42 protein-coding genes (1 of these 42 running past the window's edge) are annotated in these 57,671 nt (G+C 56.2%); 31 read left to right on the top strand and 11 right to left on the bottom strand.

What is annotated here, in order from left to right:
- From LG203_RS00210 to LG203_RS14330, 8 genes are all read left to right on the top strand, one after another.
- Positions 1–261, top strand: the 3' portion of a protein-coding gene (locus LG203_RS00210) for an ExbD/TolR family protein (RefSeq protein WP_015830400.1). Its footprint begins 165 nt before the window's first position; only the last 261 of its 426 coding nucleotides appear in the window; its start codon lies beyond the left edge, outside the window; the stop codon is at positions 259–261.
- Positions 262–506: 245 nt separating this feature from the next.
- The gene (locus LG203_RS00205) at positions 507–2,984 is read left to right on the top strand and encodes a glycogen/starch/alpha-glucan phosphorylase (RefSeq protein ID WP_230343988.1); all 2,478 of its coding nucleotides are present in this window, start codon (positions 507–509) and stop codon (positions 2,982–2,984) included.
- A gap of 100 nt (positions 2,985–3,084) precedes the next feature.
- A complete protein-coding gene (locus LG203_RS00200) occupies positions 3,085–3,762 on the top strand; it encodes a DUF4197 domain-containing protein (RefSeq protein ID WP_230343987.1) in 678 nt (225 codons plus the stop codon).
- A 179-nt stretch (positions 3,763–3,941) separates the two neighbouring features.
- The gene (locus tag LG203_RS00195; protein WP_230343986.1) at positions 3,942–4,457 is read left to right on the top strand and encodes a sigma-70 family RNA polymerase sigma factor; all 516 of its coding nucleotides are present in this window, start codon (positions 3,942–3,944) and stop codon (positions 4,455–4,457) included.
- A complete protein-coding gene (locus tag LG203_RS00190; protein WP_230343985.1) occupies positions 4,454–5,395 on the top strand; it encodes a FecR domain-containing protein in 942 nt (313 codons plus the stop codon). The genes LG203_RS00195 and LG203_RS00190 overlap by 4 nt, the downstream gene beginning before the upstream one ends.
- Before the next feature lie 150 nt (positions 5,396–5,545).
- Positions 5,546–9,520, top strand: coding sequence for a TonB-dependent receptor (locus LG203_RS00185; protein ID WP_230343984.1), 3,975 nt, complete (start codon positions 5,546–5,548; stop codon positions 9,518–9,520).
- Entirely contained in the window at positions 9,520–13,092 is a 3,573-nt protein-coding gene (locus LG203_RS00180; protein WP_230343983.1) for an autotransporter outer membrane beta-barrel domain-containing protein, read from the top strand. The genes LG203_RS00185 and LG203_RS00180 overlap by 1 nt, the downstream gene beginning before the upstream one ends.
- Before the next feature lie 3 nt (positions 13,093–13,095).
- Complete coding sequence (locus tag LG203_RS14330) at positions 13,096–13,221, top strand: hypothetical protein (protein ID WP_268867301.1); 126 nt, start codon at positions 13,096–13,098, stop codon at positions 13,219–13,221.
- Positions 13,222–13,265: 44 nt separating this feature from the next.
- Here the strand turns inward: LG203_RS14330 and tpx are convergent, their stop codons facing one another.
- Together tpx and LG203_RS00170 are read right to left on the bottom strand one after the other, a co-directional pair.
- Entirely contained in the window at positions 13,266–13,769 is a 504-nt protein-coding gene (gene tpx, locus LG203_RS00175; protein ID WP_230343982.1) for a thiol peroxidase, read from the bottom strand.
- A gap of 218 nt (positions 13,770–13,987) precedes the next feature.
- Positions 13,988–15,148 (bottom strand): FIST signal transduction protein, encoded by a 1,161-nt coding sequence (locus LG203_RS00170; protein WP_230343981.1) that lies wholly within the window; start codon positions 15,146–15,148, stop codon positions 13,988–13,990.
- Positions 15,149–15,380: 232 nt separating this feature from the next.
- On the opposite strand from LG203_RS00170, the gene LG203_RS00165 reads away from it, so the two are divergent.
- From LG203_RS00165 to tilS, 8 genes are all read left to right on the top strand, one after another.
- The gene (locus LG203_RS00165) at positions 15,381–15,788 is read left to right on the top strand and encodes a response regulator (RefSeq protein ID WP_159355399.1); all 408 of its coding nucleotides are present in this window, start codon (positions 15,381–15,383) and stop codon (positions 15,786–15,788) included.
- Between the two features lie 2 nt (positions 15,789–15,790).
- On the top strand, positions 15,791–16,168 hold the full coding sequence (locus LG203_RS00160; protein ID WP_013442529.1) for a response regulator: 378 nt from the start codon (positions 15,791–15,793) through the stop codon (positions 16,166–16,168).
- On the top strand, positions 16,155–16,670 hold the full coding sequence (locus LG203_RS00155; RefSeq protein ID WP_230343980.1) for a chemotaxis protein CheW: 516 nt from the start codon (positions 16,155–16,157) through the stop codon (positions 16,668–16,670). Before LG203_RS00160 ends, LG203_RS00155 begins: the two co-directional genes overlap by 14 nt.
- 128 nt (positions 16,671–16,798) lie before the next feature.
- Positions 16,799–18,484: a methyl-accepting chemotaxis protein gene (locus LG203_RS00150; protein WP_230343979.1), complete on the top strand. Its 1,686-nt coding sequence runs from the start codon at positions 16,799–16,801 to the stop codon at positions 18,482–18,484.
- A 25-nt stretch (positions 18,485–18,509) separates the two neighbouring features.
- Positions 18,510–23,786 (top strand): Hpt domain-containing protein, encoded by a 5,277-nt coding sequence (locus tag LG203_RS00145; protein ID WP_230343978.1) that lies wholly within the window; start codon positions 18,510–18,512, stop codon positions 23,784–23,786.
- A 174-nt stretch (positions 23,787–23,960) separates the two neighbouring features.
- On the top strand, positions 23,961–27,410 hold the full coding sequence (gene dnaE / locus LG203_RS00140) for a DNA polymerase III subunit alpha (protein ID WP_230343977.1): 3,450 nt from the start codon (positions 23,961–23,963) through the stop codon (positions 27,408–27,410).
- Positions 27,411–27,449: 39 nt separating this feature from the next.
- Positions 27,450–28,418 (top strand): acetyl-CoA carboxylase carboxyltransferase subunit alpha, encoded by a 969-nt coding sequence (locus tag LG203_RS00135; RefSeq protein WP_230343976.1) that lies wholly within the window; start codon positions 27,450–27,452, stop codon positions 28,416–28,418.
- A 20-nt stretch (positions 28,419–28,438) separates the two neighbouring features.
- Positions 28,439–29,809 (top strand): tRNA lysidine(34) synthetase TilS, encoded by a 1,371-nt coding sequence (gene tilS, locus LG203_RS00130; RefSeq protein WP_230343975.1) that lies wholly within the window; start codon positions 28,439–28,441, stop codon positions 29,807–29,809.
- Here the strand turns inward: tilS and LG203_RS00125 are convergent.
- The gene (locus LG203_RS00125; RefSeq protein WP_230343974.1) at positions 29,806–30,447 is read right to left on the bottom strand and encodes an arylesterase; all 642 of its coding nucleotides are present in this window, start codon (positions 30,445–30,447) and stop codon (positions 29,806–29,808) included. The two genes, tilS and LG203_RS00125, sit on opposite strands and share 4 nt — an antisense overlap.
- Here LG203_RS00125 and LG203_RS00120 point away from each other — a divergent pair.
- From LG203_RS00120 to LG203_RS00095, 6 genes are all read left to right on the top strand, one after another.
- Positions 30,446–31,135: an ABC transporter ATP-binding protein gene (locus LG203_RS00120; RefSeq protein WP_230343973.1), complete on the top strand. Its 690-nt coding sequence runs from the start codon at positions 30,446–30,448 to the stop codon at positions 31,133–31,135. The genes LG203_RS00125 and LG203_RS00120 overlap by 2 nt on opposite strands.
- Positions 31,132–33,621 carry an ABC transporter permease gene (locus LG203_RS00115; RefSeq protein WP_230343972.1) on the top strand — a complete coding sequence of 830 codons (2,490 nt, stop codon included), beginning with the start codon at positions 31,132–31,134 and terminating at the stop codon, positions 33,619–33,621. Before LG203_RS00120 ends, LG203_RS00115 begins: the two co-directional genes overlap by 4 nt.
- A 202-nt stretch (positions 33,622–33,823) precedes the next feature.
- Positions 33,824–36,214, top strand: a complete 2,391-nt coding sequence (locus LG203_RS00110; RefSeq protein ID WP_230343971.1) for a TonB-dependent receptor — start codon at positions 33,824–33,826, stop codon at positions 36,212–36,214.
- Between the two features lie 13 nt (positions 36,215–36,227).
- Positions 36,228–37,661: a sigma-54-dependent transcriptional regulator gene (locus LG203_RS00105; RefSeq protein WP_407665324.1), complete on the top strand. Its 1,434-nt coding sequence runs from the start codon at positions 36,228–36,230 to the stop codon at positions 37,659–37,661.
- A gap of 97 nt (positions 37,662–37,758) precedes the next feature.
- Positions 37,759–38,958 (top strand): formate-dependent phosphoribosylglycinamide formyltransferase, encoded by a 1,200-nt coding sequence (gene purT / locus LG203_RS00100; RefSeq protein WP_230343969.1) that lies wholly within the window; start codon positions 37,759–37,761, stop codon positions 38,956–38,958.
- Positions 38,958–39,371 carry a group II truncated hemoglobin gene (locus LG203_RS00095; protein ID WP_230344032.1) on the top strand — a complete coding sequence of 138 codons (414 nt, stop codon included), beginning with the start codon at positions 38,958–38,960 and terminating at the stop codon, positions 39,369–39,371. The genes purT and LG203_RS00095 overlap by 1 nt, the downstream gene beginning before the upstream one ends.
- 59 nt (positions 39,372–39,430) lie before the next feature.
- On the opposite strand, the gene LG203_RS00090 is transcribed toward LG203_RS00095, so the two are convergent.
- The 3 genes from LG203_RS00090 to LG203_RS00080 form a co-directional block, all read right to left on the bottom strand.
- Positions 39,431–39,838 carry a hypothetical protein gene (locus LG203_RS00090; protein WP_230343968.1) on the bottom strand — a complete coding sequence of 136 codons (408 nt, stop codon included), beginning with the start codon at positions 39,836–39,838 and terminating at the stop codon, positions 39,431–39,433.
- A gap of 113 nt (positions 39,839–39,951) precedes the next feature.
- On the bottom strand, positions 39,952–41,331 hold the full coding sequence (locus LG203_RS00085) for a DEAD/DEAH box helicase (protein ID WP_230343967.1): 1,380 nt from the start codon (positions 41,329–41,331) through the stop codon (positions 39,952–39,954).
- A 38-nt stretch (positions 41,332–41,369) separates the two neighbouring features.
- Entirely contained in the window at positions 41,370–42,776 is a 1,407-nt protein-coding gene (locus tag LG203_RS00080) for a DEAD/DEAH box helicase (protein WP_230343966.1), read from the bottom strand.
- 343 nt (positions 42,777–43,119) lie between these two features.
- On the opposite strand from LG203_RS00080, the gene typA reads away from it, so the two are divergent.
- Together typA and LG203_RS14325 are read left to right on the top strand one after the other, a co-directional pair.
- Positions 43,120–44,928 (top strand): translational GTPase TypA, encoded by a 1,809-nt coding sequence (gene typA, locus LG203_RS00075; protein WP_013442512.1) that lies wholly within the window; start codon positions 43,120–43,122, stop codon positions 44,926–44,928.
- 172 nt (positions 44,929–45,100) lie between these two features.
- Entirely contained in the window at positions 45,101–46,921 is a 1,821-nt protein-coding gene (locus LG203_RS14325) for a calcium-binding protein (protein ID WP_268867300.1), read from the top strand.
- Between the two features lie 52 nt (positions 46,922–46,973).
- Here the strand turns inward: LG203_RS14325 and LG203_RS00060 are convergent, their stop codons facing one another.
- The 3 genes from LG203_RS00060 to LG203_RS00050 are packed head-to-tail and all read right to left on the bottom strand — an operon-like array spanning position 46,974 to position 50,117.
- A complete protein-coding gene (locus LG203_RS00060) occupies positions 46,974–47,879 on the bottom strand; it encodes a M48 family metallopeptidase (RefSeq protein WP_230343965.1) in 906 nt (301 codons plus the stop codon).
- Entirely contained in the window at positions 47,876–48,385 is a 510-nt protein-coding gene (locus tag LG203_RS00055) for an SH3 domain-containing protein (protein ID WP_230343964.1), read from the bottom strand. The genes LG203_RS00060 and LG203_RS00055 overlap by 4 nt, the downstream gene beginning before the upstream one ends.
- A gap of 4 nt (positions 48,386–48,389) precedes the next feature.
- Complete coding sequence (locus tag LG203_RS00050; RefSeq protein WP_230343963.1) at positions 48,390–50,117, bottom strand: CHASE2 domain-containing protein; 1,728 nt, start codon at positions 50,115–50,117, stop codon at positions 48,390–48,392.
- Between the two features lie 112 nt (positions 50,118–50,229).
- Between LG203_RS00050 and LG203_RS00045 the strand changes: the two genes are divergently transcribed.
- The 6 genes from LG203_RS00045 to LG203_RS00020 are packed head-to-tail and all read left to right on the top strand — an operon-like array spanning position 50,230 to position 55,092.
- Positions 50,230–51,585, top strand: a complete 1,356-nt coding sequence (locus LG203_RS00045; protein WP_230343962.1) for a DNA recombination protein RmuC — start codon at positions 50,230–50,232, stop codon at positions 51,583–51,585.
- 26 nt (positions 51,586–51,611) lie between these two features.
- The gene (locus LG203_RS00040) at positions 51,612–51,788 is read left to right on the top strand and encodes a hypothetical protein (RefSeq protein ID WP_230343961.1); all 177 of its coding nucleotides are present in this window, start codon (positions 51,612–51,614) and stop codon (positions 51,786–51,788) included.
- Positions 51,785–52,036, top strand: coding sequence for a MoaD/ThiS family protein (locus tag LG203_RS00035; RefSeq protein WP_230343960.1), 252 nt, complete (start codon positions 51,785–51,787; stop codon positions 52,034–52,036). Before LG203_RS00040 ends, LG203_RS00035 begins: the two co-directional genes overlap by 4 nt.
- Before the next feature lie 6 nt (positions 52,037–52,042).
- Complete coding sequence (gene moaE, locus LG203_RS00030) at positions 52,043–52,498, top strand: molybdopterin synthase catalytic subunit MoaE (protein ID WP_230343959.1); 456 nt, start codon at positions 52,043–52,045, stop codon at positions 52,496–52,498.
- A 48-nt stretch (positions 52,499–52,546) separates the two neighbouring features.
- Entirely contained in the window at positions 52,547–54,697 is a 2,151-nt protein-coding gene (locus tag LG203_RS00025) for a Lon protease family protein (RefSeq protein ID WP_230343958.1), read from the top strand.
- Positions 54,694–55,092: an RNA-binding S4 domain-containing protein gene (locus LG203_RS00020; protein WP_230343957.1), complete on the top strand. Its 399-nt coding sequence runs from the start codon at positions 54,694–54,696 to the stop codon at positions 55,090–55,092. Before LG203_RS00025 ends, LG203_RS00020 begins: the two co-directional genes overlap by 4 nt.
- 61 nt (positions 55,093–55,153) lie before the next feature.
- On the opposite strand, the gene LG203_RS00015 is transcribed toward LG203_RS00020, so the two are convergent.
- Together LG203_RS00015 and LG203_RS00010 are read right to left on the bottom strand one after the other, a co-directional pair.
- Positions 55,154–56,296 carry a PA0069 family radical SAM protein gene (locus LG203_RS00015; RefSeq protein ID WP_230343956.1) on the bottom strand — a complete coding sequence of 381 codons (1,143 nt, stop codon included), beginning with the start codon at positions 56,294–56,296 and terminating at the stop codon, positions 55,154–55,156.
- The gene (locus tag LG203_RS00010; RefSeq protein ID WP_230343955.1) at positions 56,271–56,969 is read right to left on the bottom strand and encodes an SDR family oxidoreductase; all 699 of its coding nucleotides are present in this window, start codon (positions 56,967–56,969) and stop codon (positions 56,271–56,273) included. Before LG203_RS00010 ends, LG203_RS00015 begins: the two co-directional genes overlap by 26 nt.
- 404 nt (positions 56,970–57,373) lie before the next feature.
- Between LG203_RS00010 and LG203_RS00005 the strand changes: the two genes are divergently transcribed.
- Positions 57,374–57,671: NAD-binding protein (locus LG203_RS00005; RefSeq protein WP_230343954.1), on the top strand; the 298-nt coding region annotated here is incomplete at its 3' end.

The raw sequence follows: 57,671 nt of genomic DNA, 5'->3' as shown, positions 1-57,671 counted from the left end.
AGCCAGCCTCTTCCAGAAAAACCCGAGTCGTTCACCATCTCGATTGATAACGCCGGACAGATATACTGGAACGATACGCCCTTAGTTGAAGGCGAACTGGTGCTCAAGCTCGAGCAGGCTTCCAAAAAAGAGCCGCAGCCTGATATCAATCTGCGTGCCGACAAGGAAACCCGCTATGAAGTCATCGCCAAAGTCATGGCAGATGCCAAGAATGCGGGCGTGCAAAAGCTGGGATTTGTTAGCGAGCCTGCTGCAAACTAGGCTTGATCCCCTATCCTCTGTTGCAACAAACCCCCGCCTGCTGGTGGGGGTTTGCTTTTGTGCTATTCACATTCGCACATAAAACGGGCTTGTTTTTTGCTAGACTAGATGACAAGTCGTCACTGTGCGCTGCGCGCCTGCTGCTATTTTGAGTGGATTTTCCTGCCAGGGAATGTCATCTCCAGATCACGGTGGGCCGTTAGCCTGTACTGAATCTCCAGATATATGACAGGAATCTAACCGCCATGATAAGTTCAAATGCGTCCCAGCCTTCCGAGTTCACCCCCACCGTTACCACTGAAAAAACCCCGATAGCACAGGCTTTACAGAACCACCTGATTTTTTCGGCATTCAAAACCAGTGCAACGGCAACGCCTCGCGACTGGTATGCCACGACGGCCCATACCGTTCGCGATCACGTGGTGGAACGCTGGGTCAAAACATCCGAGGCGTATCAGGAACGTGACCCCAAGCGTGTTTATTACCTCTCACTGGAGTTTCTGATCGGGCGCATGTTGTCCAATGCTGCCCTAAATCTGGGCATAGCACCGGAAGTGAGCGAAGGCCTGCACGCGCTGGGGCGTGATATGGAGCAGGTGGTGGAGATGGAAACCGACGCCGCACTGGGCAATGGCGGCCTGGGGCGTCTGGCCGCCTGTTTTCTCGACTCCATGGCAAGCATGGATATTCCCGGCACCGGCTATGGCATTCGCTATGAATATGGCATGTTCCGCCAATCCATCAGCCATGGTCAGCAGATAGAAAATCCCGACAACTGGCTGCGTTACGGCAATATCTGGGAGTTCCAGCGCCCTGAGAGCACCTATATCGTGCGCTTCTTTGGGCACGTGGTGGAGTTCCCCACCGAGCATGGCCTTGAACATCACTGGGTGGATTCCGAGGCCGTCGTCGCCATGGCCTATGATGTGCCGATTCCCGGTTATGGCACGGAAACCGTGAATAACCTGCGCTTGTGGTCGGCCAAGGCGACGCGCGAATTTGACCTCATGCATTTCAATGATGGCAATTACGAAAAAGCCGTGGAAGAGCGCAATGCCACTGAGAATATCTCCAAGGTGCTCTACCCGAACGACACCTCGGTGTCGGGCAAGGAGCTTCGCCTCAAGCAGCAGTATTTCTTTGTCTCCGCCTCGATTCAGGACATCTTGCGTCGCTTTCTTTCTAATCATCACGACTGGAACATGCTGCCGGAAAAGGTGGCGATTCAGTTGAATGACACGCACCCCGCGATTGCCGTGGCCGAAATGATGTATCAGCTGGTAGATGTGCACAGGCTTGAGTGGAGCCATGCCTGGAAGCTGGTGGTCAAGATTTTTGCCTATACCAATCACACGCTGATGCCGGAAGCGCTGGAGACCTGGTCAGTCGATCTGTTTGGTCGTCTGTTGCCACGCCATCTGGGCATCATCTACCAGATTAACCATGAATTCCTGCAGATGGTGAATCACCGCTTCCCTGGAGATACCGATCTGCTGAGCCGGGTCTCCATCATTGATGAAACCCACGGCCGCCGCGTGCGCATGGCACATCTGGCCGTGATCGGCAGCCATACCGTCAATGGCGTGGCGGCACTGCATAGCGAGCTGCTCAAAACCACCTTGTTTGCCGATTTCAACCGTATTTATCCCGGCAAGTTCATCAATATCACCAATGGCATTACCCCGCGCCGCTGGCTCAACCAGTGCAACCCAGGACTTACCGCCTTGCTTGCCAAGGTGATAGGCGAGGGTTTTCACAAAGACTTGAGCAAGCTGCAAGGCATCGTGCCTCTGGCCGAAGATGCCGATTTCCGCCAGGCATTCCGCGAGATCAAGTTGCAGAACAAGATCCGCCTTGCGGCCCGCATTACCAAACTCACCGGCATCAGCCTCAATCCCAACAGCTTGTTTGATGTACAGATCAAGCGCATACACGAGTACAAACGCCAGCTGCTCAACATGCTGCATGTCATCACGCTGTACAACCGTATCCGTAGTGGCAAGGCCGACAGCATTACGCCGCGCACGGTAATTTTTGGCGGCAAGGCGGCACCTGGTTACTGGATGGCCAAGCTGATTATTCGGCTGATCAATGATGTGGCTGCCATTGTGAATGACGATCCTGCCGTAGGGGACAAACTCAAGGTGGTGTTTTACCCCAACTATGAAGTCTCCGCCGCTGAGTTGCTGTTTCCCGGCAGTGATCTTTCTGAACAAATTTCCACGGCAGGCACCGAAGCCTCTGGCACTGGCAACATGAAAATGGCGCTGAATGGCGCTCTGACCATCGGTACGCTGGATGGTGCTAACGTCGAAATCAAGGAGGAGGTTGGCGACGAGAATATCTTCATCTTCGGCCTTACGACACCGGAAGTGGCCGATCTCAAGGCACGCGGCTACAACCCCTGGGATTATTACCATGGCAACGAAGAGCTGCGTCAGGTACTGGATATGATTGCCGGTGGCTTTTTCTCGGTGGATGAGCCTGACCGCTACCAGCCGATTTTTGACACCCTGCTGCACAAGGGCGATAACTACCTGCTGCTGGCCGATTACCAGAGCTATATCGATGCCCAGGATGCGGTCAGCAAGCTGTATCAGGATCAGGAAGAGTGGACACGCCGTGCCATACTCAATGTCGCGCGGGTAGGCAAATTTTCCAGTGACCGCACCATAGGCGAATACGCCAACAACATCTGGAAAGTGCATCCCATCCGCGGTTGATCATTATCAAGCCGTCATAAAACGACAGGGCGTGCAAGCTTGCACGCCCTTTCTTTTGCGGTAGACTGTGATTCCTTCATGCCCTTTATGGATGTTCATCATGTCCCGTTTGCTCACTGCCCTGACCCTGCTTGTTTTTACGCTGAATGTACACAGTGCTGACCTCAGCGCGTTGAGTAACAAGGACGCCAGCAACGGCCTCAAGGAAGCCCTGATCCAGGGCGCCGGCAAGGCTGTGGGTAAACTGGGTGCGGTGGATGGTTTCCTGAATAATCCCCAAGTGAAAATCCCCTTGCCGGATAACCTGAAGAAAGCCGAAAAAGCCATGCGCATGTTTGGCATGGGGGACGAGGCGGATGAGCTCGTGCTCAAGATGAACCGCGCCGCTGAAGCCGCCGTGCCGGAGGCCAAGACCTTGCTGGTCAATGCCGTCAAGAAAATGAGTGTGACTGACGCCAAGAACATCCTGACCGGGGGCGACGATGCCGCCACCCAGTACTTCAAGCAAACCACCTCCGGCCCCATGGCTGAGAAATTCCTGCCCATCGTTAAAAAAGCCACCGAGAATGTTGCGCTGGCCCAGCAATACAACAAGTTTGCCGAAATGGGCAGTCAGTTTGGTCTGGTGAAAAAAGATCAGGCGACGCTGGAGCAATATGTGACTCAGAAAACGCTGGATGGTGTTTACCTAATGATGGCCGAGGAAGAAAAAGCCATCCGCAAAGACCCGATGGGACAAGCCAGCAGCCTCCTTAAAAAGGTGTTTGGAGCGCTCTAATCATCTGCCAACCAAGGTGGTTGTTTATAGCCATCTTGGCTGTTCCTGCTGGCTGACTACAGCCATTAGCAACCATTTGGATAATGCTATTTATTTTAAATTGTATAATAATCAATAGATTGTGAAGCTGGTATCCATTTTGCACTAGCAGCTCTAATTCCACGAAGTTAGAGCTGACCATGCAAGTGATTGAGCAGCACGATTTAATTCAACGTTTATATCAGGATCATCAGTTGTGGCTGCAAGCCTGGCTGCGTCGAAAGCTGGGGAACCCTACCGGCGCCGCAGACTTGGCGCAGGACACTTTTCTGACCTTGCTTCTCAAGCGAGATCTGTCTGCCATACTCGAACCACGGGCTTACCTCGCGACTATCGCCCATGGCTTGATGGTCAGCCAACTGCGCCGCAATGATCTTGAGAAGGCTTATCTCGACGCGCTCATGCACGTTGCGCCTACCGAAGTGCCTTCGCCTGAAACCCGGGCCATGGTGCTCCAAACCCTCATCAAACTTGATCAAATGCTGAACGGCTTGCCCGCGCATATCCGCAACGCCTATCTGATGTTGCAGCTTGAGGGACTCACTTATCTGGAAATCAGTCAGCGTTTGGGCGTATCCACGCGCACGGTGGGCAGTTACATCAGCAAAGCACTGCTGCATTGTCTGCTTGTAAAACAGGATGCAGGATGGGTATGAAGGCCTCGGATGCCCTCGTCGCAGCCACTCGCTGGTATGCCAGGCTGGCAGATGAGCACGCAACTTCGCGAGACCGTCAGCTCTGGCAAGCCTGGCTTGATGCCAGTGCAGAGCATCGGGAGGCCTGGCGTCAGCTCGAGTCGATCAATCAGCAATTTCGTGAAATCTCCCCTGATATCGGTCTGGCAACCCTTGCCGTGCCATCGCCTTCTCGTCGCCGGGCACTCAAGCAACTGGCGGGGATTTTGGCGATTGGCATACTTGGCGCTTATGGCTGGCGCGCCCAGCCATGGCAGGAGTTACTGGCCGATTACGATACCGCGATTGGGGAGCGGCGCGAACTGGTGCTGGAAGATGGTACCCGCCTGGTGCTGAACACGGATACCACGATCAATATCGAATACAGCGCCGAGCATCGTGTTGTGCAACTTCTGCAAGGCGAGTTGCTGATTGAGACCGGCCATGCTGACCCGCAGAATCGGCCATTCAGCGTGCATACCCGCTACGGCAGAATCACCGCGCTTGGCACGCGCTACATGGTGCGCGATACCCAGGACTTCAGTCGGGTGAGCGTCTTCGAGGGGGCGGTGGCGATTCGGCCGACTGCCGGTGGTCAGGTGCGCATGACGTTATACCCTGGTCAGCGTGTGGATTTCAACGATGAGACCATGGGTGAAGTCGCAGCGGCTCGCGCCACCGATAGCGCCTGGAGCAAGGGCATGCTGGTGGCTTATGAAATGCCGCTGGGCGAGTTTATCAACGAATTGGCGCGCTATCGGCGCGGTCGCTTGCAATGTGATCCCGCGGTGCAGGCACTGCAGATTTCTGGCGCTTTCCCCCTCGATGATATTGAGTCTGTGCTTCAAACCTTGGTACGCACTCTGCCGGTAAGGGTAGAAAGTTTTACCCGGCTTTGGACGACCATCCGGCCAGCTTGAGCTAAGCGTCATCATCACACTGCAAATTTTTTTCTGGTTTATCTTCCACTTTTTTAATTTCGTTCGGCATACCAGCAAAGACTTGCTGGGAGAAAAAGCGTGCTGAACAAGTGTTGCATAAACAAAATCCATGGAAAGACCGGGTTGGGAATGTCCGGCTGGCCTTACCTGCTGGTGCTCCAACTGCTTGGCATGCCACCGCTCGCAGCTGCCGCCGAACCCATCAAAACCGGTCTGGTGCAAAAAGACTATGCCATTGCCCCGGGCAGCCTGAGCGATGCGCTACCGTCCTATGCTGCCGAGGCGGGGGTGATGCTGGGGTTTGATCCCTTGCTTACCCGCAACAAGAAAACGCAGGGTCTAAAGGGCCACTACAGTATCGAGCAAGGCTTTTCGACCCTGTTGCAGGGAAGTGGCCTGGAAGTGATTGAAGAGGGGGCCGGAAAATATAAACTTCAACGTGCTACCCCAAAAAACGACGATGCCAAGACACTGCCCGAGATGGGAGGACAGGGCGGCGTGCTCAAGCTGAAAGAGATCGAAGTACGTGCCCGACGCCTGCAGGATATTGGTCCCATGCCGGGACTTGCGCTTACCAAGGAACAAATCGCAGGCAATATTCAGAGCATTTCTGCCAAGGAAATCAAGGAAGCCAATTCGATCAGTCTGGCCGAGCTGCTCAACTCCAAGCTGCAATCCATTAACGTCAATGATTACCAGGGTAATCCTTTTCAGATGGATATCAGTTACCGCGGATTTACTGCTGGCCCGCAAATCGGCACTCCGCAGGGCTTGAGCGTGTTTTTTGACGGCATCCGCGTGAACGAAGCGTTTGGTGATGTGGTGAACTGGGACATGATTCCCATGAACGCACTATCCAGCTTTGATGTATATCCGGGCTCCAACCCTTTGTTTGGCTTAAATACCCTGGGTGGCGCCTTGTCCATGCGCACCAAAAGCGGTTTCGAGTTTCCAGGTGTTTCCGCCAATGTGCTGACCGGTTCTTATGGCCGCAAGCAGTTCCAGGGCTCAGCAGGCTGGAACAACGGTAGTATCGCCGCGTTTGGTGCGGTGAATCTTTTCCTGGAAGATGGCTGGCGCGATAACTCGCCCAGCAAGGTCAACCAGGCATTCGGTAAGCTGGAGTGGCAAGGCGACCGCCTGGGCATTACCTTGTCCTCGCTGGCCGTGGTCAACAAGCTGGTGGGCAACGGCACCGTGCCGCAAGAACTCTATCGGCAGGATACCGCCTCCGTATTCACCTCCCCGGATGAAACGAAAAATACCCTGTTTCAGACGCAGCTGGCCGCCGCGTTTGATATTACCGACCAGATCAGCCTGACCGGTCAGATTTATCACCGCACCAGCAAGCGCAACTCTACTACTGGCGACATCATCGATCAGGAAACCTTCAGCAACGCAGACAAAGAGTATCACATGTGGGGTACCCGCTTGCCTGGGGAGGGAACCGGCTTGCAGTGCGCCTATACGGATAGCAACCGTGATGGCATCCCTGACTATTTTGTCGTGTCGGAGATGAATTACATTGAGTTTATCAACAAGCTGAATAATGGTGTCACCGATTACTCTTTGCTGGAGTTCAACGGTGCTTTGCCAGCACAGTTGCAACAAGACTTGCAAACCAATTTCAGCAAAGGGGTCTGGGATGTCTTTGTCAATCCGGACACCAATGGAGTACAAACCTATAACTTCATGACCTTTGGTCAGGGCATGAATTTTTTTGACGACGATGGCAACTCCAAGTATGCATTCGCCGCCCCTGCCGCCAATGCCAACGCATGCCGCAGTTCACCTGCGGACTGGAATCAGGGCATGATCGCATCAGAACCAAGAAAGGATAGAGATGGTGCAATCGACAATAGTACGGGCGTGGTTAAAGGAACCCCTACGGCGGTGCTCACCAACTCCAACATTCAGCAGACTTCGCAGGGGATTAACCTGCAGCTGAATTTCAATTTTGACCAGCACAAGTTCATGTTCGGTGCTGCTCTGGACAAAGCAAAATCGAGTTATCTGGGCAAGTCGCGCCTCGCACTGATGGATAACCAGCGCAATGTCTACAGTGATCCCAGCCAGTTGGGTGAGGAGTTCTATGCAGGCTCCACTGATCTGACCATCAATGACTTTTTTGGAGACTCCACCACACGCAGTCTTTATTTCAGCGAGACATGGTCGCCGACGCAAAATCTGCATTTGTCGGCATCGGGGCGTTACAACACTACCCGCATAAAAAATACCCTGGCGCCCACGAAGGCGGAGCGCCGTCTCGAGGATCTGTTCTATCTCAATCGGTATTTCTATGGCGTCATTTGTCCGGGGACCGATTTGTCCGAGTGTCCTTATAGCCTGGATGGGCCGGTCAATTCAGTCGAGTACTGGAACAATCTGGTCACGCCTAATATTCGCGAGCAGTTCGGATTCAATGGCAATCTGCTGGATCGCTATGCTACCGAAAAATTTTCTTACTATTCGTTTAACCCCTCACTGGGAGTCACCTGGCAAACCCGGCCCAATCTCAATCTTTACGCAAACTGGAATCAGGGTTCGCGCGCGCCTTCCGTCGTCGAGCTGGGGTGTGCCTGGGATGGTACGCTGGTCGAAACCAGTACGGGACTTTTGCCACGCAGCCTGGCGGAAGGCCGTGGCTGCAAATTACCCAGCGCCTTGTCCGGCGATCCGTATCTGCCCCAGGTCAAAGCTCAGACCATAGAAGCGGGCGCGCGTGGTCGCTTCAAGGACTTCATCGAGTGGAACATCAGCGCCTATCGTACTGACCTGCGCAATGATATTTATCTGGTATCCGCCACCAGTGAACTGAGTTTTTTTCAGGACATTGGAGATACGCGTCGGCAGGGCATTGAGTTTGGCTTGTCAGGTGAATATGGCCGCTCGGACTTCCGGGTGAACTATTCCCTGACGGAAGCGACATTCCAGTCCTATTTCAAAATGGTCAGCGCCAACAACAGCTCGCGCACAGTGGATGTGTATTCCACCGACTACAACATGATTCAGGTAAAACCAGGCAATGTTATGCCCGGTATTCCCTTCAATAACATCAATTTCAACTGGGGTTACAAGGTCACACCAGATTTCAAGATCAATTTCAATGTGGTCGCCCATAGCGGCTCCTTCCTGCGTGGTAACGAAAACAATGCCCATACACCCAGTCAGGGACGTCAGGTCAGCTACGGCAATGTGGTCACCACCTTGCCGGATAATGATTACTCCGGCACCGCCCCTGGCTATGCCGTGGTCAACTTCAATGCCCGCTATAACCTGGGCAATGGCTGGTCGGTGCGTGCGCTGATCAACAATCTGCTGGACAAGCAGTACTACACTGCGGGTCGCCTGGGTATTTCGCCGTTTGCGCCTTCGACCATAGGCGCTATCGGGCCGGGCGGTTTCAACTACAACTCCTCGGAATGGGTGCCTACACAATTTATTTCAGCAGGTGCACCACGCGGGGTCTGGTTCTCTCTCAATTACGATTTCGACGCCTCACGCAAATATGAGCCGCCGCCTTCCAATCTTTCCATGACGGATCCAGACCGCACGCTGGAAACGCCTAGCACACTGCCCAATCAGGCAGAGATGACCCTGATGCGGCAACTGGATGACATCAAGGCCGTGCCGGTACTGCAATCCGCCCGTGGCTCGGTAGAAAAAGCAAAACAGCAGGTGACCCAGGCTCTGCAGCAGTGGCAACAGGCGATCGCCGGACAGGATTTTGAGCGCTACCTTGAACGTTACGCACCAAGCTACGCGCCGCCTGGTCGCAGTCGTAACCAGTGGGTAGAACAGCAAAAAATGGCCTTTATTGCCTCCAGTATGAAAAACGTCGAGATGCGTGATCTGGTGATTGCGTCGCAGGGCATGCGCATGGTGGCTGTGTTCAGCTGGCTGCAGGTGCGTGAAGGCATGCAATACCGCGAACGCAAGGTGATTTCATGGGAACAGCGCGATGGCGAGTGGCGCATCGTGCGCGAAAATGCCGTCCCCATGGGCCGGCAACCGCTGGCTGATGCGCAGCAACCCGGCGCCGTAACCTTGAAGCAGCCCGCCCTGGCGGCTGCCAGCAACCGCTCCGCGAAGGGAGAATACTAATGCAACGCTTTACCCTCAAGCCCTGGACTCTGCTGGCATTGCTGGCTTTCATGACCGTGCGTAGCCCGCTGTCAAATGCCGCCTGCGTTGATAATGGCGATGGCACTCATACCTGCACGGGAACTTCGACAAACACCGATCAACTTATACAGGGACAGGTGACCGTGGATAGCAGTAGCGGTGCTGCCACGCTGGAAAATACCGGGACCGACCCCAGCCTGGAGGTCTCTCCAGGTGTTTATGGAACCAACATTACGCACACCACCAGCGATGTGGGCGCGAGCGCAGCCGTGACGGCCACGGGAGGCAATGCCGTGACCATCAACAATACCGGCGCCAACATTACCCTGGATGGTGGATCCCGTGTTTATAATGCCGCTGCCTGGACCACGGACAGTAGCGGTTTGCTCTATAACAATGGGGTGTTGGCGGGTTATGCGGCTGCGATTCGTGCAGACAGCCTGTTGCCAGAACTCACTGTGACGAATACGTACGTGGATAACAAAGTGTTTTATCCTCTGACATTCGATAATGGGATACCGGCAAGAATTACGGCTACCGGCAGCTATACCGCTTCTATTCTTGCTAACAATGCCAGTACAACCCTGAATAATACGGGTGTGGTTGCTGGCAGCATGGTGACTTATGGCGGCGCTAGCATGCTGGCACCCTCCTTGCTCGACGGTACACAATATGCCACCGTGCTGGAAGCAGGTAAGACAGTCCTCAATATTTCAAGTTATGGCGCGTTGGTCGGCGATGTCATGGTGGTTGACCGTAATCCGCTGCTTACTCAGGCCCAGACGGATGACAGTAGTCTGGTCGTGGCGTATTCGGCGACAGATGTCGGTCCGCGTGATAGCGAGATACATCTTGATCAGGGCAGTATCTACGGGAGTCTTTATCTGGGGTCGGGCCGGCATGAGGTCAACATGACCAACAGCTCAATCACTGGCGGTATCTATGTTGATCAGCGGGATTCTCAGGTCATCGACGTGAGTGGGGGTGTCGCGAGCACCCTTTATAACGTCCATGGCGATCGCAATTTTACCTTGAACTCGACGACGACAATTTCGGGTGGCAACTTGGGTAATGTGGTGATCAACGATGTGGCCGGGGCAAACAATACCGTTAACTTTGCCGGATACATGAATTACATGACGACCTCGGTCTCGGCCAATGGATTAGGCAATAACATCTACAACTTCAATTGTTATGAAGCCAACAACTTTACCTATCCGGATACGGTGGTTACCAACCCTTCCTGTGGACTGGCTGGCAGTGTGAGCGGGTTCAGCGAAGTTAACCTGAGTGGCGGATTTACCGCGCTTTATACCACGCTGAATGTCAGCGGCGATATCACCATCGATAGCCGGACACTGCTTGACAGCACTGCCACCCTGACGGCTGCTAATGTCGTGGTCGGACAAACCGGCAAGCTGGAGGCTAGTGGTATCACTGTCGGCATCAATAACGAGATCGGCAATATTATCGGTAACCTTGTGAATTATGGGACGGTCAATATTGGCGATGCCACCTTCAATGTGAGCGGTAATATCAGCATGATGGCCGGTTCATACTTTGTCATGGCGATTGGCCCCAACCAGACGGGGCTGCTAATTGCTGGTGGAAGTACCACATTTGACAGCAACTCCATTATTGCTCCGCGGCTTACCCGCTATTCACGCGCGGTGCGCGATGGCGATACCTTTGTCGTGGCGAACAATGCCAGCGGATTACCACAAGTAGACAATACCAATGGTTTCCTGCAGTGGGATGTCAGCCTGAGCGGGACCGATCTCTTGCTGATTGCTGACGTTGGTGTGCCCGCCTCCATGCGCGCCAAGGTGTCTGAAGCGGCAATCCGGGCGGTGGACAGTCTGTTCCAATATAAAGGGGATGCGCAGTTGCCCACCGACCTGCAAAAGCAGTTGTTATCACTGCGCGATGATAATGCTGCCTCGGCCGCCGAGCGCTTGCGTCCTGAGATCCATGATGGCGCTTTGCGCACGGTGATGAGTAACAGCGACAAGGTATTTGGCATGTTGAATACCCGGCTGGTGGATACCTACCTGAGCAAAAACCAAGGCATGGCTTCGCGCGAGACGCAGGAAATTCTACCCGGCAAGGGTCTCTGGGTGCAGGGTTTTGGTGATCGTGGCATTCAGAAAAGCCAGCAGGGTATTGATGGCTACAATGTTTCTTCGGCCGGGATGGCATTTGGTCTGGATCGGGAATGGGACGGCGATGATAGCCTGCGTGTGGGGGCGGCTGCGGGTTATGCGCGCAGCAATATCACCAATAGCGGGTATACCGTCAACAACCGCAACGACATCAATAGCTTCATGGCAGCCGCCTATGCGGCCAAAACCTGGGATGGCATGTATCTCAATACAATGCTGGGTGCTGGTCTGCACACTTACCAGACACGCCGCCAGTTGATCAATCATACGGCGACAGGCCGCCATGACAGTTGGCAATATTCGGCGCGGATGGAAGCTGGCTGGCCCATGTTGTGGCGGGATGACGTCACGCTGATTCCAATGGCATCGTTGGCTTACAGCCATATCCGCGAAAGTGCTTATGAAGAGAATGGCAAGTTTTCGCGCATGATCGTAGATACATCACGTCCTGACATCGCAGAACCCATTCCGGTTTATGTGAATGGCATGCCGCAGTATGCGCTGGATAGCTCGCCAATCAATCTGGCGGTGGACGCGCGCAGTTTTGATTCCTTTCGCGGTGGTGTGGGTGGCAAGGCCATATACAGCCTGCAGCAGAAAGACTGGTCTGCCGAGATCGAGTTGAGAGCGCTTTACCAGCATGAGTTTGGCGATCTGGCGCAGGATGTCACATCACGTTTTCTGTTCAGCAATACCCGCTTCGTCAGCCCAGGCCTGAAGCCTGATCGCAATATGTATGCGCTGGGGGCCACAGTACGCCTGACGGGAGATGATGAGCGGGATCAGCTAACATTATTGACCAGTTACGATGCCGATATTCGGGATGCCTATTTTGGCCAGACCATGAGCCTGGCCCTGCGATATGACTTTGATCAGGGCCCGCGTTACCAGCGCCGTGCCGAGTTCGCCCTGCAACGTCAAAAATTGCGGGACCCTGTGCTTAGTCATGTGCAGGCGACGGATCAGGATATTGCGGGCCTGCATAAAGCCATGCAGCCGGTGGAAAGCGCTGCCGAGCACCTTTCTCCTCAGGAAAAGGCGCGCCGTCAGGCAATTGAAGCTACCCTGCAGACCTGGATGGTGGCAATGGCCAACCGCAACCTCGATACCTATTTCAGTACCTATGCCGCTGATTTTGCGGTGAGCGATGGCCTGACAAGGCAGCAATGGGAGCGCCAACGCCGGATGGAGTTATCCAGGGATGGCGTGATGCAGGTGCGTATGGCGGATTTGAGTATTGAACCCAATGGTGAACGCATGCTGGCACTATTTACGCAAACGCGGCAGGAGAACGGCCATGACGAGGCCGTGCAAAAAGTGGTGGATCTGGAGCAGCGCGGAGGCCGTTGGCTGATTGTGCGCGAAGACAGCATTCCACTGAACGAGTAATCCATGATGGGCGTCTGGCAGCTCTGGCGTCGCATGCGATTTCACTCGACGCGGGTGGCCATCGTGTTGTTGTTCGTAGCTTGCTTGCTGGTGGAAATGGGATTGTTGCTGATGCTGGTGATGGACTAGCAGCAGATGAAAAGGCGGCAGCCAGACTGCCGCCTTGCGGCAGATTACAAGACAGCCAATGCTGCGTCGTAATCAGGTTCATTGGCGATCTCGGAAACGAGTTCGCTATGCAAAACCTTGTTGTTTTCATCCAGCACGACCACGGCACGGGCGGTGAGGCCAGCCAGGCTGCTGTCGGCGATTTGCACGCCGTAGTCTTTGGAAAACTTGGCGGTGTCACGGAAGGTGGACAGGGTCACCACATTTTCCAGACCTTCAGCACCGCAGAAACGGCTTTGTGCGAAAGGCAGGTCAGCGGAGATGCAGAGCACGGCGGTATTGGGCACTTCAGCGGCGCGCTTGTTGAAGGTGCGAACCGAGGTGGCGCAAGTAGGTGTGTCTACACTTGGGAAAATGTTCAATACTTTGCGCTTGCCGGCGTAGTCAGCCAGGGATTGCAATTCGCGCTTGGCGTTGGCCAATTGAAAGTCAGGAGCGGTCTGGCCGACTTTTGGGAAGTCGCCAGCGATGGTTACCGGGTTGCCTTTAAGCGTTACTGTGCTGGTCATGGATAATGTCCTTGTTAGAAATTGAGGGCGGGATTGCCAATCAGAAAGCGTGTGAGGCTAATGGTTCCACTTGGACTGAGGGTTCCAGCCTGGCGTCCTGCCGTTGCAGGATCATGCGTATGGGATTTTAGAAAACTGCCTTCAGTTCACGCTTTCTTGCACTGTACCGCCCCTGCGTGAAGGGCGGATGAAAGATGATACACCAGCAGTGACCACGATCAGGACGATAAATTCTCGCTGAGGTAGCCTATGGTCATGGTCTGGTTGTGCAGCACGCTGTCCGAGGTGTTGGGGCGTGGAGCAAACTCACCATAGGAATAAAATCCGGTGAGCGTGGTTTGCGGGCCGAGGATGGTTTTGATCGCCGCGATCTCATCCGCCGTCTGCTCGTTCATCACGCCTTTGCGCCCCACACAGCTCACGCAGAGGGCCAGCCCCGGCTGCGTATTGTTAAGCGATTGCAGGTTGCCGGTGACGAGCCGGGCGGCTTCGCTCGCGCCTTCCACCAGGCGGTCATGATTGGTCTGGCACAGGCGCACGATTTCGCCTTCTTCCACATTGCCGGCAAAGGTCAGGCTGTTGCGCGCTGTATCAATGGCGAGCAGGGTGCGGATTTTTTCCACCTCGCGCTTGCCTTCCTCGACGATGGCAAACGGGAACTTGAGACCGGTGCCGGGCAAGCCCTTGGCGTAATGCTCGCCGATGTACATGCGGTAGAGCGGCAAGGCAGGTTTGCCGTCCATTTCGTACACCACGTTTTTTTCGGATTTGGTGATCTTGCGTGGCGGGCCGTAAGGCTTCCAGCCGCCCAGGGCGCCACTGGCGGTAATCAGGCTGTCGCCATAGAGGCCCACCGCAATCACCAGGTTATCGGAAATGACGCTATTGCAGATTTGCAGGGTATTTTCAAAGGCCGCATTGTCGCCTGCCATGCCGCCTACAATCGGGATATCGCCCAGCACGCTCTGGAAGCCCTGCAGCAATTCGGAGCCATTGACATGCAAGCCATCGGAGAACAGCAGCACAGTGCGCAGTTCCGGGGTTTGCAGTTGCTTGGCGAGATTGGTGGCGACTTCAAACGAGCTTTGCATGTTGTTCATGCGGGTGTGTACGACACGTTGCTCGGTTTTATTCCACTGGATGGCGGTGATCTGCAGGCTATCGTCGAATACGCCGCTACCATGTATCTCGCCGGACGTTGTGCAGCCGACGATCTGGGCGGCGGGGTAGCGGTCACGCAGGATATTTTGCAGCTTGTTTTCGCTGAAGCGACGCACCGAGCCGAATACCAGCACCAGGTCGGCAGTGAGTAGCGGGGGATTCGCCGCCAGCTCTTTCAGTGTCATTCTGGCGGTCAGTGATTCCTGTCTTATCTGCATTGTTCCCTTCCCGTGAGCCTCCTTCTGTGAGAGGTCTTTCATCTTGATGGATGCGGCGCGGTCATGTTGACTGCAAGCTTGCGATATTTAACCTGTTTGACACTGGAATGACAACAGAATGTGACCGGCTGCGTCAGCACGAGTCTTGCACCATCGTGAATTCTGGATAGAATGATGTGAGTGCATGGCCTCCCGCCGTGCACGGCAAAAGTGCACTACACAATAAAAGGGGATGCAGGTGGGGGAAACCAGTTTAGCAGGCGTGAAAGTCATGGTGATCGATGACAGCAACACCATACGCCGCAGTGCCGAGCTTTTTCTCAAGCAGTCTGGCTGCGAAGTGATCCTGGCCGAAGATGGCTTTGAAGCCTTGTCCAAGATTGCCAACTATCATCCCGACCTCATCTTTGTCGATATCATGATGCCGCGGCTCGATGGCTATCAAACGTGTACCCTGATCAAACGCAACCCGCGTTACAAAGCCACGCCCGTGGTCATGCTATCCAGCAAGGATGGCCTGTTTGACCGGGCGCGCGGCCGCATGGCGGGCTCAGACCAATACCTTACCAAGCCCTTCACCCAGGAGTCTCTGCTGCACGCGGTGACCAATCACGCCCGCGTGGAAACGGACGAGGAATAGGCATGGCGATTCAAAAAATCCTGGTCGTGGATGATTCCTTTACCGATCGTTTTTATCTGACGGAGCTGCTGGTGGATGCCGGCTTTACCGTCATGACTGCCGAAAATGGCGAAGAATGCCTGGAAAAGGTCGCGGCCGAAGCGCCCGATCTGGTACTGATGGATGTGGTGATGCCAGGCCTCAATGGCTTTCAGGCCACGCGCGCACTCTCCAAAAACCCGCTCACGGCGCATATCCCTGTCATCATGTGCACCGGCAAGGAACAGGCGACCGATCGCCTGTGGGCCTTGCGGCAGGGCGCCAAGGATTGCGCCATCAAGCCAGTCCAGCTGGACGAGTTGCTGAACAAGATACGGGCCCTGGAAAATGGCCAGACTTAACCTGCACGAATACCAGCAGGATATTCTGGCCCGCCTGCAAGAGGTGACCGCCAACGCGGGCAGCACCAGCAGCTCGCGCCTGGGGGTGGAAGTCGGCGGACAACATTGGCTGATCAACCTGCGCGATATCAGCGAGGTGCTGCCAGTGCCGGACATCAGCCCGGTGCCGCTGACGCGCAGTTGGTTTCTGGGCATGGCCAACGTGCGCGGTAATCTTTACGGAGTAACGGATCTGGCGGCGTTCATGGGTGGGCCATTCACGTCAATGACCGCCCAAAGCCGCATATTGCTGGTGCATGAGCGTTATCAGGTGAATGCCGCCTTGCTGATTGACCGCCTGGTGGGTTTGCGTACGCTTGAAAGCATGACCTTGCAGACGCCTGAACCAGGCGAGGCTGATGCCCATGGCGAGCATTACAAAGATGAGCATGGCCAGGTCTGGCAAGTGCTGGCGCTGGAGAGCTTGCTGACGGGCAGCGAATTCATGCAGGTGGCTGCCTAGGCCAGGATGATATTCCGGTCGCTTGCCCAATTCAGTGGAAGCGCGGGTCAGGTGGCGCAAGTGACATGCCGTACAGAATTTACCTTGAGCCTTACCAGGCTTGAGGCCGGAACATACAAAGGGGTGATATGGCATTGAATGCAGCAAAAAAGGGAAACACACCGTCACTGCTGGCGCGCTTGCGCTCCGGGGTGAAGTCCGCATTGACAGGGCAGGGAGACAGCTCGGCCTCGGGTATTCCCAAGACCTTGCTGGTGTTCTTTCTGATTGCCGCCGCCGTGGCCTTGCTCAATCTGCTGTTCAACATCACTCAGGTGGAGCGCGATAACCGTTTTTCCATACTCTCGGGAGATGTGCAGGTGTTTGTGCAGCAGGCTGCGCGTGATGCCGTACTGGCAACGCATAGTCGTGAAGCTGCCAGCGTGCGGCTGGTGAATGTCATGGGCAGTGTGGAGAGCGACCTCAAGCAGATGCGCAAGCTGGAAGCCGACACGCTCTTCCGCGGGCAGGACGTGGTTCCCGCCCTTAACAAGCTGGAGGCCTCCTGGCAGCAACTGCACAATGCGCTTAAAACGCTGAGTCCTGGTGCGCTGGCAGAGGATGCCAACAAGGCCCAGCTGATCAGTATCGTCAACACCAGTGATGAGATTGTCGCCACTGCCCGCCGCATGGTCGATCAATACAAGCAGCAAGGGCGCGCCAACCTGTTCCTGATTCTCTCCGTGTTATCCGGACTGCTGGCCTTGCTGATGCTGATTGTGGTGGGCTATCGCCAGGTGCTCTCAGCACGCCGGCAGTTCCTGGAGATCGAACAGACCAACCTCGGCAACCAGGAAGCCATTCTGCACTTGCTGGATGAGATGGGTGATCTCGCTGACGGAGACCTGACGGTCAAGGCGCAAGTCTCGGAAAACATCACTGGCGCGATTGCCGATTCCATCAACTACACCATCGACAGCCTGCGTGACCTGGTCGCCGAGATCAACCGCGCGACCGAGCAGGTGAACCAGGCGACGGCGCAAACCCGTACCACCTCTGATTACCTGTTGAAAGCGACCGAGGAACAGTCCAAGCAGATTGGCGAAACCAGTGACGCCATCAACAACATGACCCGCTCCATCCTGCATGTATCCAGCAACGCTGGCCAGGCATCACAAGTGGCGCAACGTTCGCTGCAAGCGGCGACCCAGGGTGCCAAAGCGGTGCAGAACACCATCTCCGGCATGAACGAAATCCGCACGCAGATTCAGGAAACCTCCAAGCGCATCAAGCGCCTGGGCGAAAGCTCGCAGGAAATTAGCGAAATCGTGGAGCTGATTTCCGACATTACCGAGCAGACCAACATTCTGGCGCTGAACGCCGCCATTCAGGCCGCATCGGCGGGTGAAGCCGGACGTGGCTTCACCGTGGTGGCGGAAGAAGTGCAACGCCTGGCGGAGCGCTCATCGGAAGCAACCAAGCAGATCAGCGCGATTGTGAAAACCATTCAGACCGATACCAATAGTGCCGTGGTGGCGATGGAAAAAAGCACCGAGGGGGTGGTCGATGGGGCGCGCCTGTCGGATGCTGCCGGTCAGGCGCTGAATGAAATTGAAACGGTGAGTACCAACCTGGCACGCCTGATCCAGGCGATTTCCGAAGCGACCGTGGCGCAGACCGAAGTAGCGTCTACCGTGAGCCGCAACATGCAGAAGATCCAGAACATCACCTCGCAAACCACGGAGGGCACCAAGCTGACCGCGCAATCGGTAGAACAGCTTGCCACGCTGGCCGAAGAACTCCGTGCCTCGGTGGCCGGCTTCAAGTTGTCCTGATGGTCGAGCCGCACAGGAGCTAGCCGTGGTTGACGATTTCGACATAGGGCCTCTTAACTGGGTCAAGGGTGAGATAGACCAGGCGCTGAAAAGCGTGCTGGAGAATCTGGCCACCTTGCAGCAAAGCCCGGAAGATGCCGCCAGCCTGAAGTTCTCCCAAACCCATCTCTACCAGGTGAGCGGTGCGCTCGACATGGTCGGGCTGGAGGGGTGCAAACGCTTCTGTGCCGAGATCGAGCATGTGGCCGCGGCCCTGCAAAAGGGCGAGATTGCCATGCGCCCCGCCGCACTGGAGGCCATGATTAACGCCGTCCAGGCCCTGAGTCGTTATCTGCAGGCGCTGGTGGATGGAGCGTCGGATCGCCCCTTGTTATTATTTCCCGCCTTTGCCGCACTGCAAGCCCTGCACGGTGAAGAAGCCGAAGAAAGCGAACTGTTTTTCCCCGATACCGATGTACGTGCTCCGCGTGATTTACCCACGCAAGCGTTGCCTGATGAGGTGCTGGCTGGTTTTCTGGCCGAGCAGCGCTCTGCATTCCAGAAAGGCCTGCTGACCTGGCTGAAATCGCAAGGTGCCGAAGGTCAGGACATCCTGCGTGGCGCGCTGCAGCAAGTGCAGCAGGTTCAAAAGCAGGGCGGCCAGAAAACCCTGTGGTGGGTCGCCAGCGTGTTTGTCGATATCCTGCAGCAGCCGGAGCATGTGGCGAATGCCAGTATCAAGAAGCTTTGCCGCCGCATCGACCAGCAACTGCGCAGTCTGTATGACGGTGCTACCCGCGCCAGTGGCAATCTCTTGCGTGACCTCTTGTATTTCATCGCCATCAGCCCGGCCGAGACCGATGCCCTGCAGCAGGTGCAGGCGGCATTTGAGCTGCAGGCCTATCTGCCAGAGCCGCCACGCACGCCGCAGGATGTCAAAGTCGAGAGCGAAGACCGCGAGCTCGCCAAGCGCATGCTCGCCTTGTTGCGCGCCTTGCAGGACGCCTGGGCCGCTTATGAGGAATACAAATTCAAGGCGCTGCTGGAGCAATTCAGCATCCAGCTGCGCGACAGCCTGGTCAAGCAGACGTTTCGCTACGACAGCCTGAATGCCTTGCTGCAAGCCTTGCAGCGCATGAATATGCGCGTGCTGGCAGGCGCGGATGTCGTCAGCAATTCTGCCATGCTGGAGGTCGCCTCCACCCTGGCGCTGCTCGAAGAGACGTTCCATCATTATGTGGACTTGAGCGATGCGCTGATCCAGCGTCAGCATCAGCAGGCTGCCCGCCTGCAGGAGCTGGCCGAGGGGCGTCAGCCCACACCAGGTGCCGATCTCAGCGGAACGCCGCTCTCGGCGGACTTGCTGGCGACCATGGGCAAGCATATCCACCAGGTGCTGGAAACCATTGAGCCCTTGCTGGATGGCTATTTCCGCAAACCGGATCAACGTGATGCCGTACTGCAATGTCAGCCACTGTTGACGCAGGTTACCGGTGCGTTTGATTTGCTGGATCTCACGCTGCCCGCCACCTTGTCGCGCTTCACCGAGGCTACCCTCGAAAGCTTGCAGCATGATGCGGTTGCGCCTTCTACCGGGATTTTCGAGGCGCTGGCCGAAGCGCTGAGCGCCATGGATTTTTATGTCAGCGGCTTCCCGCGCTTGCGCCCCGAGGCCGAGACCGCCATGCGCGTAGCACTGGAAATGCTGCAGGCCCAGATGTCGCCCGATGCGCTGGCTGACGACGCGGAAGAGGACATGCATGCGCTGGTGGAAGACCATGTGCCTACGTTGCAGGAAAGTTTTGCTGCCGCTAACGAGGCTGCCGCCAGTGCCGTAGTGGAAGAAGAAACGCCTGAACCCGAGCCTGCGCTGATGCCGGATCGTGCCCACGATGCCGAGCTGCTGGATGTATTCCTGACCGAATCCGAAGAAGTGCTCGCCAGTATTGCACAACAGCAGCAAGCCTTGCGCGTCAATGCTACCGACCGTCGCGCCATGGTGGATCTGCGGCGCGGCTTTCATACGCTGAAAGGCAGTGGCCGCACCATTGGCCTCGTCAATCTGGGCGAAGTCGGCTGGGCGGTGGAAAAACTGCTGAATCGCGTGATAGATAGCCGCGTGGTGCCTAGCCCCAATCAGCTGGCGTTTGCCGAATCCGCCGCCAGCGCCTTTGCCGGGTGGGCGGATACCCTGCGTCAGAGCGCCGAAGTCACCATAGACCCGGCCCCCTGGCTTGCCCAGGCGGCCGAACTCGAAGATGAATGCGCCAGCCAGCCCGGCCTCAGCAGCGCAGCCGAGGTCATCATCGGCGGCACTCGCAAGCTCAGCCGTGCGCTGTTCGATATTTTCATGGGCGAAGCCAACCAGCACCTCGCCATGCTGCAGGCTTGGGTCGATGGGCTGGGCGAAAAGGACGAAGCTCCACCCGAGGCCAGCCGCCGTGCCGCCCATACGCTGGCCAGCAATGCAGGCACCGCCGGCTTCAAGGCCATTGCGGATCTCGCCCGTGCCCTGGAGCATTGGCTGGATGTACAGGGCGCCGAATGGACGCCGCAACAGCGCAAGCTGGCCGACAACGTTGTTTCGGTGCTGGCCGATATGCTGCGCAAGGCAGGTCAGTTCCGTCAGCCACGCCAGAACATGGGCCTGCTCGCCGCCCTGCGCGAGGCTGTTGAAGCGGCCAATGCACCAGCCGCAGCCGATGCGGACCTGGCAGAAGTTATGCAAGCCGAGGTCGTGGAGGATGTCGAAACCGAGGCGCAAACCGTCGGTGATGACATTGAGACAGAAGCATCAGTATCCGATGTGGCGGCGGTTGCCGCGGAGTTTGATGCCACAGAGATTGCTGAAGAAGAAGCAGAGGCTGAAGAGGAACCAGAGCAAAGCGCGACTGAAGATCAGTCGGACTCTGGCCCGTCCGATGTAGCGATGAGTGCAGCGGCTAAAGTGATCGAACTCTTCAAGGATATTGATTTCGGGCCAGAGCCAGAGCCAGAGCCAGAGCCAGAGCCAGAGCCAGAGCCAGAGCCAGAGCCAGAGCCAGAGCCAGAGCCAGAGCCAGAGCCAGAGCCAGAGCCAGAGCCAGAGCCAGAGCCAGAGCCAGAGCCAGAGCCAGAGCCAGAGCCAGAGCCAGAGCCAGAGCCAGAGCCAGAGCTGTCTATTGAAAGCGAGTTACATGGCATCTTCATGATCGAAGCGCATGAGCTGGTGCCGCGCATCGGTTCCGAATTGCGCGCCTGGCGGCACGCGCCTGAGGTCAATGAGCATCCCGAAGAGCTGCAGCGCGCGCTGCATACCTTGAAGGGCAGTGCACGCATGGCAGGCCAGATGGCCCTGGCCGATGTGGTGCACGATATGGAAGACACCATCGTGCGTGCCCGCAAGCAGGATGGGCAGGCGCTGGATTTTGAGCATTTGTTCAATGATCTTGACCAGATCGGCAGTCTGCTGGAAGCTGCCGAGCAAGGTCCGGTGGCGGCCGATGCGCCTCCAGTGGCCCCCGGCATGCCTGCCGAGCGACAGGCGCAATACCTGCGCTTGCGTGGGGATGTGCTGGACCGGCTGATCAACGAAGCCGGGGAAATCAGTATTGCCCGTTCGCGCATGGAGCGCGAGATGCTGGCATTCAAGCAGTATTCGCAGGATCTGACCGAGAGTGTGGCGCGGTTGCGCAACCAGTTGCGTGAAATGGAAATCGAGGCCGAGAGCCAGATGCAGTCGCGCATGGCGCATTTGCAGGAAACCAGCGAAACCTTTGATCCGCTGGAATTTGACCGCTTTACCCGTCTGCAGGAACTGACCCGCATGATGGCGGAAAGCGTGAACGACGTTTCCACCATACAGCACGGTCTGCTTGGCAATCTGGGCGAGACCGAATCTGCGCTGCAGCAGCAGGCGCGCATGAACCGCGAGCTGCAATATGGCCTCATGGATGTGCGCATGGTGCCGTTTTCCATGATCAGCGAGCGGCTGCAACGCATTGTGCGGCAGACAGCCCGTACGCTGGGCAAGCCCGCCGAATTGCTGATTGAGGGTGAAACGGTACAGATTGACCGCACCGTGCTGGACAAGATAGGGGCGCCTCTGGAGCACCTGTTGCGCAACGCGATTGCGCATGGCCTGGAGTCCGTGGCAGAGCGCAGGGCGACCGGCAAGCCCGAGGCGGGCACCATACGCTTGCACGTCAAGAGTGAAAACGATGAAATCACCCTCACCGTGACCGACGACGGCGCGGGCATTCCGCTGGCGCAAGTACGGAAAAAAGCCATAGAGCGCGGTTTGCTGGTGGCGGATCAAAAGCTTAGCGATGCGGCCTTGCTGGCGGTGATTTTTGAGCCTGGATTCTCCACCGCCGATAACGTCACGCAGATTGCCGGCCGAGGCGTGGGGCTGGATTCCGTGCGCAGTGATATTACCGGTCTGGGCGGGCGTATTGATATCGCCAATCAGGCTGGACAGGGGGCCACATTCAGTATTTACCTGCCGGTAACACTATCAGTGGCGCAGGTGGTGATGGTGCGTGCTGGCGAGCATGTGTTTGCCTTGCCTGCGGTGATGGTGGAGCAAGTGCAGAAACTGAAGCCCGATGCGCTGACCCAAGCCAGGGCCGAGGGGCAGCTCACCTGGGCTGAGCAGTCCTACGGTCTCTATTACCTCGCGCAGCTGATTGGCGACAACGCGACACAGCCGCAAGACCAGCGCTATACGCCGGTAATTTTGCTGCGCAGCGGCAGTTACCACATTGCGCTGCATGTGGACGAAGTGCTCGGCAATGCCGAAGTGGTGATGAAGCCGATTGGTCCGCAACTGGCGCGGGTGCCGGGCATGGCCGGAGCCAGTGTGATGGGCGATGGCAATATCGTGCTCATCATCAACCCGGTGCAGCTTGCCAACCGCGAAGCGCTGGCCGTCGGCAGCGTGCAGGTGGTGAATGTGGATGCCGTGCCGCCACGTGCCCCCGAGATCATGGTGGTGGATGACTCGCTCACCATGCGCAAGGTGCTGAGCCGCCTGCTGGAACGCGAAGGCTATCGCGTGGTGGTCGCCAAGGACGGCATGGATGCGTTGCAGCTGCTGCAGGATAGCCTGCCCGACCTGATCCTGAGTGACATTGAAATGCCGCGCATGGATGGCTTTGAACTGGTGCGCAATATCCGTGGTGATAGCCGCACAGCCAATATTCCGCTGTTGATCATCAGCTCGCGCACTGCAGAGAAGCACCGTAGCCTTGCGCGCGAATTAGGCGTGAATGCCTATCTTGGCAAACCCGTGCAGGATGACGAGTTGCTCGCGCAAGTGAAAGTCCTGCTGGACGCTCAGTAACGGAACGGTGCCCGAGGGCACCCGCGCATGCGTCCGCAGGCTGCCCTCGGCGCTGCTTTGCGATAAGCTGGCCTCCAGCGCCCCCGCAAAGCGGCTCAAAGTCAAGTCGGATCTCGCGCTTTTTGTGCATGCCCAGGGCGGAAAAAGCGCCCCGAATCGGGTAAAATTAACCCCATGTCACAACCCACTTTCATACACCTGCGTTGCCACAGTGAATACTCTGTGGTGGATGGCACGGTGCGCATTGGCGACTACGTCAAGGCCGCCGCCGCTGACCGCATGCCAGCGCTGGCGCTGACCGATCTCAGCAATCTTTTTGGTGCCGTCAAGTTTTACAAATCTGCTCGTGGCAAAGGCCTGAAGCCCGTGCTGGGCTGCGATCTGTGGCTGGAAAATGAAACCAACCGCGATCAGCCTTATCGATTGCTGCTGCTGTGCCAGACGCACGCAGGTTATCTCAAGTTATGTGAATTGCTCAGCCGCGCCTATCTGGAAAACCAGCATCGCGGTCGCGCCGAAATCAAGCGTCAGTGGCTGGTGGAAGCAGGCGGCGAAGGCCTGATCATGCTGTCTGGCGCCATGGCGGGCGATGTTGGTCAGGCGATATTGCAGGGTAACCAGCAGGCGGCGCTGGTTCTGGCCCAGCAATGGGCAGCGCTATTCCCCAACCGTTTTTATATCGAGCTGCAACGCGCAGGCCATGCCCAGCAGGAGTTTTACATCAGCCGCGGGCTGGCGCTGGCTGGTGAGCTGGATCTGCCGGTGGTGGCGACGCACCCCGTGCAATTCATGGAGGCGGATGACTTCAAGGCACACGAGGCCCGCGTCTGTATTGCCGAAGGTTATGTGCTGGCCGATAACCGTCGCCCCAAGCATTTCACACCCGAACAGTTTTTCAAGACCCAGACGGAGATGGCGGCGCTGTTTGCCGATGTGCCGCAGGCGCTGGCCAATAGTGTGGAAATCGCCAAGCGCTGCAATCTGACATTGACGCTGGGGAAAAACTATCTGCCGCAATTCCCGACACCGAATGGCGAGAGCCTGGACGACTATCTGGTCGTGCAGGCCAAGCTGGGGCTGGAGAAGCGCCTGCAGGTGCTGTATCCGGATGAAGCCGTGCGCGATGCCAAGCGGCCTGTCTACCTCACCCGCCTGGAGTTCGAGACCAATATCATCATCCAGATGGGGTTCCCTGGCTATTTCCTTATCGTGGCCGACTTCATCAACTGGGCCAAGAACAATGGCGTGCCAGTGGGGCCAGGCCGGGGTTCCGGTGCGGGCTCGGTGGTGGCCTACAGCCTGGGTATTACCGATCTGGATCCACTGCAATACGCCTTGCTGTTTGAGCGCTTCCTGAATCCTGAGCGGGTTTCCATGCCCGACTTCGATATCGACTTCTGCCAGGAAGGCCGCGATCGCGTCATTGATTACGTGAAGCATAAATACGGTCTGGCATCGGTATCGCAAATCGCCACCTTCGGGACGATGGCCGCCAAGGCCGTGATCCGTGATGTAGGGCGCGTGCTGGATCTGCCGTTCAACTTTGTGGATGGCATTGCCAAGCTGATTCCCAATGAGCTGGGCATTACCTTGTCCGATGCGCTGGAAAAAGAGCCGCAACTCAAGGAGCGGCGCGAGCAAGAAGAAGAGGTCAACGAGCTGCTGGAGCTGGCGCTCAGGCTGGAAGGCTTGACCCGCAATATTGGCATGCACGCTGGCGGGGTGCTGATCTCGCCCGGCAAGATTTCGGATTTTTCGCCTATCTATTGCCAGCAAAATGGCGAAAGCCTGGTCAGCCAGTACGACAAGGATGACGTGGAAGCCGTTGGCCTGGTGAAGTTCGACTTTCTGGGCTTGCGCACGCTGACCATTCTGGCGATGGCGCTGGAGAATGCCAATGCCCAGCGCGCGCTTAAGGAGCTGCCTCCGCTCGATTTTGAGACCTTGCCGATCAACGACAAGCCGACCTACCAGCTGTTGAAGTCTGCCAATACCACGGCGGTGTTCCAGCTGGAATCGCGCGGCATGAAGGACATGCTGAAGCAGGCCAAGCCGGACTGCTTTGAGGACATTATCGCCCTAGTGGCGCTGTATCGTCCGGGCCCGATGGACCTGATCCCCGATTTCTGCCGCCGCAAGCACGGCCAGCAGCGTGTGGAGTATCCGCACCCGGCCACCGAGCCCATCCTGAAAGAAACCTACGGCATCATGGTGTATCAGGAGCAGGTGATGCAGATTGCCCAGGTGGTGGCGGGGTACAGCCTCGGCGGCGCCGACTTGCTACGCCGCGCCATGGGTAAAAAGAAAAAAGAGGAAATGGACGCGCAGCGTGCCGTTTTTGTTGAAGGTGCAGTGAAGAACGGCACGCCGGAAAAGCAGGCGGCCGAGCTGTTTGATCTGATGGAAAAGTTTGCCAGCTACGGCTTCAACAAGTCGCACGCGGCAGCTTACGCCCTGGTGGCGTACCACACGGCTTACCTCAAGGCACATTACCCGGCCGCCTTCCTCGCGGCCACCATGTCGGCGGACATGAACAACACCGACAGCGTGCACATCTTTTACGATGATTGCGCGGCGAATGGCGTGGAAGTGTTGGCGCCGGATATCAACCAGAGTGAATTCCGTTTCAAGCCGATCAGCGACAAGCAGGTGCTGTATGGTCTGGGTGCCGTTAAAGGCACCGGCTGGGCAGCGATTGAGGTGATCCTCGCCGCACGCGAAGCCGAGGGGCCATTCAAGGATCTGTTCGATTTCTGCCGCCGTCTGGATCTGCGCAAGGTCAATCGCCGTGTGATCGAGTCGCTGATCCGCGCTGGCGCATTCGACAAGCTGGAACCCAATCGCGCGGCCTTGCTGGCTGGCGTCAGCCTTGCCATCAGCGCGGCAGAGCAGAGCGGTGCGGCCAGCGGGCAGGATAGTCTGTTTGGCGAAATGTCGGACAGCGTGGCGCACACCCTGCCCAAGGTGAATGCATGGAGCGAGCAGGAAAAACTGCAGCAGGAAAAATCCGCCCTCGGCTTCTACTTCAGCGGTCACCCGTATGAAGGCTACAAGCGTGAGCTGGCGACCTTTGTCCGCACCACGCTGGGCAACCTCAAGCCGCAGGATCAGCCACAACTGATGGCGGGCGTGGTCATGGGTATACGCATCCGCATGACGCAACGCGGCAAGATGGCGATTGTGACGCTGGATGATGCGACATCCCGCATTGAGATCGTGGTCGGTAATGAACTACTGAACCAGAGTCAGCACCTGTTGAAAGAAGATGCGCTGGTGATTGTGGAGGGGCGCGTCAGTAATGATGACTTCTCAGGAGGCTTGCGCGTCAATGCACGCAAGGTCTACGATCTGGCGGCGGCCCGCAGTGCCAATGCCAGTTTGCTCAAGATATCGTGCAACGGTCAGGCCGATGCTGGCCGCCTGCGCGAGATTCTCGCCCCTTACTGCCGCCAGGGTGGCGAAGAAGATCGCCGCCATTGTGCCGTGAAAATCGAATATCACAACGGCAGCGCCCGCGTGGAGCTCATGCTGGGCGAGCAGTGGCGGGTGGAGTTGCATGACGAGCTGTTAAGCAATCTTAAGGGCTGGTTAAGCGAAGATAATGTTAAAATCCTTTATAATTAAACCAGTTTAGAAAACGGTAGAGTTTGCATGGCCAAAGATATGAAAACGAGTTTCCTGGAATTTGAGCAGCCGATCGCCGAGCTGGAAGGCAAGATCGAAGAGCTGCGTTACGTTCAGGATGACTCTGCGCTGGATATTTCGGAAGAAATTGACCGCTTGCAGCAAAAAAACCAGACCCTGACCAAGGAAATCTACAGCAAGCTCAATGCCTGGCAGATTTCCCAAGTGGCACGCCATCCGCAGCGTCCTTACACCCTGGATTACATTCAGGGTATGTTTACCGATTTTGAAGAATTGCATGGTGATCGCGCGTTTGCCGATGACCCTGCGATTGTTGGCGGCCTGGCCCGTTTTGAAGGCCAGCCGGTAGTCGTGATCGGCCATCAAAAAGGCCGGGACGTGAAAGAGCGGCAATACCGCAACTTTGGCATGCCGCGGCCTGAAGGCTATCGCAAGGCGCTACGTCTTTATCGCCTGGCTGAGAAATTTGGCCTGCCGATTATTACCCTGATTGATACCCCGGGCGCTTATCCTGGCATTGGTGCAGAAGAGCGCGGTCAGTCCGAAGCGATCGCCCGCAACCTGTTCGTCATGGCCGAATTGAAGACCCCGATCATCGGCGTCATTATCGGTGAGGGTGGCTCTGGCGGTGCGCTGGCACTGGGCGTGGTCGATCACCTCATGATGCTGCAATATTCCACTTACTCCGTTATTTCGCCGGAGGGTTGCGCTTCCATTCTGTGGAAAAGCGCCGACAAGGCATCGGTGGCTGCTGAAACACTGGGCATTACCGCTACCCGCCTCAAGACAGCCGGTCTGGTGGATCGTATTGTCAGTGAACCCATGGGCGGCGCACACCGCAACCCGGAAGTCATGATGCAGAATCTGCGTCGTGCCATAGCCGAAGAGCTGCTGCGCCTGCAGGCTGTGCCAGTCGATCAGTTGCTTTCGATTCGTTATGAGCGCCTGATGAGCTACGGCGAATTCAAGGAAGTTACTCTCAAATAGACAAATCGCCGCCCCCGTCGATGTCACATTCTGCCGCCCCGGGTTCTGCCGGGGCGCTTGTTTCCTCCCGCTTGCAGCATCACCTGCAGCAATTCATTACCCAACACCATATTGAAGGCCATTTGCTCGTCGCGCTGAGCGGTGGGCTGGATTCCTGCGTTTTGCTGCACCTGCTTGCGACGCTGCCCAATAACCCGGGCATCCGGCTCTCTGCCATGCATGTGCATCATGGCTTGAGTCCGCATGCCGATCAGTGGGCGGAGCATTGCCAGCGCCTGTGTGCCAGCCATGCTATCCCCTTGCAGGTCGTGCATGTGAATGTGCCGCGCGATAGCGGGCAGGGGCTGGAAGCCGCTGCACGGCATCTGCGCTATGAGGCCCTGCGGGCGGCACACGCCGATTATCTGGTGCTCGCCCATCATCAGGATGACCAGGCGGAAACCGTCATGCTGCAGCTGTTGCGCGGGGCGGGTATGCGCGGTCTTGCTGCCATGGCGAGTCACGATGCCCAGCAACGGCTGCTGCGCCCTTTGCTGGATATTTCACGCGCGCAGCTGGCTGAATATGCCGCGCAGCATCAGCTGGTATGGGTGGAAGATGAAAGCAATCACGACACCCATTACGACCGCAATTTTTGTCGTCAGCAAGTGTTGCCGCTGCTGGAACAGCGATTCCCTGGCGCAGGCAAGGCGCTCGCGCGTAGTGCGCTGCATGCGGCTGAAGCCGAGAGCCTGCAGATGGCGCTGGCAGAGCTGGATGCCGCAGATGCCCTGCGTGGGGATGCACTAAACGTTGCCAGCTTGCAGGCGCTGGGCGAGGTGCGTGCGCGCAATCTTCTCCGCTGGTGGTTATCGTCCCGCTTGCGTTATCTGCCGCACCGCGAGCATCTGCAGGAAATGCTGCGGCAACTGCTAACCGCTGCAGATGATGCCAGGCTTGCTTTGCTGCTGGATGGCGAGCAAGGCTTGTGGCTGCGGCGTTATCGCGGATATGCCTATGTGGTAGCCAAGCTCAAGTCCGCTGACCTGGATATCATCTGGGATCAACAGCCTGTCGTCGCCTTGCCTGACGGTAGCCAGCTTAAGTTAGAACAGCAGCGGGGTGCCGGATTGTCGTTGAACCGCCTGTCCGGGAAAGCCCTCCGAATTCGCCACCGGCAAGGCGGTGAGCATTTCAGGCCCTATGCCAATCGGCCAGGCCGCTCTCTCAAGCATTGGCTGCAGGAAGCTGACATGCCGCCCTGGCAGCGCGAGCAGTTACCACTGGTATTTGCTGATGATGAACTGATCTGGGTGCCGGGTATCGGCATGGCGAGCCATTTGCAGGCGGAGTCGCATGAAGATGGGCTGCTGATATGCTGGAGTGGCAGCCCCTTGAAAGACGTCAATTAAGGCGCGATTTTCAGTGCAGGTGCCAGCACCTTCCATACGTTGTCCAGCAATCGTTCCTGGGCTTCGGCACGGGGGTGCAGCCCATCGTCCTGATTCAGGCTGGCATTGCCTGCCACGCCTTCCAGCAGAAATGGCACCAGCGGCAATTTGTGCGCTTCTGCCAACTCGCGGAAGCTGCCATTGAACGATTGCGTATAACGAGGGCCATAGTTGGGGGGGATCATCATGCCGACCAGGATGGTCTTGGCCTTGGCAGCCTCATTGGTGGCGATGATCTTGTTGAGGTTTTGCTGCATCTGCTCAACGGGAAGGCCACGCAGGCCGTCATTCGCCCCCAGCTCCACCAGCACCAGCGAGGGCTGATGCGAGCGCACGGCCTCGGCGATGCGGCTCAGGCCGCCGCTGGTGGTTTCGCCGCTGATGCTGGCGTTGACGACACGATGCGGCAGTCCGCGTTGTTGCAGGCGCTGCTGCAGCAGATTGACCCAGCCCGATTCACGCGGAATACCATAGCCAGCCGACAGGCTGTCACCGAACACCAGAATGACGGGTGCAGTATTGCTGGATGGTGCGGCCGCCATGGCGGTGAGCGCGGTGCAACACGAAAAAAACGTAATGATCAGTAAACGGAAAATCATGCAGAAACCTTTGGCAGTTGAAGCAGTAAAACTCGATAAACATGTTAACAGTAATGGTAACCCGCTGGTCATCCTGAGTAGATTGGATCTGGCGATTGCAGCAGGGGAGCGGATTGCCATTGTCGGTAGTTCCGGTTCTGGCAAGTCCACCTTGCTGGGCTTGCTCGCCGGGTTGGACAACCCCACGCAGGGGAAAGTGCTGATTCAGGGGCAGGATATCGCACCGCTGGATGAAGATGGACGCGCGGCCCTGCGTGCACGCTGCATGGGCTTTGTGTTTCAGTCGTTTCAACTCTTGCCTAAGCTGACGGCGCTGGAAAATGTCATGCTGCCCTTGCAACTGGCGGGTCGTGACGATGCCAAATCGCAGGCCATGGCCGCGCTGGAGCGTGTCGGACTGGCACATCGCCTCTCGCATTACCCACGTCATCTTTCGGGTGGTGAGCAACAGCGGGTCGCCATCGCACGGGCATTTGCGCCGCGGCCTGCCATCCTGTTTGCCGATGAGCCCACAGGCAATCTGGATGCTGCCACTGGCGAAAACATCATTGAGCTCTTGTTTGCACTCAATGCGGAGTCCGGCACCACGCTGGTACTGGTGACGCATGATCTCACGCTGGCGAATCGCTGTGGCCGCGTCTTGAGCCTGCAGCAGGGTCGTATCGTTGAGCTGGAAGGTGTGGCATGAGTCTGGCATTCAACCTGGCCTGGCGTCAGCTACGCAGCCAGTGGGCCGCAGGCGAAATAAGGGTGCTGTTGCTCGCCCTTGTGATGGCGGTGGCGGCAACGACCTCCGTCGGCTTTTTTACCGACCGCATTCAATCCACGCTGGCACGCCAAGGCGCTATGCTGCTGGGTGCAGATGCTGTCATCGTGGCGGATCATCCCATTCCATCTCGTTTTGCCCAAGAGGCCAGGCAAGCGAATATCCAGACAAGTCATACGCTGGAATTTCCCAGCATGGTTCTGAGCGGCGAGCGCAGCCAGCTGAGTGAAATCAAGGCGCTGGGGGAGGGCTTTCCTTTGCGTGGTTCGCTGATGATTCAGCTGAACGGTGGCGCTGCGCATGAGGCACAAGGGATTCCCGCCCCCGGTACGGTGTGGATAGAACCCCGCTTGGCGAATAGCCTGCAAGTGCGGGAAGGGGATAGCCTTGAGCTCGGCAACAGCCATTTCAAGGTAAGCGCTATTCTTTATAGCGAGGCATCGCGTGGCGGCGATATGTTCAGCTTTGCCCCCAGGGTGATGATGAACGCGGCGGACGTGCAGGCCACAGGTCTGATTCAGTTTGGCAGCCGGGTGAAATACCAGCTGCTGCTGGCAGCCGATGCTGCTGCCATGAAAACCTATACTGACTGGGCGCAACCGTTGCTGGAACGCGGCGAACGTTTGCAGGATCTGGCGACAGCCCGGCCGGAAATCCGCAATGCCCTGGAGAAAACCCAGCAATTTCTCGGGTTGGCGGCCATGGTGAGCGTGGTATTGGCAATGGTCGCGATGTTTCTCGCGGCCATGCCCTATGTGCAGAGCAGTCAGGATAGCTATGCGCTGATGCGTTGCTTTGGCGCATCCGGCAAGCTGATCTCACGCATACTGTTATTACAGACCTTGATGCTGGCAGTGATCGGCAGTGCGCTGGGCAGCCTGCTCGGGTTTGTTGGCCAGCTGGGGCTGGGGTGGCTGGCAGGCAAACTGTTTGTCGAAACCTTGCCAGCCCCAAGCTGGCAGCCCGCACTCGCCGGATTTATCGTCGGCTTTGCGACTTTGCTGGCGGTGATGTGGCCCAGCCTGCTGCGTTTGCGCAATGTACCGGCCTTGCATATCTTGCGGCAGGATATTGCCTTGCCTTCATGGTCTGCAATCTGGCAATACACCCCCAGCGTATTACTGGCTTTTGGCCTGATCGCCTGGCATGCCGGGGATATCAAATTGGCCCTGGCCGCGATTGGTGGTTTTTCGGCCCTGGTCATTGCTGTGCTTGCTTTAACCCGCTTATTGCGGCGCTTGCTGCTGGCATTGCCGCAACAGCAATCAGGTGCCGTGCAACTGGGGCTTGCTGCCATACGACGTCGGCCACGGCTATTCATGGCCCAGGTGCTCGGCTTCAGTCTTGGCATGGCGGCGCTCATGTTGCTCGCGCTCATACGCGGTGATTTGCTGCACAACTGGCAATCTTCCTTGCCGCCGGATGCCCCTAACCGCTTTGTCATCAACATCCAGGCGAACCAACTGGATGCGATCAAGGCGTTTTTCAAACAGGAGGGCCTGCCAGTACCCGAGCTGCACCCCATGGTAAGAGCCCGCCTCACCGCGATTAACGGCAAGCCGCTGGATATGGCCAGCTATAAAGATGAGCGCGCCAAGCGGCTGGCCGAGCGCGAGTTCAATTTATCCTGGGCTGCCGACATGCAAGACGATAACCGCTTGCTGGCAGGGGTCTGGTGGACGCCGGAGCAGGCGGGCCAACCTTTGCTTTCCCTGGAGCAGGGCATCGCCGATATGTTGCATGTCAAGCTGGGCGATCATCTGAGCTATGACGTCGCTGGGCAGCCGCTGGAACTGACGGTCAGCAGCCTGCGCAAGGTAGAGTGGGATACCATGCGGGCAAACTTCTTTGCCCTGACGCCCCCCGGTGTGCTGGATGCCATGCCTGCCAATTACCTGACCAGCCTGCATGTGCCACGTGACAAGGAAAATATGCTGAATCGCCTGGTACAGCAATTCACCAACCTGACGGTAATTGATGTCGCGGCGGTGCTGGAGCAGGTACAGGCGATCATCAACAAGATGACGAATGCCTTGCAATACATTTTTGGCTTTAGCGTATTGGCGGGCTTGATTGTGCTGTATGCGGCCCTGGTGGCGACCCGGCGGGAGCGTGTGAAAGAGGCGACGCTGTTACGCGTCCTGGGCGCCTCTACCAAACAGATCCGGCAGAGTGTATGGGTCGAGTATCTGGCCGTCGGTTTGATGGCGGCGCTGGTTGCCAGCCTGATTGCCAATGGACTGGCTTTTTATATCAGCCAGCAGGTGCTGAACATACCTTTCAGTTTTAACTGGCAGACCAGTTTCCTCACGATTGCCTTGGCGATGCTAATGATCCCGATGGCGTCCTGGTGGGTATTGCGGCGCTTTTTGCGCTTTTCACCGCGTGAGATTTTGCATAGCACTTAACCACCACATTGGTTGTAATTGGCTGTATACAACCAATGTGGTGGTTGTATACAGCCAATTTGGTTGTAGAATGCAGCCATGTCATACGCGCCGAATATTATTTCCATGTTTAGTATTAAAGGCTTATCTCTTTCTCTTGTTCACTGGCATGAAACTTGTGTAACAGCTAACGTTTTTAACAGTGGAAATTAGTGGAGAGACCATGAATCAAACAACCAGATTCCGCCTCAACGCGGGAGCGGTGATAGTGGCCAGTTTGTTTGCTGTTCCGCATTTTGCGGTGGCAGAAACAACGACGCAATCTGCCGAAGAGCAGAAGGCTGATACCCTCAAAGTCAAAAAGCTGGAAGTCGTCAGCACAACCCCCCTTCCTTCAATCGGTTTGCCGCTTGAACAGGTGCCTGCCAATATCCAGATCGTCAAGGGCGAGGATATGCGCAATCAGGGTAGCCTGACCATTGCCGACTACATGAACCAGAATCTGGCCGGTGTAAACGTCAATGACACTCAGAACAACCCTTTCCAGCCAGATATCAACTTCCGTGGTTACTCTGCATCGCCATTGCTCGGCACGCCGCAAGGTCTGTCGGTGTTTGTTGATGGCGTACGTGTGAATGAGCCTTTCGGTGATGTTGTCAGTTGGGATCTGATCCCGATGAATGCCATCCAGGGCATGTCGCTGATCCCTGGTTCAAATCCATTGTTTGGGTTGAATACCCTGGGCGGTGCCATTTCCATCCAGACCAAGAGCGGTCGTACCAATCCTGGTGGTGCCGTGGAAGCCTACACAGGTTCCTGGGGTCGCAAGGCAGCTTCCGCAGAGTACGGTGGCGTTTCCAAGGACGGTTCAGTTGATTACTTCTTCTCCGCCAACTCCTTTACGGAAGACGGCTGGCGCAATTACTCTCCGACCGATGTTCGCCAGGTATTCGGCAAGGTGGGCTGGCAGAATGAAACCACCCAGATCAACCTCAGTTACACGGGTGCTGACAATGACATGATCGGCAATGGCCTTACCCCGAGCAACATGCTGCGCACGCTGGGTCGCGACACCATCCTGACACGTCCTGACCAGACCCGTAACACCATGTCCATGCTGAATCTGAATGGTGCGCACTGGTTTAATGACGATGTGATGCTGAGTGGTAACGCCTATTATCGTCATGCCAAGACCAAGACGCTGAATGGTGATGGTAACGATGATGTAGATGAAGCCGACTATCTGGCCGACTGTAGTGCGGCTGCTGACCCCGAAACAGCTTGCGGCGGCGCGCTCAACCGCAGCACCTCCAAGAAAAACAGCTATGGGTTTACGACACAGCTGACATTCAATCAGGATTGGCTGCAAAAGAAGAACCAGTTCATCGTCGGTATGGGCTATGACTATAGTAAAACCCGATTCAGTCAGTCTACCGAGTATGGCAATCTGACGGACTCTCGTTCTGTTACTGGTCTGGGCCTGTTCTCCGATGAGGCCGCTGTGAGCCTGACTGGCAAGACCAAAACCTGGAGCGTGTTCGCGACGGATACCCTGTCACTGAATGAGTTCTGGCATCTGACTGGTTCTGCCCGTTACAACCATACCAAGGTTGAAAACACAGACCATCTGATTCCAACGGGTGAAGAGTCTTTATCTGGTGACCACAGCTTCAATCGCATCAATCCTGCAGTGGGTATCAACTTTACGCCTACGCGTGATCTGACGGTTTATGGTTCCTACAATGAGGGCAGCCGTGCGCCAACCGCGATTGAGCTTGGTTGTGCCAATCCAGCTCAGCCTTGCAAACTGCCTAATGCCATGGCGGGTGATCCCCCACTCAAGCAAGTGGTTGCCAAGACTTATGAAGCAGGGATGCGTGGCAACCTGACCCAGGATGTGCGCTGGAACGCCAGTATCTATCGTGCGCAGAACACTGACGATATCCAGTTTATCTATGCCAGCTCAACCAACGGCATGGGCTATTTCGACAATGTTGGCAAGACGCGTCGTATTGGTCTTGATACGGGTTTGAGCGGACGCTATGGTGCGTTTGACTGGTCTGTAGGGTATAGCTACATCAAGGCTACTTATGAAAGTGACTTCACTTTAGCCAATGAAGTTAATACATCTGCTGCACAGATTGGTGTAGATGAAAATGGCGACCCAGTTGATGGTATCCGAGTACGCAAGGGCGACAACATGGTAGGTATCCCACGCCATCAGTTCAAGTTGCGTGGTCAATACTCCATCACCCCCAAATGGGTGGTGGGTACCAATATCGTGACCTTCTCTGACCAGTATGCCCGCGGTAACGAAAACAACCAGGACCAAGGGGAAGGTGCCAAGATCGGCGGCTACACCATTGTCAACCTGGATACACGTTACAACATTGGCAAGGGCTGGAGTGTATTTGCCAAAGCCATCAACATCTTTGATCGCGAATACAGCAACGGCGGCATGATCGGTGAAACCTTCTTTGCCGCTAACGGTGCGTATTTAGGTGGCGACGATGAACGTGCAAGCCTGCGTTCTCCAGGCGCTCCTCGTGCTGGCTGGATTGGTGTGCGCTGGGAATTTGGCGGTGCCAAGCCTAGCGTTGCAGATGCCAACTAAAAGCTGATTCCTCATGCAAGCAATGATCATGGACGAACCTGTTGCAATGAACGCAAGTGTGAAGCCAAGAATGCGTATATTGCTTGTTGAGGATGAAGCGGTATTTGCTCGCGCCGTAGCCAAACGCCTGCAAAAGGCAGGCTACGAGTGCGAGCATGCAGAGTCGATTGCAGACGGCCGTGCATTGGCACGGCAGTTTGCACCCGATCTGGCATTGCTGGATATGCGGCTGCCGGATGGAAACGGATTGGAGCTGCTCTCTGATCTGGTGGCAAAAGGTGTAGCCGTGATTGTGCTCACGGCGCATGGCGATGTGATGGATGCCGTCAATGCCATGAAGCAAGGGGCGACCGATTACATTAAAAAACCGGTGGACCTTGAAGAATTACTTTTGGCGATAGAGAAAGCGGAAAACGCGACCCATCTCAAACGCCAGCTGGACTATTCGCGCCAGCGCAATTCCCACGAAACTGAAAATATTGAAATGCTGGGGGAAAGTGCCCCCATACAAGCTATCCGAACACAGGTGGAGCGCATTGCCCAATTGGTGTCAGTTGAGGCGGCTCCGCCTACCATCCTGATTTCCGGCGAAACCGGAACCGGAAAGGACGTGGTGGCACGCCTGCTGCACCAGTCCTGCAAGAACAGTGATCGTCCGTTTGTGCATGTGGATTGTGCATCCCTGCCGAGCGAGCTGATCGAAAACGAATTGTTTGGTCATGAGAAGGGCGCATTCACCAGTGCGCAGAATGCGCGTTGCGGCCTGATTGAAGCCGCGGAAGATGGCACGCTTTTCCTTGATGAAATCGGCGAGCTGCCATTGACCCTGCAAGCCAAGCTGCTGAATGTGCTGGAGCGGCGCGTGGTGCGCCGCATAGGCTCCACCAAGGAGCGCCCGGTCATGGCGCGCTTTATTGCCGCCACCAACCGGGACTTGCAGCAGATGGTGATTGATGGTCGCTTTCGCTCTGACCTGTTTTATCGCTTGAATGTGTTATCACTCAACATGCCACCGCTACGTGACCGTGGTGGTGATGTGCTTCTGCTTGCCCAGCATTTTGCGACGCAGACCGAACGTCGATACGGTCTGGAAAAGCGGGTATTTTCGCCCGAGGTGACCGACATGCTCATGCGCTATCGCTGGCCTGGTAATGTGCGCGAGCTGCGCCACCAGATCAGTCGTGCTGTGCTGCTCAGCAAGACGGCTCAGGTCAGGATTCAGGATGTGGCGCTGCCAGTCGAGTTGGTAGCGAACGTCAAACTGACGACCACGGCAACGGAAGACGTTGCGGCTGCTACCCGTATGACGCTGGACGCTGCCGAAAAGCTCATGATCGAAAAAACGCTGGAACAAACCCATTTCAATATTTCCGAAGCGGCGCGCCAGTTGGGGATTACCCGCATGGCAATGCGTTATCGCATGGAAAAACACGGCATTCGTGCCTGATTTATCTCCCACCTGCTAATCCAGACACGCTTCACACGGCATAGGTGAAGCACCTGCCAGCATGATAAAATGCACGCTTCATTCCGCCGGAGCGATCATGAATATTGGTACCCCCCTCACGCCCAGTGCAACCCGTGTCATGCTGCTTGGCAGCGGCGAGCTAGGCAAGGAAGTCATTATCGCCTTGCAGCGCCTTGGCGTTGAAGTGATCGCTGTTGATCGTTATGCCAACGCGCCTGGGCACCAGGTTGCCCATCGCAGCCATGTGATTGACATGACCGATGCTGATGCCCTGCAAGCCCTGGTTGCCCAAGAGAAACCTCATCTGATCGTTCCCGAAATCGAGGCCTTGAATACCGAGGTTCTGGCCCGGATTGAGGAGCAAGGTCTGTCGACGGTGGTACCCACGGTGAAAGCGGTACAACTCACCATGAACCGTGAGGGCATACGCCGTCTTGCCGCCGAAACCTTGAGCCTGCCGACATCCCCTTATGCATTCGCCCGTAGCGAACAGGAACTGCAGGCTGCGATTGATAACGGCATCGGCTATCCGTGTTTTGTGAAACCTACCATGTCGTCCTCTGGCAAAGGACAATCGCGCATTACCGCTCAGGATCAAGTGGCAAAGGCCTGGGATTATGCCGCCAGTGCTGGCCGGGTCAATCAGGGTGTGGTGATTGTGGAGGGCCAGATTGCGTTTGATTTTGAAATTACCTTGCTGACCTTGCGCGCAAAAGATTCTACAGGTGCCATCCAGACCTATTTTTGCGAACCGATTGGTCACCGCCAGGAAAATGGCGATTATGTAGAAAGCTGGCAACCACAGGCCATGACTTCTCAGGCGCTGGCGGAGGCACAACGTATCGCCAAGGCGGTTACCGATAGTCTGGGTGGCTTGGGCTTGTTTGGGGTCGAGCTGTTTATCAAAGGCGACCATGTCTGGTTCTCTGAGGTCAGCCCACGTCCGCATGATACCGGCATGGTGACCATGGCCAGCCAGCGCTTCAACGAATTTGAACTGCATGCCCGCGCGATTCTTGGCTTGCCCGTCGATACCCGTATGCTGGCACCCGGTGCCAGTGCTGTTATCTATGGCGGTGTCGATAGCGAGGCTTTGGTATTTGAAGGTCTGGACGCCGCATTGCGCGTGCCGGAGAGCGATATTCGCCTGTTCGGCAAGCCCGAGTCCTTTGTACGCCGCCGCATGGGAGTTGCGCTGGCAACGGCGCCAGATGTGGATGAAGCCCGTGCCCGTGCCCACTTGGCGGCCTCCCTGGTCAAACCAAGAGCAGCATGATGCTGGACAAGATAGGCGAGCCCGGCAGCAGCAAGGCCACTTTCTTTGAGTTGCTGGGTGGGGTTGAGCAGATTCGCGCGCTGGTCGAGCGTTTTTACGATGTGATGGACAGCGATCCCAAAGCCGCCAATCTCCGCGCGATTCACGCGGCAGATCTGACGGAAGCACGTGAGAAGCTGTTCATGTTCCTCACTGGCTGGACGGGTGGCCCGCAGCTTTATATCGAGCGCTATGGTCATCCATTCCTGCGTCGTCGCCATCTGCCGTTTGAGATTGGCGAAGAGCAGCGCGATCAGTGGATGTACTGCATGGTACGCGCCATGCATGATATTGGCGTGGAAGAAGAGGTCATGCGCAAACTGGCAGAAGCGCTGTGGGGTGTGGCCGATTTTATGCGGAATAAGCCTGACTGAGCTTGCAAGCTTGAATATCCGTCACGTCAGCAGTCGGCTGCCGTGACGGATGCGAGAGTTTAAGGCGTAACCGCTGCTACAGGTTCCGCTTTCACCTTTTGCATAACGATGGTGACTTCCTCAGGGTAGCGATACATGGCGCCCGTGATCATGTCGGTAATACCAAAATCAATCAAAACGCCGGTAACGCCTGCGCCTGTGGCACCCGAAACGACCTTGGTTGTGGATTGCTCATACCCATCAGCGTTGCAGGTTACCACGATATCATCCTTATCTTTGCCGACAAAAATGGTATTTGAAGTACCGCTGACGCGGCCTAATTTGCCGTCCCCAACACGCATGATGTCGCAAATGGCTTCTTTGGGTTCCAGTTTGAACGAAATGGCCTGTTGTGTGCCTTGAGTGATGGTTGCGCAGCCCGCAAGCGAGGCTACTGCCGTCATGATGGCGATGGTGAATTTATTCACTTGTAAAACTCCCTGACTCTGATATTTGGTTTTTAGAAGGTATTAACCCTTATTTTTCTACAACAAAAAGGCCGCATAATGCGGCCTATGAGTAGACGGTCTGATTATAAAGGCTAGTCGCGCTTTAGCAAGCCGCCCAACAGTGCTGCCACTTCTTTCTTCTGCTTGTTGCGTGCCAGGCCCATGGATTGTTTAACTTCGGCATTGCCGGAAGGTTCATAGGGCTTGTCAAACCAGGGATCCTGATTTTTGCGTGGGGCAGGTGATCGCGGAGCTGACGGCTTGCGATCTGTCGACTCGGCACGTGGCTCGCGGGCATCTCTTGCGCGCTCGCGAGGCCGTTCTGCTACCACTGCCGTTTCCCGCGGGATCTCGCGCTTGATCAGCTTTTCGATTTCCTTCAGATATTTTTCTTCTTCAGGGCATACCAGCGAAATCGCTGTGCCCGAAGCGCCAGCCCGGCCAGTACGGCCAATGCGATGCACATAATCTTCTGGCGCGCTTGGCAGTTCAAAGTTGATCACCATGGGCAGCTGGTCAATATCCAGACCCCGTGCAGCAACATCCGTTGCTACCAGTGTGGTGACCTTGCCCTGCTTGAAGGCTTCCAGTGCCTGCATGCGTTCCTGCTGACTTTTGTCGCCATGGATTGCATCTGCTGCAATGCCTTCGCGTACCAGTTGCCGCGCCAGACGGCTCGCCGTCAGCTTGGTTTTGGTAAATACGATGGTTTGCTCGCTGTTGCTTTCCAGCAGCAGCTTGGCCAGGAAGCTGTCCTTGCCATCTTTGTCGAGCTGATAGACCTTTTGCGTCACTTTGTCAGACGCTGCATTGCTGCGAGCGACTTCGATCAGCTTGGGGTTGGTCAGAAACTCTTCAGACAGTTTTTTGATGTCGTTGGAGAAGGTGGCCGAGAACATCAGGTTTTGCCGCTTTTTAGGCAGCAGTGCCAGAATGCGCTTGAGGTCAGGCATAAAGCCCATGTCCAGCATACGGTCTGCTTCATCCAGAATCAGCATTTGCACTTGTCCGAGCTGCACGGTGCGCTGTTCCACATGATCCAGCAGGCGACCAGGGGTCGCTACCAGAATTTCCACACCCTTCATCAGACTGGGAGTTTGCGTCTTGATGTCAACGCCGCCGAATACCACCAGCGAACGCAAGGCCGTATGCTTGGCATACACCTTGACGCTTTCCTCTACCTGAATGGCGAGCTCCCGTGTAGGCGTCAGAATCAACGCCCGCACCGGATGGCGAGCTGGCGATGCACTGCTGCTCGCCTGCGGCAATAGCTTTTGCAGCAAGGGGAGTGAAAAAGCGGCTGTCTTGCCAGTACCGGTCTGGGCACCGGCCATCAGGTCGTGCCCTTGTAGCACGACGGGAATGGCCTGCGCCTGAATCGGCGTGGGCACAGTGTAGCCAAATTCTTCCAGCGCCTTGAGAATTTCAGGCGCCAACCCCAGGTCTGCGAAACGAATGTTTTCTGTACTCAATGTAGTCTATGGGCTTTATTGTTGGTTAACAGGGCATTTTACGCAAAATTGCGTGGACGGCGAGGCGCATCAGTACGCTTCTGGCCGCCAAACTTGTCATTGCCACGGTTGCCTTCGCTGCGATTACCTTCGCTACGGCCACCAAAACCACGATTGCCTTCGGAATTGCCTGCGCCGGAAGCCGAGCGTGGGTTGTTGCCAGCATAGCCACCCTGGCCGCGTGGCTTGAAGCCGCTCTTGCTGCCAGGATTGCCGCTGCGTGGACGACCACTGTTGCCACGGTCATCAGTACGAGGGGCTGGACGCTTGGGTTCAAAACCTTCGATCACCGTGATCTCAATGCGTTGACCAGTATATTGCTCAATTTTGCGTAATTGATGACGGTCTGCATGCGAAGCGAAAGAAACGGCGACACCGGTGTTGCCAGCGCGGCCAGTACGGCCAATACGGTGGACGTAGTCTTCGGCAAACTTCGGCAGATCGTAATTGATCACGTGGGTAATGCCTTGTACGTCAATACCACGTGCGGCTACATCGGTGGCGACCAGTACGCGTACATCACCGTGACGCAGCTTGGTCAGCGTGCGGTTGCGCGCCCCCTGGGTCATGTCGCCATGCAGCGCGGCAGACTTGTGGCCCGCAGCATACAGATCTTCAGCCAGCAGGTCAGCGTGACGCTTGGTGGAGGTGAAAACGATAGCCTGGTTGACATCAGGAGCAATCAGCAGATGTTCCAGCAGCTTGTTCTTGTGGTTCATGTCGTCCACGAAGTGCAGGCGCTGTTCGATATTGGCGTGCTTTTCTTTTTGTGCGGCGATCTGGATGACCTTCGGATCCTTCAGCAGCGTTTTGGCGATGTTGGCGATCGGGCCTTCAAAGGTGGCCGAGAACATCAGGGTCTGACGCTCGCGTGGCAGTGCTTCGTTGATGCGTTCGATATCTGGCATGAAACCCATGTCCAGCATACGATCCGCTTCATCCAGAATCAGCATTTGCAGACGGGACATATCAATGCGGCCGCGTTCCATGTGGTCAAGCAGACGGCCTGGAGTGGCTACCAGAATATCCAGAGGCTGCGACAGCAGCTTGTTTTGCAGTGGGTAAGGCATGCCACCGACGATGCTGACGGTACGGGCACGCATGAACTTGCCGTATTTGCGGGCAGCATCATTAACCTGGGCTGCCAGTTCGCGGGTTGGAGTCAATACCAGAATACGTGGGCCACGGCTCTTGGACGGATGGATGTCGGCCAGGAGGTTCAGGGCTGGCAGCGTGAACGCTGCAGTTTTGCCAGTACCGGTCTGGGCAGAAGCCATCAGATCGTGACCAGCCAGGACTTCAGGAATTGCCTGAGCCTGAATAGGAGTCGGGGTGGAATAGCCAGCTTCCTCCAGCGCACGCAGGATGGAAGGATGCAGATTCAGAGTTTCAAAAGTTACGGACACAATTTTCCCTTAAGGTGAATTACTAAAACAAAGGGCGCAAGCAGGACGCAATCAGCTACACAACAGAAGTTGTCAGCAACGTTAGGCGCAATACACTAAATTTTGGAGGTGTATTTCTACCGGCGCACGGGCATAGCCACTAACCGGTAAAAAACTGGAGAGCCGCAAATACAGCAATGGGCTTCGAGAGGGCTAGGGCGATGAATTACCGAAATATTTGCAGAACAGGCTTTTGAGGGCTACGCTACAAATTCATCGAAGGCCGAAGTATATAGATAGTCATCAGTTTGTCAAAGCTTTTGTGTTAAAATCGCGCCCTTTCTAATGGACTGGCTCAAAACACATGTCGCGCAATCTTCGTAATATCGCCATCATCGCTCACGTTGACCATGGCAAAACCACTATGGTGGACAAGCTCCTGCAGCAAGCAGGCACCTTTGCATCGCATCAGCAGGTATCTGAACGCGTGATGGATTCCAATGATCTGGAAAAAGAGCGCGGCATTACCATTCTTGCCAAGAACACCGCTGTTAACTATGAAGGCACCCACATCAATATCGTGGATACGCCAGGGCACGCCGACTTCGGCGGCGAAGTTGAGCGCGTTCTCGGTATGGTGGATGGTGTGGTGCTGCTGGTTGACGCGGTGGAAGGCCCCATGCCGCAAACCCGCTTCGTGACCAAGAAGGCACTTGCCCTGGGTCTGCGTCCTATCGTGGTCATTAATAAGGTTGACCGCCCAGGCGCACGTACTGACTGGGTGATCAACCAGACCTTTGATCTGTTTGCCAATCTGGGTGCGACGGATGAACAGCTGGATTTCCCCGTGGTTTATGCTTCCGCCCTGAATGGCTTTGCCACGCTGGACCTCAAGAACGAGTCGGACAATATGCGTCCGCTGTTCGAAACCATCCTGAGCCACGTACAACCGCCACAAGGCGATAGCAACGCGCCTCTGCAATTGCAGATTTCTGCGCTGGATTACTCCAGCTATACCGGTCGTCTGGGTGTGGGCCGTATTCTGAATGGCCGCATCAAGCCAGGCCAAGTGGTTGTCGTCATGAATGGTGATACCCAAACTGGCCAGGGCCGCATCAATCAGGTGTTGGGGTTCCGCGGCCTTGAGCGTGTGCCAGTCGAAGAAGCCGAAGCTGGCGACATCGTGATTATTTCCGGTATTGAAGAAATCGGTATCGGTGTAACCATTGCTGACCGCGAAAAGCCAGTTGGCCTGCCGATCCTGGGTGTGGACGAGCCTACCCTGACCATGGACTTCATGGTGAACTCCTCCCCACTGGCCGGTACAGAAGGCAAATTCATTACCAGCCGCCAGATTCGTGACCGCCTGACCAAGGAACTGCTGGTTAACGTAGCCCTGCGCGTTGAAGATACTGCCGATGCTGATGTCTTCCGCGTTTCCGGTCGTGGTGAGTTGCACCTGACCATTCTGCTGGAAAACATGCGCCGTGAAGGTTTTGAAATCGCCGTAGGTAAGCCACGCGTGGTGTACCGTGAAATCGACGGCCAGAAGTGTGAGCCTTATGAAATTCTGACCGTGGACCTGGAAGATGATACCCAGGGCGCCGTGATGGAAGAACTGGGCCGTCGTCGTGGCGAGCTGCAAAACATGGAATCGGATGGCAATGGCCGTACCCGTCTGGAATACAAGATCCCCGCACGTGGCCTGATCGGCTTCCAGAGCGAGTTCCTGACCCTGACCCGTGGTACTGGTCTGATGGCGCACATTTTTGATGAATACGCACCGGTAAAAGCCGACATGCCAGGTCGTCGCAATGGCGTGCTGATTTCTTCCGAGCAGGGCGAAGCCGTTGCCTACGCATTGTGGAAGCTGCAAGACCGTGGCCGTATGTTCTCCGTACCAGGTGATCGTTTGTATGAAGGTATGGTGATTGGTATCCACAGCCGTGATAACGATCTGGTGGTTAACCCGATCAAGGGCAAGCAACTGACCAACGTGCGTGCTTCTGGTACTGACGAAGCCGTGCGCCTGGTGCCTGCCGTGCAGTTGACGCTGGAGTCCGCCGTGGAGTTTATCGATGATGATGAACTGGTCGAATTGACACCGAAATCCATCCGTATCCGCAAGCGTTACCTGCAAGAGCATGAGCGTAAGCGCGCATCCAAGGACTAATCGGGAATATTTCCTGAAATAAGTGACATAAAAAGGCAGCTCAGGCTGCCTTTTTTGTTTTTTAGCATTAAGTCTCTGACAACACCTTTACTAAAGTTTACGATTGCAGGTATGCCTTTAAGCAGTTCGCAAGGCGGGTGGTTTCTTCAATTCTAAAAAAGGGGGGTGGTGCATGGCGAATGTCGAGTTTGAGTCTAACGATACGGGAGCTGAGGCGACGCAGGGCATTTTTGGCGTGAAGATGCAGGGGCAGCTTAGTTCAGAAACTGATCAGGATTTCTTCAAGTTTACCGTTACCGAATCTACCCTGTTGAACCTCAAGTTTTCCGGGGCCAGCAGCAACTTTACCATTACCGTATACAGCGATGCCGCTGCCAGCAATACGGTATTTTCCAGTGCTTCCACCAGTGGCTTGAGTGACTTGACCTGGAGCGCCCAGGCAGGGGATTACTTCATTCTGATCCAGGCGGGCGCTTCCTACGCCAGCGATGTGTATGACCTGACGGTTAAATCGGTCGAGGCGGATGCCATTGCGGGTGAAGTCGAGAGCAATGGGGATTTTGCCACGGCCTCCGAATTCCTTCCTGGGACCAGTCCTATGCAGGGCGTGTTGGGAGCCCTGTCCTCAAGTAGTGACGAGGACTACTATAAAATCGAGCTGTCAGATACGGGCACTTATACCCTGGCATTCAATATCGCCGACGGCGCAACGGCCGATACAGGTGAGTTATACAAGATCACCTTGTGGGATAGCACGCAGAGCCTGCAGTCTTCGTTTGAAATCAGCGCCGACCTGTCGTTTGATTTTTCCGTACCCGTTGCCGGAACCTACTATATTTCCATCGAGTCGGCCGGATCGTTCATCGATAATCAATATACCTTGCATGTCACGCCAACTAACGCGGTGCAGTTTACATTGGCGGGCGGGGAGGATGATGACTACCTGCTGGGTACTGCGGCCAACGACAGCGTTACAGGTGACGCTGGCGATGACTTCCTGATTGGACGGGATGGGCATGACACCCTGAATGGTGGCGAAGGTACCGATACCTTGTATGGTGGTGACGGGAATGATGTCTATATCGTGGATAAGTCTGCCGACAATATTATTGAATACGAAAATGGTGGCACGGATACCATGATTGCCTCCTACAATGTCACCAGCCTTAAGGCGACGTTGGAAAACATCACCCTGGCTACCGGAAGTACCGCAAAATCAGCCACCGGTAACAACAGCGATAATGAAATTACCGGCAACGAGCTTAACAACACTCTCTCAGGCGGGCTGGGCGACGATACTCTTGATGGTGGCACGGGTGCAGATGTCATGACCGGTGGTCTGGGGCGTGACGTTTATTATATTGATAGCACCCTGGATAAAGTGGTTGAAACATCCACATCCACCGCCAGTAGTGAGTTCGATGTTATTTACACCAGTGCCGATATCAAATCCCTGTTCAGCAATGTAGAAGAGGTGATCATGCAACAAGGGGCCATCTATGTGACGGGCAATGCCAGCTCTAACATTATTGTGGGCAACGATGCCTACAATACCCTGAAGGGCATGGGCGGCAACGATCTGCTGTTTGGCGGCGGTGGGCATGATGTACTTAATGGTGGGACCGGCAGTGATGAGCTTACAGGGGGGACTGGGGCGGATATTTTCATGTTTGATGCTGCATTGGCGACGACCAATGTGGATACCATTCATGATTTTGAGGCGGGTTCAGACATGATCGCCTTATCGAAAAGTATCTTCACCAAGTTCAGTGCGCAAGGCGCTGTTGGCAGTACCAATCTGGTATCAGATGCTGCAACAGCAGGGAGTGCGCCTGCTGCACTCGACACCAATGACTACTTGCTGTTCAACAGTACGACTGGCGAACTGTTTTATGACGCGGATGGCAGCGGAACAGCGAAAGCGGCCATCAAGTTCGCCGTGCTGGAAGACCTGGTGGGTGACTTGAGCGCAAGCGATTTCGTCGTAGTCTAGAAAGTCAGTTATCCATTTAAAAAGACACTGCATGAGCGTGCAGTGTCTTTTTTTATTTGTCTTCCAGCTTGTAAAACCGATTTTTTACCGCCTTACCCTCAGGCAGGCTGATCGCGGTATTGCTGGTTGCTTCCGCCAAGGCTGACAAGCGCTCGCCCGGGGCGGGGTGCGTCTTGAACAGCAAGGCGATACTGCCATCATTGCTGCTGATATCTGCCAGATCGCTCAATACCTCTGGCAAGCCATAAGGATCATAACCAGCGCGTGCCGCCAAAATCAGGCCCATACGGTCAGCTTCGTATTCGGCATCTTTATCCAGGCTGCGTGCGCTGATCTCGGCGCCACTTCCGATGACTTTTTCAATGGCAAGGTTGCCTTTGGCGACCTTGCCACTGAGCAGGCCAGCTCCCAGGCTGAGCAATTGCTGTTTTTGCAGCACCTTGAGCTGATGCTTTTGCACGATGTGGGCTATTTCATGGCCCAGCACGCCAGCCAGTTCAGCTTCGTTGTGCAGCCGTTTATACAAGCCTTTGGTAATCAACACATAGCCGCCGGGCGCGGCAAAGGCATTGATGTCGTCGCTATCAATCACGCCAAAGTGCCATGGCAGATCGCTACGCTCACTCTGGCTGGCGACCCAGCGGCCCACGCGGTTGACGTATTGTTGAAGAGCCGGGTTTTTTACCAAGGGGGCGGCGCCTAGAAGATTGCCTGCAATTTCACGCCCGAGTTTGATTTCGTCTTCCTTGGAGGGGCTTTTCCAATTGATGTTGGCGAGGCTATTGCCTTCCGGCTTGGCTTGCGTTGCATCAGCGTCGTTCGAGTTCTTGTCGTTGATCAGGTCGCCCGCATTTTTTTCGACGGCATCTTTCAATGCTCCGCCTAGGTCAAACGCCATCGCCTGAGGTGGCAAACTCAAGAGCGAGGCAAAGAGGCATGCCCATGCAGTTTTTTTCATGGATTTTCTCCCTGCGTTGCCACGGGCTTGGGCAAGTAACCCAGCTTGATGGGCTTGAGGCCGCCCGCTTTGGCATACTGCGCGCCATCGGCTGCCGATACGCTGTAGCTTTCCAGCAGCTTGGTTTCGGGCTCGCTGAATTGAGCCTGTTTCAGTTCATCTTCCGTCAAGCCACGCACGCCGGTGGTGGCGACGACCTGGCCAGTGCCTGCACGTCCACTGGCGACGCTCAGAACGCCAGCGGCCTGATTGCCAGTGCTGGCGGCACGTCTGACCGACAGCAGCCGCACCCAGCCCGAGGTTTTCGCGGATTTGACCTGTAGCCAGGCGCCTTGTTTCCTGACGATATCGACCTTGTCGCCACGCTTCAGCTGGCCGCTGGTTTTTGCATCGTTATAGGGTTCCTTGCGCAAGGTATCATTTTTGAGCGCAGTGCCGCTTTCGGCCTGGGCCAGGCTGCTGGCAAACAAGATGGCTGCCAGGCTGGCAGACAGAAAATATCGCATGTGTCTAAAGCTCCGGAGATGAGGTGGGGGTATCTGGTTGAACAGGCGTTACGTCGGGTTTGACGGCTTCGAGTTGCAACAAGGCTGCCGCAAATGCGCTGCGCCATTGTCTGCCGAGAGGCGCTCTGCCATCCAGTCTGTTTTCATATACGGTATGCACAGGCTGCAGCTTGTCTGGCAAGTCCAGGCTGGCAATCATGCTGGGCAATGCCTGGGCGATCCGCTCAGCATCCTTGTGCGCTTCGCTGGCGTATTCCTGACGGCCTTCGGCAAATGTCCAGCTCACCACGGTAAACTCGCCAAACAAGCCCCAGATGCCGGATTGCACGCCCTTGAGTATATCGACGCTGCTGGGCGTGCGGCTGCTCAGCTCAATCTGACGCTTGAGTTTCTTCATGATGGTGTCACCCAGCGGCTCATCGCTTTCGATCAGGATGGGCATGATCATGATATGGGTGTCACTGGCACCTTCCTTGACCCCATACGCCAGCCACCGCTGCAAGGCGCGATCCGTTGCCAGGGCGTATATCTTGGCAATACTGAAGTAAAACAGCGCCCAGGTAATGGGACCGGTAAAGTCGAGATAGAAGTTGCTCAGGTTGATGCCGATGTATGACAGCACCAGCAGCCCGATCTGGCTGAAACTGAACACTTTGTTGAAACGGTCACGGTCGGCATTCAGGTAAAAGGCCAGGGTGGTAAGCCAGATCAGCAACAGACTGATCAGGATATAGGGTATCGCCCCGCGCCAGACTTTCAGATAGTCCTGATGTTTGACGTTATCGATCGCCGTCGCCAGGATTTCCACCCCGGGATGCGCCTTGGCCATGGCGGTCGCTTTGAGGTCAAACAGGCTGGGTGCGGTAGAACCGATGATGACAATTTTGTCGGTGAACTCGTTCTGTGGGCGCTTTTTGTCCTTGCTGCCCATGTCCTGCATAACATCGCTGAACGACACATACTGATAGCTGAAGGGTTTGCCGCGCCAGTTGAGCAGAATGTTCTGATCTGGCGGCAAGGCGTAGCCAAGCTTGCCTGCCACCGTCATGGGTAGCGAAGGCAAGCGCCAGCCATAATCATCGCGATACAGCTGGTATTCACGGACGATGCCATCCTTGTCCGGATAGATATTGTGCGTGCCCAGCCGCCCCGAGTTCAACGCAGCATCAAAGTGCGGCAACACTACCGCGATTGTCGCCTGCATGTCGCCTTGGCTGGGCTGGCTCTCGCTGATGCCGGCAATCATGTTGGGCTTGATCTGGCTCAGTTTGTCGCTTGATTCTGGCAGGCGCAGAAAGGGGAAAAATGTGTTATCGGTACCGCTGATGACGTCGTTGAAATAGGCGTCGCTATCCGGGTTATAGACATCGGCATCGCTGAAGAGGATGTCAAAGATCACCGCCTTGGGGTGCTGGGCTTCAATACTTTCAAGGAACTCACCGAACACCTGGCGTGGCCAGGGCCAGCGGCCATATTCCTTGGCCATGGCGGCCAGGCTGGCCTCATTGACATCCACGATGACGATGTCTTTGTCTGGGGCGGGCGCCAGTACGCGACTGCGCACCATGAAATCAAACGCTTTCTGCCGCATGTTTTCGCCCACATGAAACAGACCTGCGTCCAGTAGCACAAATACCGTGAGCAATGCTGCAAGGTAAATATAGAAGTTGTTGCGCAGGCGTCGGGTAACGTTGGCTAGCCATTGCCCCATGAGCAGTTTGAGTCGGATCACCGGAGGGCTCCTGCATGTTGAAGAGCCTGAGTGTGGCATAAATGCGGCGGGTTTTAAAGGCGGATCCCGGCGGGGCGGGGATATCGTCATCGCTTCAGGTATAATTTCACGCATGATGCAAATTGTGATTTTAGTGCTTGTGATTGCCTGCCTGCTGGCATTGATCGTGTTATTGCTACGTCAATCCAGAACCCCGGATGCTGCCAGCGAGCTGCTGGCACAGCTGATGCCGCAGTTCGAGGAAAAACACCGCGCCATGCTGCGCGATCTGCATGATGGCTTGAATAAACTCGGAGACCGCCTGAGCCTGTCTTCGGTGGATAGCAGTGAGCGACTGCGGCAAGCCGTCGCGCAGGAGCTGAAAGAAACCCGCGATGCCATGCAGGCCCTGCAGGCCGCGCAAACCAGCAGTCTCGCCCAGACGCGTGAAACCGTGCTGGAAAAATTGCATACCACGCTGGCCGAACAGGGCAAGGCGGAGCAAACGCTGATTCAGGACACCATGCTGAAGGCCACCTCACAGCTGACTGCCAGTATTGAAACCCTGACCAAGGCCGTGGATGCCCGGCTGGAAGAAATTGGTGGCAAGGTATCTGAGCGCCTGGATGAAGGCTTCAAGAAAACCAACGACACGTTTGTGCGCGTGATGGAGCGCCTGGCGACCATCGACGAAGCTCAGAAAAAGATCGATGGCCTGACTACCAATGTAGTCAGTCTGCAAGAGTTGCTGGGCGACAAGCGCTCGCGTGGTGCGTTTGGCGAAGTGCAGCTGGAAGCACTGGTGCGCAATGTCATGCCCAACGCCAGTTTTGCCATGCAGCATGTGCTACCGAATGGCACCCGCGTGGATTGTGCTTTATTTCTGCCGGAGCCTACCGGCATGGTGGCGGTGGATTCGAAATTCCCGCTGGAAAACTACCATCGCATGCTGGAAAGCGGCATCTCCGAGGTGGAGCGAGCACTGGCGCAACGGCAGTTCAAGGCCGATGTCAAAAAGCATGTGGATGACATTGCCAGCAAGTACATTATTCCCAATGTCACCTCCGATGGCGCGGTGATGTTTATCCCGGCCGAAGCCGTGTTTGCCGAGATTCATGCCTATCACCCCGATGTGGTGGATTACGCCATGGCCAAACGGGTGTGGGTAGTGTCGCCGACCACCTTGATGGCGGTACTGAATACCGCGCGTGCAGTGTTGAAAGATGTGGAAACCCGCAAGCAGGTACACATCATCAAGGATGAGCTGGGCAAGCTGGGCAAGGAGTTCGGCCGCTTTGACGTACGCATGAAAAAACTGGCTGACCATATTCGCCAGGCCCATGAGGATGCGCTGGATGTGCATACCACCAGTCAGAAGATTTCACGGCGCTTTGCCCAGATTGAGCGGGTAGAGCTGCAAGGCGATGCCGAGGCGGCCCTGGCCTTGCCGGATTTGCCGGACGATATACTCGCAGACGACAACCAGTAGACGATTTGCAGGATGAAAGGAACACCATGAGCGACGAATCCACCATGATCATGCTGGTACAGCAATATGCTGCCCGGTTTGGCATTACCTTCAGCTCCAGCCTGATGGCGGACGAGCAACACAAGGCCCGCGTCATGATGCTGATGGCCGAGGCTCTGAGCGGCAAGCGCGGCGCCTTCACCGACGAAGATGTGCTGCAATGATACGCCTTCTGTATTTCGCGCGTTTGCGCGAAGCCCTGGGCTCGGTGGGCGAGGAGCTGACACCACGGGCCGGCCTCACGATCGAGGCACTCATGCAGCAGCTCGCGGCACGCGGTGGCGTATGGGCCGAAGAGTTTGGCAGTGGCAAATCACTGCGCGCGGCGGTTAACCAGACACTGGCTCCGGTGACGACCGAGATCCATGACGGGGACGAAGTCGCGTTCTTTCCCCCGGTGACGGGCGGGTAATTGCGCATGAGGATACGGGTGCAGACCGAAGACTTTGATGTCGGTGCCGAGATAACCCAGCTGCGTCAGCAGCGCCCGGACATTGGTGCCGTGGCCGCGTTTGTCGGCCAGGTGCGGGACTTGAACCAGGGCGACGCCATTGCCGGCATGACGCTTGAGCATTATCCTGGCATGACGGAAAAGTCTCTGGAAGCCATCGTGCAACAAGCCAAAGCACGCTGGGATATCATGGATGCGGTTGTGATTCATCGCATTGGCGAGCTGAAACCCCTGGACCAGATTGTGCTGGTGGCTGTGGCTGGCGCCCATAGAGGCGAAGCATTCCACGCCTGCGAATTCATCATGGATTACCTGAAAACCGAAGCCCCATTCTGGAAAAAAGAGCAGACCGCCAAGGGTGAACGCTGGGTGGATGCCCGGGCCAGTGACGATGCGGCACGGGCACGCTGGCACAAGATATAAGCCAGGTTCATTCTTATTCATTTACCCTTTAAAGCAAGCTAACCCCACATGCTACACAGGCTTAACTCCTCCTCTCTTACCGCCGCGGTTGTTCCGCAATCTCTGGGCTTCGAGGATACCTCCCAACTTGATGGTCAGCCGGATGCCACCTGGCTCGGGCAAGCCGATGCACAGCAGGCTGCCGAATTCGGGCTGGGCATGCGCGCCCCCGGATTCAATTTGCTGGTGCTGGGTGAGCCGGGGAGTGGCCGCACGGTATTGATGCAAACCGCCATGCAGGTGGCGGCCGCACAATGGCCGGTTGCTCCCGATCTGATTCTGCTGATGAATATCGAACAGGCGGACCAGCCCATCAGCCTTTACTTGCCTGCCGGGGTAGGTGTGCGGTTGCGTCAGGCCATGGAGCAGTATTTGCGCCAGTTGGGCAAAGGCTTGCCTCAACTGTTGGGCGAGCTGGATCTCGCCGCCAATGCGGGTGATAAAACCCTGCAGGATAAAGGCCGTCAGGATGCTGCTGCCTGGATAGACCAGCAGCAGGCGGCACTGCGTGAGGTGCTGGCGGATATTGAGCACGACAGCGCGCTGTTTGAGCAGTATTTGCAAAGCCTCAAGCGTGATACGCTGGAAAATCTGGAGGTATTTGTCCCGGTGCAGACCAGCGAAAACGAAGGTTTGCTGGAAAGCTTTCTGAATCGGTACCGGGTTAACCTGCTGGTAGACAATCGCCAGTTGCAGATGGCGCCCGTCATTTATGACAATGACCCGACCTTCCACTCCTTGTTTGGCGGTTTTGATGCGGGCATGGATAGCGCGACCACCCCTGACTTCCTGCGTCTGCGTGCTGGTAATTTGCTGCGCGCCCACGGCGGCATGCTGATGCTGCATTTGCGTGATCTGGCCTCTGACCAGCAAAGCGGGAGCCAGATTGTCGAGAAGCTGTTCCGTTTCCTGCGCAATGGTCAGGTGCTGATTGAGGATTCGAATGGCAGTAGTGGACATGGCGGCTCCGGTCATTTCTGCCCGCAACCCCTGGCTGCCGATGTCAAGCTGGTATTGATTGCCACGCCAGAAGAGTATTACGAATTGCATGATGAGATGCCGGGACTGGCGCGTTATTTTCCGGTCAAGGTGGATTTTGTCGATAGCTTTGCCGCAACACCGGACGCCTATGCGGCCATGGCCAGGTTTATTGCCTACCAGGCGCGCGAACTACGCTTGCCCCCATTCAGCGCGGCGGCGGTAGTTACCCTGATACGTGCCATGCACAGACGTGTGGAGGATCAGGCGCGCATCAGCACGCAATATGCCGCTCTCAGCACCTTGATGCAGGAGAGCGCTTCTTTCATGCGCAAGACGCCGTCCGCCACCACACCTGGCATTGTCCAGCCTGAGCATGTGCGTGCGGCGCAACAAGCACGTTTGGCACGGCACCAGATACCGGAGCAGCAGTTGCGCGATTCGATTGTCGAAGGCGAGCTCATGTTGCGCCTGCATGGCAGCGCGGTAGGACAGATCAACGGCCTTAGCCATATTGATCTGGGCGATGCCAGCTTCGGCTCGCCGATTCGTATTTCGGCGCGCTGCTTTGCCGGTGCACAAGGCCTGATCAATATTGACCGCGAGGTCAAGATGAGCGGCCCTAACCATGACAAGGGCGTATTCATTCTGCAAAGCTGGTTGTCGGCAAGTTTTCCGATGCTGACGCCACTCTCGCTGGCAGCTTCCATGGTGTTTGAGCAGGAATATCATGGTGTGGAAGGGGATTCGGCTTCCTGTGCTGAATTGTTTGTCTTGCTGTCGGCGCTGTCCGGCTTGCCCATTTCGCAAGGCATTGCGGTCACCGGGGCGCTGAACCAGCATGGTGAAGTCACTGCGATTGGTGGCGTCAACGAGAAGATTGAAGGCTACTTCCGGGTATGTCAGCGGGTAGGTCTTGACGGTAGCCAGGGAGTGATCATTCCCAAGGCCAACATGCGCCATTTGATTCTGGATGAAGAAGTCATTGCCGCGGTGGAGCAGGGGCGCTTCCATTTGTATGCCATTGAGCATGTGCTGGAAGGCATGGCCTTGCTGACCGGCATGGAGGCAGGCGCTGAGCTTCACGACGGTGAATATCCAGCGGGCAGCATCATGGGGCGAGTTCAGCAGAGTCTGGAGGCCTTCCGTCAATATTATTTCAATAACACGCCCGCCAGATGAGCATGCAGGACGACAACAAGTGCCGATTGGACAAGTGGCTGTGGGCGGCGCGCTTTTTCAAGACACGCAGCCTGGCGACCGACGCCATTGATGGCGGCAAGGTGCATGTGGATGGGGACAGGGCGAAGCCAGCCAAAGAGGTGCGGGTAGGGCAGCGCATTTACATCCGCCGCAAAGAGCTGGAAATGGAAGTGGAGGTCATGGCCTTGTCCAATCAACGCCGTGGCGCGCCTGAGGCCGCCTTGCTGTATCAGGAAACCCCCGAAAGCGCCCGCAAACGTGAAGATGCTGCCGTCACGCGGGAAGCCGACCACGGCAAGCGCGAGCGCGGCGCCGGGCGTCCCACCAAACGCCAGTTGCGCGATATCAAGCGGTTTACTGGCGGAAGCTGGTAAGCCTGCGATCTCCATGGTGATCGCCTTTTGCGCTAGCTCACCAGGTTCTTCTCTTACTCCCTTACTCAAACAGATCGCGTTGCGGTGTCGGTTTTTTGGCTGTACGAGTGGTCGTGGCGACGGGCGGCCGGAATAGACGGGTATTCAATGAGCTGCGCTCCTGCATAAAGCCCAGCTTGCTGGCCGCCAGGCGGAAGCGCTGCGCCAGCAGATCTGCAAATATGCCTTGTCCGCGCATGCGTTGATGAAACTGGGCATCGTAGGTTTTACCTCCGCGGGATTGCCGGATAATGCTCATGACATGCGCCGCCTTCAGTGGAAAGTGGTGTTGCAACCATTCTTCAAAGAGCGGCGCCACCTCCAGGGGCAGCCGCAGCAGTACATACCCTGCATAGCGCGCACCCGCTGCATGGGCATGTTCCAGAATATGTTCCATCTCCGCATCATTCAGCGCGGGGATCATGGGCGCGGTCATGACGCCGCACGGAATTCCGGCTGAGGACAGTCGTTCCAGTGTTTGTAGCCGACGTTCTGGCGCGGCGGCACGCGGCTCCATGACGCGGCTGAGATGGCGGTCCAGGGTGGTGATCGACATGAAGACACGCGCCAGATTCTGGGCTGCCATGGGCGCCAGCAGATCAATGTCTCGTTCTACCATGGCGGATTTGGTGACAATGGTGAGGGGATGCTGGTGTTCGGCCAACACTTCAATTATCTGGCGCGTGATGCGCTGCTGCCGTTCTAGTGGTTGATAGGGGTCAGTATTGGTTCCCATGGCGATCGGCTGACACACATACCCCGGCTTTGCCAGCGCCTGGCGTAGCAGGGCGGCGGCATCAGGCTTCACCAGGATGCGGCTCTCAAAATCCAGCCCGGCCGAAAACCCCAGATAGGTATGGCTGGGGCGCGCATAGCAGTAGATACAGCCATGCTCACAGCCACGGTAGGGGTTGATGGAGCGGTCAAACGGAATATCGGGCGAATCGTTGTAATGCAGGATGCTGCGGCTACTGTTGTGGATGATCTCAGTGATCAGACGCGGCGTGTCGGTGTCGGCGTCTTCCTGTGCCCAGCCGTCGTCAAAGGCTTCCCGCTGCAGTTGCTCGAAACGCCCGTTCTGGTTGCTGGTGCTGCCGCGGCCCTTGAATATCAAGGGTTTGGCAGGCAGCCGGTTTTTTTCACCAGGGGATGGCTTGTCCGTCATACGCAATGAATTGCCCGCTCTGCTTGGGTGTCAGTTTGGCGATGACCTGACGCATGCCGCTGACACTTTGCTCGGCATTAATCAGGCCGTTGGGTCCGCCCATGTCGGTTTGCACCCAGCCTGGGTGTAATGCCAGCACGCTGATGCCCTGGTTTGCCAGATCAATCGCCAGGCTTTTGGTCACACTGTTGAGTGCCGTTTTGCTGGATCGGTAAATATAGCTGCCACCGCTGCCGTTGTCGGCGATGCTGCCCATCTTGCTGGTGATGTTGATGATTTTTTTCTCACTGCTTTTTGCGACCAGCGGGGCAAAGGTCTGCGCCATTTTTAACGGTGACATGCTGTTGACGCGGAATGCCGTCAACCATGCTTCGTAATCCGCATCGCTAAGGCGACTGCCTGCATGGTCGGGATATACGCCGGCATTATTGAGCAGCACATCAATCGGAGCATCGCCCAGAGCCTCGGCCAAGGTGTCAATCTGTTTGAAATCCGCGACATCAAGCTTGTGCAGGGTGATACGGTCCAGGTGAGCGGTATGTAAGGCTTTGAGTGCATGGCTGTTTTCAGGGCTGCGGCAGCATGCCTGCACCTGCCAGCCAGCTTCGGCATATTGGCGAGTAAATTCCAGGCCCAGGCCACGATTGGCGCCTGTAACAAGTAAAGTTGGCATTGGGTATGGTCTCCATGGACTATTGCGGTGAGTTGATGGGAATTATATAACTTGAGGCATCACAAATAATCTTGATTTCCGGGTAAGACTGTCGGCGATCATGAACAGTTGCACTGGGACGTCGATAACCAGGACTGAACCCCATCTGCCCATTTGAAGACCGCACGAGTATGCATGAAGCAACTAAATTGTGACGAGGCAACACACCAGATTACAATGGGACATGCACATATGCATCCCATGAAAAAAATAAACACGTCCATCCGAATAAACAAAAAATGGCGAACATTTATTACCAGTCACTCGCATGTCATGCCGCGTTCGCCTTTGGCTGTCACGATTTTTGCTTGGCAGAATATGTCATTGATGACCTTAATAAATTCCACAGACTCAGGAGTCACTAGATGAAGATAGCAATTGCCGGTACCGGCTACGTAGGACTTTCCATGGCGGTGTTGCTGGCCCAGAAAAATGAAGTGGTCGCGCTCGACATCGTGCCGGAGAAGGTGGAGATGCTGAACCGCAAGCAGTCGCCGATTGCCGATGCCGAGATTGAAGAGTATCTCGCCACCAAGACCCTGAATTTCAAGGCCACCATGGACAAGCAGGCGGCGTATGAAGGTGCCGACTATGTCATCATCGCCACCCCGACCGATTACGACCCCGAGACCAACTATTTCAACACTGGCTCGGTGGAAGCCG

The sequence above is a fragment of the Methylovorus mays genome (genome assembly GCF_020531915.1).
Classification (GTDB): Bacteria; Pseudomonadota; Gammaproteobacteria; order Burkholderiales; family Methylophilaceae; genus Methylovorus; species Methylovorus mays.
Note: the sequence above shows the minus strand (reverse complement) of the source record. Positions and strands in the feature narration are given on the sequence as shown.

Bases quoted from the DNA above. Each gene is read 5' to 3' on its own strand.
- LG203_RS00205 (WP_230343988.1), top strand. From the start codon at position 507: ATGATAAGTTCAAATGCGTCCCAGCCTTCCGAGTTCACCCCCACCGTT.
- LG203_RS00200 (WP_230343987.1), top strand. From the start codon at position 3,085: ATGTCCCGTTTGCTCACTGCCCTGACCCTGCTTGTTTTTACGCTGAAT.
- LG203_RS00195 (WP_230343986.1), top strand. From the start codon at position 3,942: ATGCAAGTGATTGAGCAGCACGATTTAATTCAACGTTTATATCAGGAT.
- LG203_RS00190 (WP_230343985.1), top strand. From the start codon at position 4,454: ATGAAGGCCTCGGATGCCCTCGTCGCAGCCACTCGCTGGTATGCCAGG.
- LG203_RS00185 (WP_230343984.1), top strand. From the start codon at position 5,546: ATGTCCGGCTGGCCTTACCTGCTGGTGCTCCAACTGCTTGGCATGCCA.
- LG203_RS00180 (WP_230343983.1), top strand. From the start codon at position 9,520: ATGCAACGCTTTACCCTCAAGCCCTGGACTCTGCTGGCATTGCTGGCT.
- LG203_RS14330 (WP_268867301.1), top strand. From the start codon at position 13,096: ATGATGGGCGTCTGGCAGCTCTGGCGTCGCATGCGATTTCACTCGACG.
- tpx (WP_230343982.1), bottom strand. From the start codon at position 13,769: ATGACCAGCACAGTAACGCTTAAAGGCAACCCGGTAACCATCGCTGGC.
- LG203_RS00170 (WP_230343981.1), bottom strand. From the start codon at position 15,148: ATGCAGATAAGACAGGAATCACTGACCGCCAGAATGACACTGAAAGAG.
- LG203_RS00165 (WP_159355399.1), top strand. From the start codon at position 15,381: ATGCAGGTGGGGGAAACCAGTTTAGCAGGCGTGAAAGTCATGGTGATC.
- LG203_RS00160 (WP_013442529.1), top strand. From the start codon at position 15,791: ATGGCGATTCAAAAAATCCTGGTCGTGGATGATTCCTTTACCGATCGT.
- LG203_RS00155 (WP_230343980.1), top strand. From the start codon at position 16,155: ATGGCCAGACTTAACCTGCACGAATACCAGCAGGATATTCTGGCCCGC.
- LG203_RS00150 (WP_230343979.1), top strand. From the start codon at position 16,799: ATGGCATTGAATGCAGCAAAAAAGGGAAACACACCGTCACTGCTGGCG.
- dnaE (WP_230343977.1), top strand. From the start codon at position 23,961: ATGTCACAACCCACTTTCATACACCTGCGTTGCCACAGTGAATACTCT.
- LG203_RS00135 (WP_230343976.1), top strand. From the start codon at position 27,450: ATGAAAACGAGTTTCCTGGAATTTGAGCAGCCGATCGCCGAGCTGGAA.
- tilS (WP_230343975.1), top strand. From the start codon at position 28,439: ATGTCACATTCTGCCGCCCCGGGTTCTGCCGGGGCGCTTGTTTCCTCC.
- LG203_RS00120 (WP_230343973.1), top strand. From the start codon at position 30,446: ATGCAGAAACCTTTGGCAGTTGAAGCAGTAAAACTCGATAAACATGTT.
- LG203_RS00125 (WP_230343974.1), bottom strand. From the start codon at position 30,447: ATGATTTTCCGTTTACTGATCATTACGTTTTTTTCGTGTTGCACCGCG.
- LG203_RS00115 (WP_230343972.1), top strand. From the start codon at position 31,132: ATGAGTCTGGCATTCAACCTGGCCTGGCGTCAGCTACGCAGCCAGTGG.
- LG203_RS00110 (WP_230343971.1), top strand. From the start codon at position 33,824: ATGAATCAAACAACCAGATTCCGCCTCAACGCGGGAGCGGTGATAGTG.
- LG203_RS00105 (WP_407665324.1), top strand. From the start codon at position 36,228: ATGCAAGCAATGATCATGGACGAACCTGTTGCAATGAACGCAAGTGTG.
- purT (WP_230343969.1), top strand. From the start codon at position 37,759: ATGAATATTGGTACCCCCCTCACGCCCAGTGCAACCCGTGTCATGCTG.
- LG203_RS00095 (WP_230344032.1), top strand. From the start codon at position 38,958: ATGCTGGACAAGATAGGCGAGCCCGGCAGCAGCAAGGCCACTTTCTTT.
- typA (WP_013442512.1), top strand. From the start codon at position 43,120: ATGTCGCGCAATCTTCGTAATATCGCCATCATCGCTCACGTTGACCAT.
- LG203_RS14325 (WP_268867300.1), top strand. From the start codon at position 45,101: ATGGCGAATGTCGAGTTTGAGTCTAACGATACGGGAGCTGAGGCGACG.
- LG203_RS00060 (WP_230343965.1), bottom strand. From the start codon at position 47,879: ATGAAAAAAACTGCATGGGCATGCCTCTTTGCCTCGCTCTTGAGTTTG.
- LG203_RS00055 (WP_230343964.1), bottom strand. From the start codon at position 48,385: ATGCGATATTTTCTGTCTGCCAGCCTGGCAGCCATCTTGTTTGCCAGC.
- LG203_RS00045 (WP_230343962.1), top strand. From the start codon at position 50,230: ATGATGCAAATTGTGATTTTAGTGCTTGTGATTGCCTGCCTGCTGGCA.
- LG203_RS00040 (WP_230343961.1), top strand. From the start codon at position 51,612: ATGAGCGACGAATCCACCATGATCATGCTGGTACAGCAATATGCTGCC.
- LG203_RS00035 (WP_230343960.1), top strand. From the start codon at position 51,785: ATGATACGCCTTCTGTATTTCGCGCGTTTGCGCGAAGCCCTGGGCTCG.
- moaE (WP_230343959.1), top strand. From the start codon at position 52,043: ATGAGGATACGGGTGCAGACCGAAGACTTTGATGTCGGTGCCGAGATA.
- LG203_RS00025 (WP_230343958.1), top strand. From the start codon at position 52,547: ATGCTACACAGGCTTAACTCCTCCTCTCTTACCGCCGCGGTTGTTCCG.
- LG203_RS00020 (WP_230343957.1), top strand. From the start codon at position 54,694: ATGAGCATGCAGGACGACAACAAGTGCCGATTGGACAAGTGGCTGTGG.
- LG203_RS00015 (WP_230343956.1), bottom strand. From the start codon at position 56,296: ATGACGGACAAGCCATCCCCTGGTGAAAAAAACCGGCTGCCTGCCAAA.
- LG203_RS00010 (WP_230343955.1), bottom strand. From the start codon at position 56,969: ATGCCAACTTTACTTGTTACAGGCGCCAATCGTGGCCTGGGCCTGGAA.